Here is a 57,671-nt window from a genome sequence, read left to right as displayed (position 1 = left end):
TCTTCTGTATTCAAAGGAGTACATTATGAAATGACGGTACTTTGCAATGGATATGAATTTCTGGTGCAGGATTATCATCATTTTGAAGTCGGTGCTGAGGTAGGATTACTGGTGAAACCGTTCGATATTCATATTATGAGAAAAGAGCGTGTCTGCAATACTTTTGAAGGAAAACTGGTTGATGATACGCATGTAGAATTTCTCGGATGCAACTTTGAGTGTGTTCCTGTTTCTGATATTGCTGCCGGTACAGATGTCCGTGTAGAAGTAGACTTCGACAAAATCATTTTGCAGGATAATGAAGAAGATGGTATGCTGACGGGAGATGTGAAATTTATCCTTTACAAGGGAGACCACTATCATCTGACAGTGTGGTCGGATTGGGACGAGAATGTTTTTGTAGATACGAATGACGTATGGGATGATGGCGATCGTGTAGGTATTACTATCCCTCCAGACGGAATCCGGATAATTAATAATTAGAAATTAAAAGTAAAGAGGTGAATAAGTTATCAATCTTTTTTTCATCACGTAAGAGTTGGACCCTCCCTTACATTATCTTTTCGGCGATATTCGTTGTTATTCCGTTGCTTCTTATTGTGGTCTATGCATTTACCGATGACAGCGGGCATCTTACATTAGAGAACTTTGAGAAGTTCTTTACTCACCATGAGGCGATCAACACTTTTGTATATTCCATCGGGATAGCTATCATAACAACACTTATTTGTATCCTTTTGGGGTATCCGGCAGCCTGGATTCTGAGTAATGCCAAGTTGAACCGTTCCAAAACTTTGGTAGTGCTGTTTATCCTTCCTATGTGGGTTAATATTCTGGTGCGTACACTTGCTACTGTTGCCTTATTCGATTTTTTCAGTATGCCATTGGGAGAGGGAGCATTGATTTTCGGTATGGTGTACAACTTTATTCCTTTCATGATTTATCCTATTTACAATACGTTGCAGAAGATGGATCATAGTTATATTGAAGCGGCACAGGATTTGGGAGCCAATCCGGTTCAGGTGTTTCTTAAAGCTGTTCTGCCCCTGTCTATGCCGGGAGTGATGAGTGGTATTATGATGGTGTTTATGCCTACTATTTCTACTTTTGCCATTGCCGAGCTACTGACGATGAACAATATAAAACTTTTCGGTACTACCATTCAGGAGAATATCAACAACAGTATGTGGAACTATGGTGCGGCCCTGTCTCTTATTATGTTGTTGCTGATTGCTGCTACCTCGTTGTTCAGTACGGATGATAAAGACAATTCTAACGAAGGAGGTGGGTTATGGTAAAGAAGATTCTTGCTCAAACCTATCTGTGGATATTGCTGTTACTGCTTTATTCGCCGATTGTGATTATAGTGATCTATTCATTTACCGAAGCCAAAGTTTTGGGAAACTGGACCGGATTTTCAACAAAACTCTACTCTTCTCTGTTTACAACCGGAACCCATCATTCGTTGATGAATGCGTTGATGAATACGGTCACTATCGCTTTGATAGCAGCCACAGCTTCTACTTTGTTAGGGAGTGTTACAGCTATCGGCATCTTTAATTTAAAGAATCGTGCCCGTAAGACTATCGGTTTTGTGAATAGTATTCCTATTCTGAACGGAGATATTATCACTGGTATATCTCTGTTCCTGCTGTTTGTTTCATTAGGTATCTCACAGGGCTATACAACTGTGGTACTGGCGCATATTACATTTTGTACTCCTTACGTGGTGCTTAGTGTGTTACCACGCCTCAAACAGATGAATCCGAACCTTTACGAAGCCGCTCTTGATTTGGGAGCTACCCCGATGCAGGCATTACGTAAAGTGATTATTCCGGAGATTCGTCCGGGAATGATTAGTGGTTTCATGCTTGCACTGACGCTCTCAATTGATGATTTTGCAGTAACGGTGTTCACCATTGGTAACGAGGGGTTGGAGACGCTTTCTACTTATATTTATGCTGATGCCCGTAAGGGAGGGTTAACGCCGGAACTTCGTCCGCTTTCTACGATTATCTTCGTGGTAGTTCTTGCGTTATTGATTGTCATTAATCGCAGAGCAGGTACTTCCCGCACGGGGAGTAACGGAAAACGGTGATGGAAGGATGAAATGGGGGTATACTATAAAAGAACTGTTTATGAAGAAGATTCTATCTATATTTATTTTATCGGGACTTCTACTTACCGGTTGTTACAACACAGGTGAGCCACGCGGAAAGGTACTGAAGATATACAATTGGGCTGATTATATCGGAGAGGGTGTATTAGAAGATTTTCAGGCTTACTATAAGGAGCAGACCGGAGAAGATATCCGCATTGTTTATCAGACGTTTGATATCAATGAGATAATGCTTACCAAGATTGAAAAAGGACACGAGGATTTTGATGTCGTTTGTCCTTCGGAGTATATCATTGAGCGTATGCTAAGGAAAGATTTGCTGTTGCCCATTGATACTGTTTTTGCTCATTCGCCCGATTATATGAACAATGTTTCTCCATATATCCGTGAACAGATAGCTAAACTTAGCCAGCCGGGACGTCCTGCCAACCAATATGCAGTTTGTTACATGTGGGGTACAGCAGGGATTCTTTATAACAAGGCTTTTGTTACCGAGCAGGAGGTAGACACTTGGGAGTGTCTTTGGGATAAGAAATATGCCGGTAAAATTCTGATGAAAGATGCTTATCGTGATGCATACGGAACAGCTATCATCTACTCTCATGCTAAAGAGTTGGAAGAAGGAAAAGTAACGGTTGAACAACTGATGAACGATTATTCTCCTGAAGCGATGGCAATAGTAGAGAAATACCTCAAAGCGATGAAGCCTAATATTGCCGGCTGGGAGGCTGATTTCGGAAAAGAGATGATGACAAAAAATAAGGCCTGGATTAATATGACGTGGAGTGGTGACGCCATGTGGGCTATTGAAGAGGCTGAGGCAGTGGGAGTGGGCCTTGATTATGTAGTCCCAAAGGAAGGTAGCAACATTTGGTATGATGGTTGGGTGATTCCGAAATATGCACGCAACCCGAAAGCTGCCAGTTATTTTATTAATTTCATGTGTCGTCCCGATATTGCTATTCGGAATATGGATGCCTGTGGATACGTAAGTTCTATTGCTTCTCCCGAGATTATGGAAGAAAAAATAGATACGACGTTGACTTATTATTCCGACTTGAGCTATTTTTTTGGTTCCGGTGCAGATAGTATTCAGATCAATCGTATTCAATATCCGGACCGTAGTGTGGTAGAACGTTGTGCAATGATTCGTGACTTTGGTGATAAGACCAAAGAGGTGCTTGAAATATGGTCTCGTATCAAAGGAGACAATCTGGGAGTGGGTATTACCATTCTTATCTTTGTGGTGGTAGGTGTAATGAGTGGATGGATGATCTACAAACGCATACAGCGATATCAGCGTAAGAAGTTACAGAGACGTCGCAGCCGTAGAAAGAAGAATCAGAAGTCGTTGTAATCTTAATACATTATTCACCACAGAGTAACACGGAGTTCCACAGAGTTTAAATTTTTATTGAAACGCAGATGATCGCAGATTTTCGCAAAGGGAAACAAATCTAAGATAAAGAAATACAGTCTTTTAATCTGCGTTCATTTGTGTTAATCTGCGTTTCATCAGACAAATACTACTCTGTGGAACTCCGTGTTACTCTGTGGTGAAATGCATTCATTACTACACAGTCTTAATCGATTATCAATTTTTAATTAATTTGTTTGCAGCATTTCCCTCATGTGAGCGTCTAATGGATAAAACCAGATGCCGTATGAGGGAAATTTGCATCTATACTATTCTATGTCTATTCTGTTCTGTTACTCTCTTGGCGCAGGAAGTCCCGTTCGAAGGGCTTCATCTGGATGATTTGATTTCAGTCCCCGGCGAGCGTAAACCGGGGACTTTCAAATCTCCTCTGCCTGCTGTCAAGTTGCCGGACTTTGAGATTCTACGTCCCGATAAACCTTTTGTTCCTCATTGGCCGCGTCCTTCTCTTCCCGGCATGACTCCGGTGCGTTTCTCACAGACGAATCAGCTTAGAAGCCTGTCTCTTTGGAAACCTTCCCGGCGATTAACCGTTCGTGGAGATTATTTCTCTTCAGCTTCTTTGCCGGTAGAAACTTACTCTGCATACAGTGTCCGGTCGGAAGCTGAAGCCGATTATAAACTGACGAAAAAGCTTTCGCTTTATCTTTCTACCAACTATATATCCGATAGGTATCACACACCGCGCAGTCTTTACACAATGGGAACAGGAGGAGGCGTTACTTATCAGTTTAATAATAAATTTCAGCTGAAAACAGGTGTTTATTATCAGTACAATACTGTTCTAAGGAAGTGGGAATGGATGTATCTGACTGGTTTAATTTTTTGTTTTTGAGCTGTATTTGTAATACCGTCCCACCTTTTTTGCATTTATTTTTAAAGAAATTGCCTTTTTTTTTTCTAAATCCCCACTTAATGTCTATATTTACCACGTTTTAAAGATTTCTGATAAGTAAGATCGGTTCCTTCTCAATATTATTGCAGAGTTATTTATCTCCTTAACAAGACTTCTCTAACAAAATCATTTTATTATTTAAGAATTAATTATTTTTTTTCGATGAACATTTTTATTGCAGGATTGAGCTATAACATTAGCGATTCCGATTTAACAGAGTTGTTTGCAGAGTATGGAGAAGTAGCCTCAGCGAGAGTTATTTCTGACAGAGAGACTGGCCGTTCTAAAGGTTATGGTTTCGTGGAGATGGCAGATGAAGAAGCCGGTAATAAGGCTATTTCAGCATTGAACGAAGCAGAAATAGATGGCAGAAAGCTTGCTGTATCTGTAGCTCGTCCTAAGGAAGAATCTGCTCCGCGTCGCAGCTATAACGGCGGTGGCAATCGTGGCGGTGGTTACGGTGGCGGTAATCGTGGCGGTGGCTACGGTGGCGGTCGTGACAGATATTAATCTGACGAAAAGCGGAAACGCTATGTACGCATAGTAAAAAGGCATTCAAAGATATTCTTTGGATGCCTTTCTTTTTATATATTTGTAGGATGAGAGAAACACTATCAGACATTGCACTTTATCATGAGTATAAAGCCACGACGGACACAAATAGTTTACTGTCCGAACGGACCTGGGAAGACTTGAATCTGGATGATTTTTTCCTGTTTGCCGACCATACTTCTTCTTGTGTAGGCAGACAGTATTTATATGATGTATTACACTATAACCGTACGTCAGAGGTGGCGGGTCAGGAGAAGATGCTCGATTCTCTTTCTGCTGATACTGTTTTGCGCCGTGATATCCAAAATGAGTTGAAAAAACTGAATCATGTGGATGCCTGTTCGATTGCCTCGTTGTTCTCGGCCACTCATCCGGTCTGTTCACGTTCTTTCTACTTATTACTGAGGGTATTGCAATTCATTCCGGCACTTTCGTTGGGATTATTATACGTCACCTCTTCTGTCGGGTTTCTCTGGTTAATGTTGGCAGGGCTGCTTGTAAACCTTGTGTTGCACTATCGTAAAAAGACAGAGATGCAGGCATATTTGTTTTCTGTGCCACAATTATTGAATTTGTTGAAGCAGTCAGAGAAGTTAACGAAACGGCCGCTCTGCCTCTCAATTAATAAAGAGATCACGGAAGTGTTGTCCGACTTAATGCCATTGAGGAAACGTTTAGCTTCTTTCCGTCTGAGTATCCGCCTTGAAAGCGATTTGGCTTTTATGGTTTATTTATTCACTGAGTTGTTTAACATGTTTTTTCTGACCGAGGCAATCTCAGCATCCCGTGCTTTTTTTCTTTTACAGGGAAAACAGCAGAAGTTGGAACTGGTATTCCGCTTTTTCGGGCTGATAGATGTTTTATGCTCTGTTTCTGAGCTTCGGAGTAAATTACCTTACTACTCATTGCCTGAGTTTTGTCCTGAAGAGATTTCATTTCAAGTAGAGGATATCTACCACCCGCTGATAGAAAATTGTGTTTCCAATGCTATTACCCTCCATGGTAAATCTGCATTGATTACCGGCTCTAATATGTCAGGAAAGACGAGTTTTATCCGTTCAATAGGAGTGAATCTGCTTTCTGCAGGAGCGCTGCATACTTGTTTTGCACATCATTTTTGTTCTTCTCCGGATTTGAAGTTGGCTTCTGCTATTCATATGGAAGATAGCTTAATGGAAGGAAAAAGTTTCTTTCTGCAAGAAGTACAGACCGTTAAGGAGATGATTGATCTGAGCCGGGAAGGAAACCATCTGTTTCTGCTGGATGAATTGTTTAAGGGGACTAATACAATTGAGCGGATTGCCATAGCCAAAGCAGTGCTTTCGGCATTGGTGGTGCAAAGAAACCTTGTGTTTATCTCTACCCATGACATTGAACTTGCCTCCCTGTTGAAAGCTGAATATGACTTGTATCACTTCTGCGAAAGTGTAGAAGACGGGGTACTGTCTTTTGATTACAAACTGAAGTCCGGCCCGGTGACAGAACGCAATGCCATACGCATTCTTGATATTTGCGGTTATCCGCAAGAGGTAATACAGGAAGCATATGGGGTAGTAGGCCGGATTTGCGGATTTTAATTCTGTTTTCGGATGTGTGGAAAAGTCATCGTTACTTTGGTGTAGCAGTTTACTTCTGAATCGATTGTTATCTTACCACCATACACTGATAATATCTTCATAGATAAGCTCAGTCCGATTCCCTGTCCTGTATACTCGCGGGTGTTGCTTGCCCGGTAAAAGGAGTGGAAGATATGATGTATTTCTTTCTCCGGAATGCCGATCCCGTAGTCTTTTACCTCAATGACCGGGCAATCTTCACGAATGCTTAAACTGACGTCTACCTGCTCTTTTGAGTACTTCCGGGCATTATCTATTATGTTTTGCAGTGCGATACGCAGCAGATAGAAGTTGGCTGTGATATGGACGCTTCCATCTGTCTCATTCGTGTTGAATGTCACTTGTGGATATTGCAGGCATAAGTCGCGCAGGAGCACAACGAGGTCTATCTTCTCCTTAGCGTTTTGCAATATATCTTCATCCTGGCGGGAGAGGAAAAGCAGGTGTTTTATCAGTTGGGTGATGCGCTTGCTTTCTGTGGAGATGCGTTGCAGCGAGTCTATGTATTCCGTAGCAGAACGTTCTTTGAGCAGGCTGATTTCACATTCTCCTTGAATGGCGGTGAGCGGGTTATTCAGTTCATGCGAGGCATTGCTGATGAATGACTTTTCTGCCTGGAATGCAGTATCTATCCTGTCTAGCATTTCATTCAGGGTTCTGATAAGTTCGTCCAGTTCGTCTTTGTTATCGAAGGTTTTCATCCGTACATTCAGATTGTTTCCGCGAATGCGTTTCAGCTCTTTGAGGATGTGCTGCAAAGGACGCAGAATACGGTTGGCATAAATTCTTCCGAGGAGATAGATGAGGCCGCAGCTTATCAGCAGGAGGAATACGGCGAGCAGAAGGATATGCTTTTGAATCTCGTATCCATAGGTATTGTTTGCCATTACCAAAACAATAAAGTCGCCTTCATTGTCGGGGTAGTGGAGTGCAGCGCCTCTCAGCTTGCCATAAACGAAGGAGACCGGGAGATCTTTGAACAGGCGTGCCTGCTGGTTGCTGTCGAGGTATTTGTTCAGAGAATCGTTTACAGCCATCGGTACACTGTCCATATTCAGCAATATCTCTTGCGCCTGTGGCAGTAGCTCGTTGTACTTCTGCTGAATTTCGCGGTAACTGTATTCGTCTACCTCATCTTTTTCCCAATGTTTCTGAGCAGTCAGATAAGCCTTCTCTATCAGGTAAGAGTCATAGAGGTGATTGATATACCGAGAGGTGAAAAAGTAGAATACCATAACCACCGCAGTGATGGCTCCTACGGTGATGATGGTATAAAACAGTGCTATCCTGGATCCTATTTTCATCTTTTGTACTCCCTACATCTTTTTTGTTATTGTATTCCCATGATGTACCCCATTCCCACAACCGTATGAATGAGTTTCGTCTCGAAATCTTTATCTATCTTATTTCGCAGATAGTTTACGTAGACATCTACCACATTGGTGTTGGTATCGAAGTTCTTGTCCCACACATCTTTCAACAGCGTAAGGCGCGAGAGAACGGTGCCCTGGTGTGTCATAAAGTACTCTAAAAGGCGGTACTCCTTTACGGTGAGGTCAATGGTGAACTCTCCCCGCTGGGCACGACGGGTATTACAGTCCAATACAAGATCGTTGCAGGTGAGTTGCAGTGCCGGGCTTTCTTTGCCCCGGCGGAGCAATGCTTTGATACGGGCTTCCAACTCCTGAAAACTGAAAGGTTTTACCAGATAATCATCTGCTCCGGCATCGAGTCCCTTTACGATATCTTCGGTAGTACCTAATGCCGTGAGCATGACGACGGGGGTCTGATACCCTTCTCTCTGGCGATATTGCCTGCATAGATCCAATCCGTTTGTTCCGGGCATGATAATGTCCAGTATCAGCAAGTCGAATGCTTCATTCTGCAACAGTTCCCAGCCGGAAGTGCCGTCATGGGCTACGGTGACTGTGTGCCCGAATTCCCGTAATCCGCGTTCGATGAACGAGGCAATGTTTATCTCATCTTCTACCAATAATATCTTTGCCATGAACGAGTTGTTTTAGTATTTTGCAAATATACGAGATTCACAACAGAGGACACAGGGGGTACGGCGTTTTTTCTTTTGAACCTTGTGATGTGAGGTCCCGTATGGAACGTAGGGTTTGTCACTGAGGTACCTTCCGTTTGTCGGTGGGGTGGATTATTTTACATGTACATCTAATACAGTACGACATGTGCATGTCGTACTGCTCCACATGTACATGTCATGCTGCTTTACATGTACATGTAAAACATCCCTCCTCTATGACCTCCGGTAGGTTTGTCTACGAGGTACGTTCCTTTCCATACCTTCTGTGGTGAATCTGCTCATAACTTTCTCTGATTCAGGTTTCCCTCTTTATCATACAGCATCTTTTCGTATACCACTTCCACAATCAGCGGGAAAATGAAAAGGGCGAAGAAAGTAGCTCCTATCAGTCCGCCGATGATGACAATAGCCAAGGGGCGTTGTGATTCCGACCCGATACCATGACTCATAGCTGCCGGCATCAGGCCAATGGCTGCCATAGCTGCCGTCATCACTACCGGACGGATGCGGGAACGCATACTTGTCTGGATCGCTTCGGGCAGGGGGAGTCGTGCCTGTATGTTATGTTTGATATCCGAAATCATGATGACACCATTCTGAATGCAAATGCCGAATAAGGCGATAAACCCGATACCCGCCGAAATGGAGAAGTTAAAGTGCGTGATGAGCAATGCGATAATGCCACCAACAGCGGCGAAAGGTACATTCAGCAGCACCAGTCCGGCATCCCGGGCGTTGGAGAACAACACAAACAGGATGATAAAGATGATGGCAATGCTTACCGGAACTACCTGTGAGAGGCGTTTTGTGGCCCTTTGCTGGTTTTCAAAGTCTCCTGTCCATTTCAGTGTATAGCCTTCGGGCAGGTGTATAGAGGCATTCACTTTCTTCTGTGCTTCGGCTACGGCAGTTCCCATATCCCGTCCGCGTACGGAGAATTTCACGGCACAGAAGCGTGTGTGGTTATCACGGAATATCAGCAGAGGACCGGTAATGGTCTTTATCTCTGCCAGTTCTTTGATGGGTATCATGGTGCCGTTCATGGTGGGTACCAGTATCTTGCCTATCTCTTCTTCATTTTGGCGGTATTCCGGTTTGTACCGCACCATTATGTTAAATTTGCGTTCATCTTCGTAAAGCAATGAAGCCGACTTGCCGCCAATGGCCATTTCGATGATGGATTGTACATCTTCTTTAGCTACACCGTAGCGTGCCAGGCTCTGCTCATTCAATTCAATGCGCAGTTCCGGCTGCCCGATGTTACGGATGACACCCAAGTCTTCGATACCTTGTACGGTAGCGAGTATTTTGTCTATTTCTACTGCTATCTTCTCAGACTTGTACAAGTCTTTGCCGAATACTTTTACGGCGATAGACCCTTTGACACCCGAAGCGGCTTCTTCCACATTGTCCGTGATAGGCTGGGAAAAGTTGAAGTCGATACCGGGATAGAGTGAGAGGTCATCCTGCATTTTATCTATCAGTTGCAGCTTGCTCAGTTTGCTTTCCCACTCTTTTTCCGGATAGATATCTACATGAAATTCAATATTGTAGAACCCCGTTGCATCCGTACCGTCGTTGGGGCGTCCGGTCTGTGAAAGCACTTGTCTTACCTCAGGATAAGCAGCGAGTTTGCGCCTCATCTGATTGGCGAGTTTCACCGATTCGTCCAGCGAGATACTTTGTGGCAGGGTAGCACGGATGTAGATAGAACCTTCGTTCAACTGTGGCAGGAACTCAGTACCTAACAGAGTAAACATCCACAATCCGACAACAGCCACGATACTTGCCAACCCGATGGATAGTTTGCGGTGCGCATAGCATTTATTGAACAGGGCGCTCGCCTTCTCGTTGATGAAGCGGACAAAGAAGTTGTTCTTTTCACGTACATTCTTCTTTAATAACATAGACGACATCACCGGAACCAGTGTAAGCGTGAATAATAATGCACCCAACAAGGCAAAACCGAGAGTATAGGCGAGAGGTGAGAACATCTTGCCTTCTACTTTCTGGAAAGAGAAGATAGGAATAAGGGCTGTGATAATAATCAGTTTGGAGAAAAAGACAGCCTTTGCCTTGTCTTTGGCTGTATGGCGGATCAGTCCCATTTTCGACATACGGTTGAAAGCCGGCATTCCTACTTCCCGTGCTTTCTTATCGAGCGCCACAAATACCCCTTCCACCATTACCACGGCACCGTCTATAATAATACCGAAGTCGATAGCTCCCATCGATAAGAGATTGGCCGACATCCCCATGGCACGCAGGCAGATAAAGGCAAAGAGCAGTGCCAGCGGGATAACTACCGCCACTACCACTGTAGTCCGCCAGTCTGCCATGAATATCAGTACAATGAAGGTCACGAGCAGGATTCCTTCGATCAGGTTATGTGTCACCGTTCGTACGGCGAGGTTTACAAGGTCCTCACGGTCATAGAAGGGTACAATCTGTACATCCTTAGGCAATACATTCTTGTTGATATCTTCTATTTTGGTCTTTAGAGCATCAATCACTTCTCCCGGGTTTTCTCCCTTACGCATTACGACGATGCCTTGTACTACATCGTCTTCATCCATTCTTCCTACTTGTCCCAGGCGAGGCAGGGAGGATTCGTGTACATCTGCCAGATGGCGTACTAACACAGGAGTGCCGTTGATATTCTTCACTACGATGTTCCGTAACTCTTCCAGGTCGTTGATGAGGCCGATACCGCGTACTACGTATGCCTGTGAACTTTTGGTGATCACGTCGCCACCCACATTGATGTTACTGTTGGCGATGGCATTGTAAAGCTCCAGCGCGGTGATACCGTAATTAATAAGCTGGTGAGGGTTGACGCTTACTTCAAACGTTTTTACCTCTCCGCCGAAACTAACGATATCTGCCACGCCCGATACCGAACGGAGGTTACGTTCAATCACCCAGTCCTGGATGGTTTTCAGTTCCCGTACGTTTCGCTTATCACTGCGCAAAGTATAGCGGAATATCTCTCCCGTAGGGCCGTAGAGGGGTTGTACTTCCGGTGTTATCCCATCCGGCAGATCAGCATCATTCAATAAATTGTACACTTGCTGGCGCGCGGTGAAGTCGTCCACCTGATCTTCAAACATCACGTTGATAACCGACAGTCCAAAAAGGGTAGTGGAGCGTATATCTGTTTTCTTCTGCACCGGATTCATCGCTATCTCAATGGGGATAGTGATGAACTTCTCCACTTCTTCGGCACTGCGTCCCGGCCATTGGGTGATGATGGTCACTTTGGTATTCGTTACATCCGGAAAGGCATCAATCGGAGTATGTTTAAAGGATACAACTCCGGCAATGACGGCTATCGTGGTACAGAAAAAGATAAAAAACTTGTTCTTCAGTGAGAAGGCTACAATGTTGTCAATAAACTTATGCATCGTTTGTTCCTCCTTTTAATCAGCATTCAATGCGTTGTAAACCAGCAATACATTTTTATTCAGAATGTGGTCTCCCTCTTGTACACCCGATGAAAGATAGCACTCTTTGCTCAGTTGGCGGTAGACTTCAACTTCCTTTATAGTGAGTTTGCCGTTGGCGTCTGCTGCTACTACATAGTTTTTTCCATTTTCAAAAACAAGGGCGTGTGAGTCTATGCGTGGCAGTTTCTTATCGGATACCTTACTTATCACGCATACATTGGTAAACATGCCCGGTTTTAGCAGGTAATCTTTATTGGTGAGTTTTATCCGTACACTCATCGTTTTGCTTTCGTCATTCAGCATGTTGTACACTTTGTCTATCTTTCCGCTGAACTCTTTGTCCGGGTAGGCGAGGGTAGTGATACGTACCGGAGCACCTTCGTGTACCTTACTGATGTCGCTCTCATATACGTCTGCCATTACCCATACATTCTCCAACCCGGAGATGGTAAACATCTCATCGTTTTGGTCCGAACGTATCTGCATCTCTTTATTGATATTCTTTTCTACGATAAAACCGGATACCGGGGCTTTCACCAGATAAAGCGATTTTCCGGCAAGATGATAGATGGAGAAGATCTCCGTGATTCTCTTTTCTTCTGCTTCGGCATTGTTTAGTTCCTGGTGAGCTTGCAATACATCACGTTCTGATGCCATGCCGGAGGTAAACATATCCTGTACAGATTGCAAGTTGCGACGGGCGATGATAAGTTGTTGTTCTGCTTCTTTCTTTTGTTTCTCATAATCGGCTACTTCGCCACTCCGGATGATGGCAAGTATATCTCCTTTGCGTACATGATCGCCGATTTCGGCAGAGACCTCAGTCACTGTACCTCCGAAAATAGGAAACACACGTGCTACCTGTTCCTGATTGAAAGTAACCCTGCCGTTGAGAGTCAGTTCGTCAGTCACTTCATGTGTGTATACAGTATCTACCGATACTACGTTTTGTAAACTGTCTGTAAGGAAGAGTTCCTGAGATATCTCTTTGGGAGTTTCTGTTTGTCCGCCACAAGCACTCAGTATCATGACGCAGAGGCAAACGGGTAGTAAGATACGGTTCATATTGATTCTAATAGTTAAATACAGTTTGTCCGACAATTGTGTTTAAGTTCTCCATAGCGAGGAATACATCTTTTTTGAGCTCATACAGTTGCAGGCAGGTTTCTTTGTAGCTTTGATAATAGTCGATGAATTCAAGCATACTGATGTTCCGTTTCCGGAAGTTTGCATTTACTCCTTCGATAAGGCGTCCGAAATTGTGCTCCAGTTCATCATTGGACGACCGGTACAATTCTACTGCTTTTTGTAGCTGACTATAAGCTGCATATAACTCCATACGTGCCTTTTCTATGGCATATTCTTCTTCCTTTCCGTTTTGCATAATATCGATTTTAGCCGATTTAATGTTTCCCTGGTTACGGTTGAAGATAGGGACGGAGACACTGACCCCTACGGCGAAGTAGTTGTTGATGAAGTTTCCGGCGCGGTCATACATACCTTTGATTGAAAACTCCGGCGCTGCCATAGAACGCTGTAACTTCAGGTTCGCTTTGGCAGCCGTAACATTGCTATGGGCCATTTTCAGATCAGGACGGACAGAAAGCATATTATCCATATCCGCAAAAGGAACGGCAGCTGTATCCACTTGTTTCAGAATATCATCATCCAGCAGCAGGTCTATATCCTGTCCGGCAGGGAGGCTTAGTAACAAGTTTAGCTCACCACGTAAGTTCACGAGGTTGTTTTCCTGTTCATTCTTCTCTTTACGGAGCGATAGGAGTAAAGATTCCAATCGTGAACTCTCTAACAGAGAGATGTTTCCTTTATTTTGCTGCTCCCTGAAGGCTTTCATCAACAGGCTGAGAGATTCGATCTCTTTGTCGTATATCCCGATAGAGCGGGTGGAGAAACATATTTCAACAAAAGTCTTGTTCAGTTCGCTTCGCAGGGTACGCAATACTTCTTCAAATTGATGTTCGGCTATCTCCTTGTTTACCTTTTCCAGCCGTACCCGTTTATTACGTTGTCCGGCAAGATTGATAACCTGTTCTATTTCGGCAGTGGCTTCTCCTTCTTTTCCTACATCAAAGTACTTACCGTTCAGTCGGTTGTATACATTCTGTTCAAGTGAGATTACGGGATTGTCAAATAACCGTGCCTGTGTCACTTGTGCCTGTGCCTTGTCAATATTATATCGTTCGGCAATTAATGACAGGTTGCGTTCTAAAAACATCTTTTCTGCATCTTTCAGTGATAGCTGCAAAGGAGATTCCTGTGCATGCAGGAGCCCGTAGATAGAAGAGAAAAATAAAATAATAATCAGCCTTTTCATTCTTACTTTTAATTTGCGGACAAAAGTAAGGCTCTCTCTTTGAAAGGCATTCTAAAGGTGATTATAATACACTTAGGTGAGATTAGAAAGTGGTTAGAAATAGGTTTGTTGCTCTGTATACAGAGTTTTTATTGATATATTGAAGAGATTATTATAAAGTGGATTATTTGCTTGGCAGTTAATTTTTTTTATGATAAAAAGGTTGTGTAGTTTAGGAGATATTATTTATATTTCGGCGCAAAATAAATACTATGAGAATAGACTTCTGAACAATAAATGTAATAACTCATCATGGATATAAATATGTTAAGTGTACTGGTGCCTGTCTATAATGAAGAAGAGTGTTTCCTATTACTCTATGAGAGACTGAGTTGCGTACTTTCAAAGCTACCTTGTAAATCTGAAATACTGTTTGTGAATGATGGCAGTAAAGATAACTCTCTGCTTTTGATGAAGAAGGTTCAAAAGAAAGATAAACGGGTATCTTTGGTTGATTTATCACGTAATTTCGGAAAGGAGATTGCAATGGCTGCCGGCATTGACTATATAAAAGGTGATGCATTGGTCATTATTGATGCCGATTTACAGGATCCTCCCGAATTGATTCTTGAAATGTTTAAGGAAATAGAGCAGGGATATGATGATGTGTATGCAAAGCGTTCTAATAGGAAAGGAGAATCCTTTTTGAAGAAAGCCACTTCCAAGCTATACTATAGATTATTAAAAACGATGTCGGATATTCCTATCCAAGAAGATACGGGTGATTATAGGATGTTTAGTAAACGGGCTATTGATGCTTTGCGGCAACTGAAAGAAAATGAGCGGAATATGAAAGGACTGTTTTCTTACATTGGCCTTAAAAAAAAGCCTATATATTATGAGCGGGATGCAAGAGCGGCAGGTTGTACTAAATGGAATTATTGGAAATTGACTAATCTGGCAATTAAAGGTTTTACTTCGTTTTCCAAAACTCCTTTGCGTATTGTGTCGTTAATTGGCGTCGTAGTATCTTTCACGGCATTCGTCTATTTAATAACTGTTGTTGTACGGGCTGCTATTTGGGGAGATCCTGTATCAGGGTATCCGTCATTGATGAGTGTTATTCTTTTTTTAGGAGGAATTCAGTTACTCGCATTAGGGATTATAGGCGAATATTTAGGTATTGTCTTTTCTGAAACGAAGAAAAGACCTGTCTATTATATAAATGAATACAGTACAAACATTGAAGAAACAAACTAATCTGATTTTCGACTTTTAAACACACAAATAATCATGTACATATTTAAGAAGCAAATAGTTGGTAGCAATCTTTTTGCAAAGACTAATCTATGGTTTACAATCGGCTTTATTCTGACGGCTGCCCTTACGTTTTCGGAAGTAGCACGTGGCAGACAGTATAACTTTATGATATTTAGTGATGCCACCAGAGACTTCTGGAATGGTATTATTCCATACGGAGCAGCATGGGCAGAGGAAAAAGGACACGATGTGTTTCTTTATGGGCCTTTGTTTAATATACTCTTTAGCCCGTTTGCTTATTTGCCTTCATGGCTTGCGCCTTTTGTGTGGAACTTAATGAATTTTACGCTCTATTTTATTTCTATATTTACATTACCGGATAAATATACCAAGGAGACAAAATGCAAGATATTCCTGTATACATTGCCTATTTTAGCAACAACATTACTGTCATTTCAGTACAATGTCAGTGTTGCTTATTTCTTTCTCTTTTCATTTTCTTTGCTGGAACGTGGTAAGTATCTGCCGGCTATCCTGATTATATTGTTATCAGGATTTACTAAAATTTATGGCATTTTTCAGTTGGGAATGTTGTTGTTTTATCCTAAAGTGTGGAAAAACTTAGGGTGTGTTGCATTAATTGCAGCCCTATATATTTTCATACCATTGATAAGAATACCTGTTATAGAGTTGTCAGGATATTATGAACATTGGTTTAACGGGTTGGTACATCAGCAAACACTTCGTGTTTTTCATACCTTCTTCTATCTGAAGCCATTCTTTTCGCAGCCGCCTGCATGGACTACAATAGCCCAGATCTTTGCTATAGTTCTATTGGCTTTTTTGGTTTTAGTAAACCGGTCTAAATACAAGGATTTTGCATTTAGAGTACAGGCACTTGGTATATTAATGGGATGGGTTATTCTTTTCGGTACCTCATCGGAGTATCACACTTATGTAATAGCACTCCTGGGATATATGTTGTGGTATTATAGTCGTCAGCCTTCCCGGATAGATAAAATACTGTATTACAGTAATCTGATTGTATTAGGATTAATGCCGATAGATTTATTCTGCCCTGGTGTAGTGTGGCGTTTCTTTTTCCTGACTATGACTCTTAATATCTGGATATTCACAATCACCTGGCTTCGAATGGTTTGGATAACGTTTTGCTCTTCATTTGTTTTTGCCACTCTTTTGCCTTATCTTCGTCCGTCAAAAAGATGATGAAACAGAATAATAATTTATCCGCTAAATACCGGTATCTCTTCTTCGATCTGGATGGTACCGTTACTGATCCTATGCAGGGCATTACCCGCTCTGTAGACTATGCACTCAATCACTTCGGCATCGTTGTGAACGACCTTCGGGAATTGTGTCCTTTTATCGGCCCTCCGCTGAAAGACTCTTTTATGGAGTTTTATCAGTTTACGGAAGTACAGGCAGAGGAGGCAGTGAAAAAATACCGGGAACGGTATTCGGAGACAGGGCTTTATGAGAATGAGGTGTATCCCGGCATTGCCGAACTTCTGGAAAAGGCCCGTCAACAAGGATATCAGTTGATGATGGCAACTTCCAAACCGGATGTTTTTGCCCGGCTTATTTTGGAACATTTTCATTTGGACGGTTGTTTTTCTTTTGTAGGTGGCAGTGGTCTGGATGGCTCAAGGCATACGAAGGCAGAAGTGATAGAATATGTACTGCATGAAAACGGAATTACGGATCTGAACCGCGTGGTGATGATTGGTGACCGGAAGCATGATATCATAGGTGCAAAGGCGGTAGGCATTGATTCGATCGGTGTACTTTATGGATATGGTGACAGAGAGGAGCTGACGAAAGCCGGAGCTGATTATATTGTGGAGGACATTGCAGACTTAGGAGAGCTTTTATTGAAGTAACAGAAAATAAACAGGAGGGAGTAATGGATACAAAGAGAACTGTTTTTGTGCGGGGCTTGCTGATGATGTGTCTGCTTTTAATATTGCCTTACGCAAGAGCACAACATCCTTTGGTAAAAGAGCTTGACATCTTGTTGCAAGGAAAACAGGCAAAGGTAGGAGTGGCTGTTGTGTTTGAAGGGCGGGAGACATTCACTTACAACAATCCCCATCATTACCCTTTGATGAGTGTTTTTAAGTTTCATCAGGCATTGGCGGTGATGGATTATCTCGATACACGGCAGTTGCCTTTGGAAACAGAAATATATGTTCGCAAAGCAGATCTGCTGCCCGATACTTATAGTCCTTTGAGAGATGCCCGCCCCGAAGGAGAGTTTAATATCTCTGTGGGGGAATTATTGCGGTACAGCATATCGGAGAGTGATAATAACGCCTGTGATATTTTGCTTCGTTATATAGGTGGCACGGGAGTGGTCGATAAATATGTTCGCACGTTGGGTATAGAAGATTTTAAGATTGAAGCAAATGAAGAGAAGCTGAATGAAGCTTTTGAATATCAGTATCTCAACTGGACTACACCGCTTGCAGCCGTTCAGGTGATGGAGAAGTTTCGTACAGAAACATTGTTTCGGCATTCCGGATATAAAGAGTATTTAGAGAAGTTAATGATAGGAACTGTCACAGGAAACGATAAGTTAAAAGCCGGATTACCTCAGGAGGCTGTATTGGGGCATAAGACGGGTTCTTCCGGCAGAAACGAATCGGGGTTGAAAGCGGGAGATAATGACATGGGATTTGTCCGTTTGCCCGATGGGAGGCAATATAGTATAGCAGTGTTTGTGACAGAGTCCAGAGAAGATGACAAAACGAATGCAGCTCTTATTTCCGAGATATCCCGAAAGGTATATGAATATTACAATGCACCCAAAGAACGAAAAATTCCTTATACCAGCGAACAGAATTTTGCCGATACCATCCCTTTTGAATTTTCTCAGAATCGTATTTTAATTTCCGCTTCAGTGAATGGTACTGAGCGGAAATTTCTTTTTGATACCGGTGCTTCCTCTTTGCTTCTGAATAAAGAGTTGTTAAGTGGTGAAGATACTTATAGAGGAGATAGTGCACGTGATGCCAACGGCGTACGTATCGCTGTAAACATGGCAAATGTAAGGGAGTTGCGTTTAGGAAACCTGCATTTCAATCATTATCCGGCTACCCTTTGGGATATGAATGAGAATAGTCTTTTCAACTGTGAAGGAGTAGACGGGCTGATAGGAAGTGAGATTTTGCAGAATTTATCGGTTAAGATAGATACCAGAAACCAACGGCTGATCCTGACAGACAGGAAAAATCATTTTAAGGCAGAGAAAGGAAAACGGAGACGGATGAAGGTGATAGCAAACTGCCCCCTTTTGGATATAAAGCTATTCCGTAGATTGCAGGAGACCGGAGTACTTTTTGATACGGGAGCTCCGGAACTTTATGACCTCTGCGATGAGGTATTTATTCTATTGAAGAATCGTATGCCTAAAAAGATAGAACGGTGTGTGACGGACTGTGCTTATGGAGCTTCTTCTATTGGCATAACAGGTGCTGGCCGGGATACTTTGCGTTATCGTTTGAGGTTTGACTGGATGAAGATCGGTCCGGTCACTTTCAGGAATGTGATGACAGAAACACATACAGGGGTTACTTCGCGTGTCGGAGCCGGTTTGCTTAACTATGGGCAGATGATTCTTGATTTTCCCCGAAAGCAATATCTTTTCATACCGTATGACGGTATTTCGTCAGTAATACTGCCTGATACCGGTGTTTCCGGCATTTCATTTATCCCCGAAGAAGGCCGGATCAAAATCGGGTTGGTGTGGGAAAACTCAAAGGCCTACCGGATAGGAGTACGAAGAGGATTCGTTGTGAAAGAGGTCAACGGATATAATGTAGAAGATGACTTTTGTGCTTTGTTGAAACTACGTAGTTCGCGGGCAAAGTCACTCAAGGCAGTCGATTTGCAAGGAAAAGAGCAACTTTTCCTGTTTTCTGAAGAATAATTCTTATCTTTCGGAGGTAAAATAAGGGATTTTCGTTGATGTGGAAATGAGTTAATAAACTTGATTATGGAAACTACAGTGTTGATTACAGCTTTCATCCTCATTGGGCTCGGGGTACTCGTAAAGCGCTTCCCGATTCTTATTGCAGGATATAATACAATGTCTAAAGAAGAGAAAGAAAATGTAGATGTCAAGGGGCTGTCTACTTTTATGTGTTATAGTCTGGTGGGAATGGGAACCGTACCTTTACTTACTTATTATGCCTGCCTTGGGGTAGGGCATGCAGACTGGGCCAGTTATTGCATTCTTCTGCCTATACTCTATATTCCGTATCTGATAATCAAGGCAAATAAATTTGATCATAATCCTCCCAAGAAAAGTACGAAGTATGTGGTTGCTATTAGTGTGCTTACTATTGCGGTGATTGCTGCATTTATAGCATATGGTATGAATCCGGCAACTATAAAGATAAAGGAGGATAAGCTGATTTTTACGGGAATGTATGGTACATCCAGAACCCTGGAAGAGATAACCGGGATTTGTTTGATAGACTCTCTTCCCGATATCGGGCTTCGTCTTAATGGACTTTCTATAGGTGGTATAAGTAAAGGGTGGTTCAAGCTGAAAGACGGAGGCAACTGTCTGTTATTACTCTCTTCGCACAGCAAACCCTATATCATGTTTAAGGAGAATACAGGTAAGGAGATATTCTTTAATTCGAAGAACAGTGAAATCACAGAAGCTTTGTATAAGGAGTTGAAGAAATGGATCCATTAAAAGTAGATGATAAGGTTTGTAAACAGGGGCATGAATTAACAATGTTAATGCCTTTTCGGAATCCTATTTCTCATACCGATAGAAGTACGTACTTTTAAGATGTAAGAATACGTATTTTACCACGGAAAAAGTACGTATTTAATTGCCCATTAAGTACGTACTTTGGGTGTTTTAAAGTACGTACTTTTGCTTCCAATAAATAGTATTCTAAAACGCTGAAAATGAATGATGTGTTTCCTTCTCTTTAATCTTTTTCCTGTTGCCCTCTTTTTTATCTTCGTTTTAGCAAACCCACTTACTTATTATTTTGGCAACTATCTTTTATAAACATCTCTCCCTGTTATCGCCTGCTGAACCTTCCCGTGCGGGAAGCACAAAAAATCCTCCCCGGCAAGCCGGAGAGGACCTTATAGTTTTAATCCCATTTTGGTGAATTTGCTTACTATTATTCAGCAGCTTCAGTAGCAGGAGCCTCTTCTGCCGGAGCAGCAGCTTCTTCTGCAGGTGCTTCAGCAGCAGCCTTTTCTGCAGCTTCAGCCGCTTTCTTTTCTGCCAATGCTTTCGCTTTTGCTTCGTTTACTTTCTTTTCAGCTTCTAAACGTGCTTTTGCTTCTGCTTTTTTAGCTTCATCTTCTTTAGCTTTCAGAGTAGCAAGTCCTGTCTGCTTGTTATTTTTCCAAGCTTCGAATTTTGCTTCAGCTTCAGCTTCGCCAAATGCACCTTTAGCTACACCGCCAAGGAGATGTTTCTTCATGTAAACACCTTCGCGAGAAAGGATGTTGCGTACAGTATCGGTAGGTTGTGCACCTTTCAATACCCATGCCAATGCAGCGTCGAAATTCAAATCTACTGTAGCAGGATTGGTGTTCGGGTTGTAAGTACCAATCTTCTCTGTAAATTTACCATCACGTGGTGCTCTGCTGTCTGCAATTACAATTGAATAAAACGCGTAACTTTTACGTCCGTGTCTTTGCAATCTGATTTTGGTTGCCATTTTAAATAAATGTTTTTAATTAATGATTTGAATTAATGCTACTAACTCGTAATAGCGGGCGCAAAGATACGGTTTTAGTTTGAACTGGCAAAGTATCTTACTGATTATTTGCAATATGCGGATTCTGATGTAGGGCTGTATTTATCTTTTTTGATATTCCTGTGGTGTCATTCCCGTTCTTCTCTTGAAGAATTTACAAAAGAAAGAGGGATTGGGGAAATTCAATTCATCGGCAATTTGATAAACCATTAAGTTACTATGTTTTAGTAAGACTTGAGCTTCGAGCGTGACGGCCTGATTAATCCATTCCATTACCGTCTGTTGGCTTACTTGTCGTATGACGGTATTCAGATAACGAGGGGTAAGGCAGAGTTTATCTGCATAGAAACTTACGGTACGTTCTTTTTTATTGTACTCGTTGACCAGAGCAATAAACCGGCGGAATAATTCTTCTTGGTGTGAGGGCGATTGGTTAATGCTGCTTTGGTTCTTTTTTTGTATATACCTTATATTATATAGAAGCGCTGTAAGCAGATGTTGTACTACTTCTTTCCGGAAAGTGGATTCTTGTACTGTTTCCCAGATCAGTGAGAAGTACATTCCCGTTTCGTTCCATTCTTTATCTGTCAGTTTTATCACGATACCTTGTTTCATATATGAATCGGTCAGATCTTCTCTGTGTGGAACAGACAAAAAGTTGTTGCTTGCTACAATCACTTGAAAATCATAGTCGGGAGAAAAGCTTATCACCTGAATGATAGAGTCCGGTGGGGTGACAATTATCATTTCCGGAAAAGCATCGTATTCTATCAGATTGACGGATATACGGGCCCTTCCTCGTAAGGCACGGATAATCCGTCCCTCTTTGGTGCGGTAGGGTTGTCCTATTTTAAAGAGATAACTATCTAATCCGGCAAAACTAATGACGATACCAAAATCGGGGTTTATATACCTATACTCATTGTTACGTGCAATTTGGGTATGTTTTAGTAAGTCGAGTGCCAGTTCGAGAGGCTTATTCTTTTCTTCCATAACAGACAGGAGTTGTTGTATTTTTCACAAAGATACAATATGAAGATAAGACTACATTGTAATCTACAGGTGAATTTTATTCAAATCTGTTCATTATCGAACTAATGGGACATCATTGCAAACTATTGGAACCTGGTTGCATGTTCTATTTACCTATCTTTGCAGAAAAGAAATTAATAGAGAAGAAGAATATGAAACGAATGATTCTTTCATTATCATTTCTGCTGGCTGTATCGTGTATGTACGGACAGATAACTTTGGAAGAGTGTCGGCAGAAAACGCAGGACAACTATCCGTTAGTGAGGCAGTATGGTCTTATAGAAAAAACTAAAGAGTATAATCTGAATAATGCTTCGAAAGGATATCTGCCGCAGTTTGCCCTTTCGGCAAAGGCCAGTTATCAGAGTGATGTGACCGAACTTCCTGTAAAAATTCCCGGAATAGATATTAAAGGTCAGCCCAAGGATCAGTATCAGGTGATGTTAGAGCTGAAACAGAACATTTGGGATGGTGGAGAGATACATACTAAAAAAGAGATGACCCTTGCGTCTTCTGATGTGGAACGGGAGAAGTTGAATGTAGATATGTATGCTCTGAATGAGAGAGTAGATCAATTGTATTTCAGTATTCTCTTGTTGGATGAACAGCTTATACAAAATCAGCTTTTGCAAGACGAACTGGAGCGTAGTTTCCGGCAGATCAGTGCTTATATGGAGAATGGAATAGCCAGTCAGTCTGATCTTGATGCTGTGAAAGTGGAACAGTTGAATACCCGGCAGAAGCGGGTGGAGCTTTCCGCTTCGAGACAGGCCTATGTACAGATGTTAGCCTTACTGACAGGGGAGGATCTGACGGAAAATACCACGTTGAAGAAACCTGTGGAAAGTGAGGTATCTCCTCTGGGAGATATACGTCGTCCGGAATTGATATGGTTTGATGCACAAAATCAACGCTTGCAAATACAGGAAGAAGCATTGAAAACAGGCTATATGCCTCGTTTCGGGCTTTTTGTGCAGGGAGCTTATGGTAACCCCGGATTGAATATGCTGAAAGATGAGTTTTCTCCTTTTTATGTAGCGGGAGTACGGTTGTCGTGGAACTTCGGGAGTTTATATACACTGCGAAATGATAAAAAGCTGATATCGACCAATAAGCAGCAATTGCAAAACAACCGGGATGTCTTTCTTTTTAATACCCGCCTGCAAGCTACCCAACAAAACAGTGGTATTGTTTCTATGCGGAAACAGATGCAGGATGATGAAGAGATTATTCGTCTGCGCACTAATATCCGCCTGGCAGCTGAAGCAAAAGTGGCAAACGGTACACTGACTGTTACGGATCTGTTACGTGAGATTACTTCAGAGAGTATGGCACGGCAGACCAAAGCTCTACACGAAATTCAATTGCTGATGAATATCTGGAAACTAAAATATACCATTAATTTATAAAATAGCCCTGTTATGAAACGAATGAAATTTATAGGATTTTCTTCCCTACTGTTCATAGCTGCTGCTTGTGGAAGCGGTAGCCCCGATTATGATGCTACCGGAACATTTGAAACAACCGAAGTACTTGTTTCTTCCGAAGCGGCCGGTAAATTATTGAGCCTGGAAGTAGAAGAAGGCACACCAGTGAAAGCCGGTCAGCAGGTGGGACTTGTAGATACTGTTCAGCTTTATCTGAAGAAGATACAATTGGAAGCTAATGTGAAGTCGGTAGAAGATCAGCGACCTGATATCCTGAAACAGGTGGCTGCTTTGAAAGAACAGATTGTCACTGCCGAACGTGAGAAACGCCGTGTTGAAAATCTGTTGAAGGCGGGAGCTGCCAATCAAAAACAACTGGATGATGCGGATGCACATCTTTCTGTACTTCAACGGCAATTGATTGCCCAGGGGTCAACCTTGCTCAATAGCCGGCAAAGCCTTACGTGGCAAAGTTCTTCAGTAGGTATTCAGGTGGCACAGATAGAAGACCAATTAATGAAATGCCATATTACATCTCCTCTTAATGGGATGGTTCTTGCCAAATATGCCGAAGCCGGTGAGCTGGCTACTATGGGGAAACCCTTGTTTAAAGTGGCGGATATGGAACAGATGTATATTCGTGCCTATATAACCTCTGAACAGCTTTCACAGGTGAAACTTGGACAGAAGGCGACTGTATTTTCAGACTACGGCAATGATACCCGGAAAGAGTATCCGGGAGTTGTTACCTGGATATCTGACCGTTCGGAATTTACCCCTAAGACCATCCTTACTAAAGATGAGCGTGCTAATTTAGTATATGCAGTGAAGATATCCGTGAAGAATGACGGGTACTTGAAAATAGGGATGTATGGAGGAGTATGTTTTAATTGAAAATGGAAAGTTGAAAGTTGAAAATGAGAGTTGAAAGTTGTGGGAAATAGAAAAAGTTAGGAGATGGAAGTAGTGGTAGATAATATAAGCAAACGTTATGGGAAGGTGGAGGCGCTTCGTGGAGTTTCTTTTGCTGTGAAACCCGGTGAACTTTTTGGACTTATTGGTCCGGACGGGGCAGGGAAGAGTACACTTTTTCGTATACTTACTACTTTATTGCTTGCCGATGAAGGTACGGCTACTGTAGGTGGAGCGGATGTGGTGAAAGATTATAAAGAGATTCGCCGGAAAGTAGGTTATATGCCCGGCAGGTTTTCACTTTACCAGGATCTGACGGTGGAAGAGAACCTGAACTTTTTTGCTACCGTTTTTCACACTACAATAGAAGAAAATTATGATTTGGTGAAGGATATCTATCAGCAGATAGAACCTTTTAAGAAACGTCGTGCAGGAGCATTGTCGGGGGGAATGAAACAGAAACTTGCATTAAGCTGTGCTTTGATTCATAAACCGGATATTCTTTTTCTGGATGAACCTACTACCGGAGTCGATCCTGTTTCCCGCAAAGAGTTTTGGGAAATGCTGCGTCGTCTCAAAGAGCAGGGTATTACTATTATAGCCTCTACGCCTATCATGGATGAAGCCCGTCAGTGTGACCGGATCGCATTTATCAACGAAGGACAAATACATGGCATTGATACTCCGGAATGTATCCTTCGGGAATTTGCCCATATCCTGTGTCCACCGGGATTGGAACGGGAGGAGTTGCGTCATAAAGGCGAAACTGTTATCGAAGTTGATAACCTCTGTAAGCGTTTTGGTACGTTTACCGCTGTAGATCATATCTCGTTTCAGGTAAACCGTGGTGAGATTTTTGGTTTCCTGGGCGCCAATGGTGCCGGAAAGACAACTGCTATGCGTATGCTTTGCGGACTAAGTAAACCGACTTCCGGTAGTGGCAGGGTAGCCGGATTTGATCTTTTCACTCAGTCTGAAGAAATTAAGAAAAATATAGGCTATATGAGTCAGAAGTTTTCTTTGTACGAGGATCTTAAAGTCTGGGAAAACATCCGTCTTTTTGCCGGTATATATGGTATGAAAGAGAGGGAGATAGCTAATAAAACCGATGAGTTATTGGAACGTCTTGGTTTTACTGCCGAACGTGAGACGCTTGTGAAAAGCCTTCCCCTGGGATGGAAACAGAAGCTGGCCTTTTCAGTCTCTATTTTTCATGAACCGAAGATTGTTTTTTTAGATGAACCGACCGGAGGAGTAGATCCTGCTACCCGCCGTCAATTCTGGGAACTCATTTATCAGGCTGCCGACCGTGGTATAACCGTCTTTGTTACCACTCATTATATGGATGAGGCTGAGTATTGTGACCGTGTTTCTATTATGGTGGATGGACGTATTGAAGCTCTTGATACTCCTCGTGAACTCAAAGAGAAGTTCCATGCGCAAACAATGGATGACGTATTTCAACAATTGGCTCGTAAGGCCGTTCGTAAAGCAGATTAAATTATGAAACAGTTTTTTGCCTTTGTAAAAAAAGAATTTTATCATATTTTCCGTGACCGGAGAACGATGCTAATCCTTTTGGGTATGCCTGTCGTTCAGATTATCCTCTTTGGTTTTGCTATCTCTACAGAGGTGAAAAATGTGCGGGTGGTGGTGCTTGATCCCAGTAATGATGTGATGACTCGTCGTATTGTAGACCGTATCGGTGCCAGCGAATACTTTAGGATGGAGCGCATGATACACTCTCCGGAAGAGTTGGAAGCGATTTTTCGTGAAGGAGATGCCGATCTGGCCATTGTATTCAGTACCCGTTTTGCTGATGGCATTTATAGCGGTGACTCACAAATACAGCTTGTGGCCGATGCTACTGATCCCAATATGGCAACTACCCGAACGAACTATGCTGCCGGTATCATTGCTTCCGTACAGCAGGAAATGCTGCCTCCGGGCGTGTCGGTTGCCACTATTGTGCCGGATGTGAAATTGCTCTATAATCCGCAGATGAAGAGTACTTATAATTTTGTGCCTGGTGTGATGGGGCTTATACTTATGCTGATTTGTGCGATGATGACTTCCATTTCGATTGTTCGTGAGAAGGAAACCGGTACGATGGAAATTTTGCTGGTCTCTCCGGTGAAACCGCTTTTCGTTATTTTGTCAAAGGCAGTACCTTATTTTGTATTGTCGTTCATCAACCTGGTCACTATTCTGTTGCTGTCAGTTTATGTACTGCATGTGCCGGTAGCAGGCAGCCTGTTTTGGTTGATAACGGTGTCTTTGTTATTTATATTCGTGTCGTTGGCATTAGGGCTACTCATCTCTTCTGTGACACGGACACAGGTGGCTGCCATGCTTGCTTCGGGGTTGATACTGATGATGCCGACAATGATTCTTTCCGGTATGATTTTTCCTATAGAGAGTATGCCGTTGGTGTTGCAGATTATTTCTGATATATTGCCTGCCCGTTGGTATATTCAGGCTGTTCGTAAACTGATGATTGAAGGGGTGGATATTACGCTGGTTTTGAAAGAAGTAGGCATTCTGGCATTAATGGCAGCAGTACTGATAACGATTAGTTTTAAAAAGTTTAAAAATAGATTGGAATGATAGATCAACCAGGGAGAATTAACCAATATAATTAACCAACTAAAACGTGCCAGCCAATTGGTACATTATCACATTGGCATATTGACACATTATTGAATATGATAAAGTTTCTCATAGAAAAAGAATTCAAGCAGTTGTTTCGCAACTCCTTTCTTCCGCGTCTCATACTTGTTTTTCCTTGTATGATTATGATTCTGATGCCTTGGGCTATGAATCTGGAGATACGGAATGTTTCTCTCAATATTGTAGACAATGATCATTCTGTTACTTCTCGCCGGTTGGTTGATAAGATTTCCGCTTCTACTTATTTTCGTCTGACAGCGCTTCCTGATTCCTATGATGAGGCGCTAAAGAACGTGGAAGCTGGTGATGCCGATATTATTCTTGAAATCCCGCGTGATTTTGAAAAGGATTGTACTGTAGGGCGTAGTCCTCACGTTCTCATTGCTGCTAATGCAGTGAATGGTACCAAGGGGGGGCTTGGCGGCTCTTATCTATCTATTATCATTCAAAGTTATGCTTCTGAAGTAGTGGCGCTTCCCGTACGGGGAGATACGCCGGGCGATGTAAGTGGCATGGCGAATTCCCAACTTTCAACTCCCGGCTCTCAACCTTCAACTAACTACACAACTCTCAACTTATTCAATCCTAACCTTAATTATAAATTGTTCATGATCCCGGCCCTTATGGTAATGTTGCTTACCCTTATTTGTGGCTTTTTGCCTGCTCTCAACATTGTCAGTGAGAAGGAAGTTGGTACTATTGAGCAAATAAATGTTACGCCAGTAGGTAAATTTACTTTTATTCTGGCAAAGCTCTTTCCGTATTGGCTCATTGGTTTTGTGGTACTTACCATTTGTTTCATTCTGGCCTGGTTACTTTACGGTATCTTGCCTGTCGGACATTTTCTTGTAATTTACTTTTTCGCTATTCTTTTCGTCCTTTCCATGTCCGGATTGGGACTGGTTATCTCCAATCATTCTGCTACCATGCAACAAGCTATGTTCGTTATGTGGTTTTGTATGCTAATTCTTATTCTTATGAGTGGGTTGTTTACTCCTATTAGCAGTATGCCGGAGTGGGCGCAGGCGATTACTATCTTCAATCCGTTGAAGTATTTAATGCAGGTAATGCGTATGGTTTATCTGAAGGGGAGTGGTTTTACAGATATGTTACCACAACTGGGAGCATTATTGGCATTTGTTTTATTTTTTAATGTATGGGCTGTACGAAGCTATCGAAAGAGGGTATAGGGCCGCACTTGTTTTATATGAGAGGCGCGATTATAAAAAAACAGTTTCCCTTTTGGGTGGGAAACTGTTTTTTATTTAATTCTGTTGTAAAGTTTGTCTTATGATTATTTTATTTCGATGGTTCTTTCAGGTTTCTTAATCTCTTCTTCGCTAAGCTTTGGAAGTTCGATGGCAAGAACACCATTTTCAACCTGAGCTGAAATCTTTTCTTTGTCTACGTTATCAGGCAAAATCATTGTTTGCTGGAACTTGGAGTATGAGAACTCACGGCGCAGATAGCGACCGTCTTTCTTTTCTTCCTTGTTTTCTGTTTTCTTCTCCATAGAAATAACGAGATTATTATCTTCATCGATACGGATGTTGAAATCTTCCTTCGTCATACCCGGAGCAGCCACTTCTACTTTGTATTCTTTTTCTGATTCGATTACATTAATAGCAGGTGCAGTAGCATTTGCTTTTACCATCCATTCATTATCAAAGAAATCGTTAAAGATACTTGGTAACCAGTTCTGAGTTCTTCTAACAGGCATCATAATTTTAGTCTCCTATCTTTTAGTTAAACATTCGGTTAATTAATGAACTTCCGTTCCGTTTCCGGAACCGTTGTTCATTAATAATTAGACAAAACATGTGCCAGGGCATTTTTACTCTTATATTTGACTATTTGTCAGAATTGGAGTGCCAAAGTTTCGCTGTTTATGCCATAATGTTACTTGTTTTTGTTTATTTTATATAAGATAGATAGATTTTTGGTTTTTCTCCTATTGTTTTATTAGCTTAAACCGTATCCTTAGTACTTTTTTTTCTTCATCATAGTCGTGACTGATGATTTTGAATGTATCTATTTCAGAGGTATTTTCTACATGTAGTCCGATGCAGGCACAAGCATCATAATCTCCTATACGGACAATGCGTAGAGTTTCACTTGCATCTTCCGGCAGCTTACTAAGGTCTACGATGTCTTTAGCTTCTTCTTTGGGCATGAATTCAATTGTTACAGGGAGATGTTGATTGATAACTTCATTTACTTTATCTTCTATAGCCTGTATTTGTTCATCAGTAGGGCAGGAAGAAAGTTCGTAGTCACATTTACTTTTTTTCTTTTCTATGTGAGCCGTTCGCGAGCGTGGACAGCCAAAAGTTTTCACCATGGTTGCGTTCAGAATGTGTTCTACTGAATGCATAGGAGGATACTCCTGCTTATTGTGATCGTTGAGCTGAGGTTGTTGTTCCATAATTATTTTAATAGTTTTTTATTCTTGGTATCTTCAACTTACAAATTCTATATATTGATTTATAGTTTTATTTGAATGAAACAATCTGTGTATTTTATCAATAGAAGTATGTTAGAATACATTTTGTCTTATTATAATCTTGATAAAGCTTTGAATTTTATTTATATGATAATACTTGGCTGTTTGGAGGAAATATCTGTATTGCAAATGTATTACTATTTTTAGAGAAAGCAAACGTATAGACATAAAAAAAGGAGCAACGCCTTGCTCCAACCTTTGTTAACCTTAAATCTAATACTATGAAAAACACATTGCAAATGTACGGGTTTTCCGGATATTAGCAAATTTAGGGGAAGAAAAAATATGTTTTATAACATTGATTAATACTTTTCTTATTGAATTCAATTTTTATTAAGAGTTTCTGCTTATTCCTCCCACTTCTCTTTCATAAGATCTTCCAGTTTCAGCAATTCGTCACGATATTGCGCTGCTTCTATGAATTCCAACTTCTTGGCAGCTTCCTGCATTAACTTGCGTGTACGGTCTATACTCTTTTGCATTTGAGCTTTAGTCATATATTGGATGATCGGATCAGCAGCCACATTGGGGCTCGATGGTTCTATATAGACTTGTTTCTCTTTCAGTATTTCCTCGGTATTGTTTCCACCGAATACTGCGAGATTACGTGCTTTCTTTATTTGTTGTGGGGTGATGCCATTTGCTTCATTATAAGCAAGCTGCTTTTCCCGGCGTCGGTTGGTTTCATCAATTGTCAACTGCATACTTTCCGTCATCTTGTCTGCATACATGATTACTTTTCCGTTTACGTTTCGGGCAGCACGTCCGGCAGTTTGTGTCAGAGAACGATGGGAGCGCAGGAAGCCCTCTTTGTCTGCATCAAGGATGGCAACCAGAGATACTTCTGGTAAATCAAGTCCTTCACGCAAGAGATTTACGCCGATCAATACATCGTACACACCTTGGCGAAGGTCATCCATAATTTTCACACGCTCAAGTGTATCTACATCGCTGTGGATATAATTGCATCGCACATTGTTATTAAGCAAATATTCTGTTAATTCCTCAGCCATGCGCTTGGTTAAAGTTGTCACGAGAGTACGCTCTTCTTTTTCGATACGTATCTGAATTTCTTCCATAAGATCATCTATCTGATTGAGGCTGGGACGTACCTCAATCACAGGGTCAAGCAGACCGGTAGGTCGGATTACTTGTTCTACAATGATACCTTCGGACTGTACCAGTTCGTAATCGGCCGGAGTCGCACTGACATAAATAACCTGTTTGGCCATTTCCTGGAACTCTTCAAATTTAAGAGGACGGTTGTCCATCGCCGCAGGTAGGCGAAAGCCATATTCTACCAGATTGATTTTCCGGGCACGGTCACCACCATACATGGCACGTATCTGTGGGACGCTAACATGGCTTTCATCTATAACGATGAGAAAGTCATCCGGGAAAAAGTCGAGCAGACAATAAGGACGGGTACCGGCACTGCGACCATCAAAATAGCGTGAATAGTTCTCAATACCGGAACAGTGTCCCAGTTCACGAATCATTTCCATATCATACGTCACCCGTTCGTAAAGACGCTTGGCTTCATATTCTTTTCCGATAGATTCGAAAAAGGCTACTTGCTTGGTGAGGTCATCTTCTATCTCGTGAATAGCACGTAGAGTTGCCTCTTTGGTTGTCATGAATAAGTTAGCCGGGTATATTTTGTATGATTCAAAAGGAGCAATTGTTATGCCTGAGATCGGATCTACTTCTTCAATTCCATCAATTTCATCTCCCCAAAAAGTCACTCGCAGGATGTTGTCGGAATAAGCCAGATAAATGTCTACTGTATCACCTTTTACACGGAAGTTACCACGATTCAGATCCAGGTCATTGCGTACATAAAGGCTGTCTACAAGCCGGCGTAGGAATACGTTACGATCCAGCATACGCCCCCGTTCCACTTCTATTACGTTGTCATAGAAGTCGGATGGATTTCCCATACCATAGATGCATGAAACAGAAGAAACTACCACTACATCTTTACGTCCTGAGAGTAGGGAAGAAGTGGCGGCCAGCCGTAGCTTATCTATTTCATCATTGATGGCAAGATCTTTTTCGATATACGTATCAGAACTGGGAAGATAGGCTTCCGGCTGATAATAATCGTAGTATGAGACATAATATTCCACAGCGTTGTTGGGGAAAAATCCTTTGAATTCACTGTATAGCTGGGCAGCCAGCGTTTTGTTGTGGCTCAATATCAATGTAGGCTTGTTGATATTAGCTATGACGTTGGCTATAGTAAATGTCTTTCCTGAGCCCGTTACACCCAATAGGGTCTGGGCAGGTAATCCTTGTTTTATACCTTCGGTTAATTGGGCAATAGCCTCAGGCTGGTCGCCTGTAGGCTTATAGGCGGATGTTAATTCAAAATTCATGTTTTTGTTTTAAAAGGGGGAGCAATATTCGGGAAAATAGTTGAGATAAACAAATTGTTTTTCCAAATAAATCCTTTACTTTGCAACAGTTTATTATAAAACATCGCTGGAGTTGATGTGAAGTGGTTTAAAAGAAGGTTGGCGGAGAGGTAAATCAGCAAAGAAATGAAGCTCTGAATTATCTCATGAATCGTTTTTTCTCCTTCTAAATGGATGACTGTAAAGCACTGGTAATCAACGCTTATAAAAGTGTACACTTTGGTGGGTCAATATTGTACACTTTTGTATGGCAAGAGTGTACATTGTTGTGAGGTAAAAGTGTACACTTTATTATTTCCTGTTTGATTTAGCCGAAATTTACTCATTATTTATTTAATTCCATCAGCGAGTTGTATAAAGGAAAAACAGATTAATACAAATATAAATACAACGAGAAACATGATTTGGAACGAAAGTATCGAATGCATGGACCGTGAGAGTCTTCGCAAAATCCAAAGTATACGGCTCAAAAAAATTGTGGAGCACGTTTATCACAACACACCCTTTTATCGGAAAAAGATGCAGGAGTTAGGAATTACTCCGGATGATATTAACAGCATTGATGACATTGTAAAATTACCGTTTACCACCAAGTATGATTTGAGAGATAATTATCCGTTCGGATTATGTGCGGTTCCAATGAGTCAGATTGTGCGTATTCATGCCTCTTCAGGGACAACGGGTAAACCGACTGTCGTGGGATATACCCGCAAGGACTTGTCGTCGTGGACGGAATGTTTATCACGTGCCTTTACTGCTTATGGAGCTACCAGCTCGGATATTTTTCAGGTATCTTATGGCTATGGTTTGTTTACCGGTGGACTGGGGGCTCATGCCGGAGCTGAGAATATCGGAGCATCGGTTATTCCCATGTCAAGTGGTAATACAGAAAAACAAATTACTCTGATGCATGACTTTGGCTCTACTTTGTTGTGTTGTACGCCTTCTTATGCGCTTTATCTGGCGGATGCGATTAAAGATTCCGGATTGCCCCGTGAAGAGTTTAAGCTGAAAGCCGGTGCTTTCGGAGCTGAGCCGTGGACGGAGAATATGCGTCGTGAAATAGAAGAAAAACTGGGCATTAAAGCTTATGATATATATGGATTGAGTGAAATTGCCGGCCCCGGGGTAGGTTATGAGTGTGAATGCCAGCATGGTACACATTTGAATGAAGACCATTATTTTCCTGAAATAATCGATCCTCATACACTGCAACCTGCTGAACCAGGACAAACCGGTGAACTTGTTTTCACTCATCTTACCAAAGAAGGAATGCCTTTATTGCGTTATCGTACAAAAGATCTTACTGCTTTACATTATGATAAATGTACTTGTGGACGTACGTTAGTGCGTATGGATCGTATCCTGGGACGTAGTGATGACATGCTTATTATTCGTGGAGTCAATGTATTCCCAACTCAGATTGAGTCTGTCATCCTTGAGATGCCGGAATTCGAACCACATTATCTGTTGATTATTGATCGTAAGAATAATACGGATACGATGGAGCTGAAGGTGGAAGTTCGTGAAGACGCTTATTCTGACGAGATCAATAAAATGCTGGCATTGAAGAAGAAACTTACTTCTCGTCTGCAGAGTGTATTGGGATTGGGAGTAGATGTGAAGCTGGTTGAACCGCGTAGTATTGAACGTAGCGTAGGCAAAGCGAAGAGAGTGATTGATAATAGAAAATTGTAAGTTGTAACTTTTTAAATTTCAAATATTATGGTAGCAAAACAACTTTCTATCTTTTTGGAAAATAAGTCTGGCCGTTTGACGGAAGTGACTGAAGTGCTGGCGAAGGAAAATATAAATCTTTCTGCCTTGTGTATAGCTGAAAATGCAGATTTTGGTATTTTGCGTGGTATAGTATCTGATCCTGACAGAGCTTACAAGGCTTTGAAAGAGAATCATTTTGCTGTGAATGTAACAGAGGTGGTAGGCATTAGTTGTCCTAATGTACCGGGTGCACTTGCCAAAGTACTGCGATTTTTATCTGATGAAGGAGTATTTATTGAGTACATGTATTCGTTTGCCAATAACAATACGGCAAATGTTGTGATTCGTCCTAATGATATGGAGAATTGTATTCGCGTACTCACAGAGAAAAAAGTAGATTTGCTGGCAGCAAGTGATCTGTATAGGCTTTAGGAGGTAGAAATAGGAGTTAGAATTTAGTAGCTAGTAGATAGAATCCTTGCGGCATACAGCTAATCTGCATAGATTCTAACTACTAACTACTAAATTCTAACTCCTATTTTATATTAAAAAACATTGATTAATTGGTTTATTCCGCATGATTCTGTAACTTTGCGCATTATTTAAAATAGGATGAAGAAGAATATTATTATAACTCTGCTTGCAGCCGCTACGCTTTCCTCGTGTGGAGAGTACAATAAGTTGCTAAAAAGTACCGATTACGAATATAAGTATGAGGCGGCAAAAAACTACTTCGCTAAAGGTCAATATGGGCGTTCTGCTACATTATTGAATGAGCTGATAACCATCTTGAAAGGTACTGATAAAGCAGAAGAATCTCTTTATATGTTAGGTATGAGTTATTATAATCAGAAAGATTATTCTACTGCTGCCCAGACATTTATAACCTATACCAATACTTATCCGCGTGGCACATTTGCTGAATTGGCAAGTTATCATGCAGGTAAAGCGCTTTATTTGGATACCCCGGAGGCACGTCTGGATCAGTCTGGTACTTATACAGCTATTCAGCAGTTACAGACATTCCTGGAATATTATCCTGCAAGTTCTAAAAAACAAGAAGCTCAGGATATGATTTTTGCTCTTCAGGATAAGCTTGTTCTGAAAGAATTCATGTCTGCTAAATTGTATTATAATTTGGGTAATTATATGGGTAATAATTATGAGTCGTGTGTAATCACTGCTCAGAATGCACTAAAAGATTATCCTTATACTGATTATCGTGAGGACCTCTCTATTCTCATTCTTCGTGCTAAATATGAAATGGCTATTAATAGTATAGAAGAGAAAAAGATAGATCGTTATCGCGAAACTGTCGATGAATATTATGCTTTTAAGAATGAGTTTCCGGAAAGTAAATATCTGAAGGAAGCTGAAAAGATATTTAACGCATCAACCAAAGTAATTAAAGATTAAATTATAAATAGATTTATGGATTACAAAAAAACGAATGCTCCTACTAACACCGTTACGCGTGACATGATGGAATTGTGCGCTGATACAGGTAATGTTTACGAAACAGTGGCTATCATTGGTAAACGTGCCAATCAGATTAGTGTGGAGATCAAAAGTGATCTTTCCAAGAAGCTGGCAGAGTTTGCTTCTTATAATGACAACTTGGAAGAAGTATTTGAGAATCGTGAACAGATCGAGATTTCTCGCTATTATGAAAAATTGCCGAAACCTACATTGATTGCTACACAAGAGTATATCGAAGGTAAGATTTACTATAGAAATCCGGCTAAGGAAAAAGAAAAACTACAGTAAAAGAAGCTGTAAAAAGAAAGCAAGAAGTTAAGAATAGAATAACGTAGTAAGAATTAAGTAGTCAAGTAGTAAGTAGGAAGAGTGTTCTTATTATTACTTGACTATTTTTTTACTGTCGGCTATTTTTTTTATTATCGTTATAAACTTTAAAACTACTAAGACAATATGATTCAACGTATTCAGAGTATTTATTTGTTACTTGTTACAGGCTTGTTGATAGCAAGCATGTGCTTGCCTGTGGGCTCTTTGATTGATTTTAATGGGGCAGTAAGTGTTTTTAAACCGCTCGGACTTACAATGGGGGATACATTTCAGTCTACATGGGGGCTTTTTTGTATTTTAATGCTGGCTGCTATTGTTGCATTTGCTACTATCTTTCTTTTTAAGAATCGCATATTGCAGATCCGTATGACTATATTCAATAGTTTATTATTGGTAGGATATTATATGGCTTTCTTTGCTTTCTTCTTTGTGCTTCGCAGCGATGAAACTTCTTTTCAATTTCATTGGGCGTTGTGCTTTCCGTTGATTGCCATTATTCTTAATTATTTAGCCATACGTGCAATTGGTCGTGATGAAGCAATGGTGCATGCTGCTGATCGGTTGAGATAAATCAAATCATACAAATAGTTGCATACTTCATAAAAAGATGCCACACTGTTCTACAAAACGGTGTGGCATCTTCTTTTATAAGTAGTCTGATATTATTAAAATCTCTGATAATCTTAAAGAGTATATATCTTTATTTCTTCAAATCAAACAGATAAGTCAGCTTTATTGATATGGTACTGTGAGCTGCACGGTCGAAATCATCTTTTTTGCTGGTGTGATAGAAATCGGATAATGCAAAGTAATATCTTCCTTCTAACAGAAAACTACCGGCTTTTTTACTTCTTACTTCAAGTCCACCTCCTCCGGTTATTCCATAGTCGAATTTGTTTTCTATCTTTTTTCCATATTCTTTTGCACTGGCAATTTGTTCGGCCGTCCATCCGCTTGCCTTTTCTGATTCACCTATTAAAAAGCCTACCTGTGGCCCTAAGTTGATAAAAAACTGTACGCCGTAATCTTTACCAAATGCCAGATGGGCTAAAAAAGGGATATCGATGTAATTCATACTCCTACTATAACTTCGACTAAGGTCTTTAGTACCGTCGGATAATTCGAAAGCCTCTTCCCAGCCTCTTTGTGAAAAGTTTAGCTCAACCTGTGCACCGCAAATCATAGCAAAATATTTCTCAGAGATATAACGGGCAGTCAGTCCGCCTGTGATTCCCATGGGCATACTTTGCTTTATCTTTCGTTGAAAAGAGACTTTGTTGAGATTGACACCACCATTTATTCCGATAGCAAAATTATGACGCATTTCGCCAATCTGTGCCATTGCCGGAAAGGCAATGCCTATTAGTAACACAGCTGTTATGATTGTTGTTTTTATATGTGTCATCTTATTCAAAGTCAAGCTTTACTAATTCAAAGTTCTTTGTAAAATGAACAAAGAATACTTTCTTGTTGATGAAACCTCCCCAGTTGTTCACCCGTTGAAATTTAAATCCGGTTTGTATAGGAGTCAGATCCATTTTAGGTAGATTCTTTTCCAGTTCGGAACCATATCTGGATAATCCTTTCAGGAAGAAGAATCCCGTATCAAATCCTAACATTCCGTATTGAGGGTAATTGATGGCCATATCTTTGCTATACCATTTGTGATAAGAGTTAATGAAGTTGATAGCTGCCGGAAGCATATTGTTTGTATAAAACGAAGAGTAAAAATATGTATCCAGCTCAAAGAAACTGTCCAGGTGATCTTTTGTATAAGTCTGCCATTCCGGGTAACCAAAAAGGTGTACGTTAGCGTCCGGGTTCTCTCTCACCAGTACAGTTAGCTGTGGAATGATTTTAATGAGTGTCACATCACTGCCAGATGTAGGGATAAAAATATTTTCTTTATCACTGCGTAGAGCTTCCTTCATCGCTTGTGCTGTGGCTGACTCGGGGAGTGTCTTTACCGGAATTCTTTTGTTTGCCAATTCCTGTTTTAGTCCTTTGATAAATTCTGTTTTATCTTTATCTACTGCCGTAGCTTCCAATATGATTATATTGGCATTGGAGAACTGGCGTATAAAGTGTTCATATACCTCTGAATACAGATAAGACTGTGGAGTATTAATCTGATAAATAAAGGGATTGCTAAACACCTCCTCTTCTTTCGAAGAGAAAGGAATAACCATACGAATATCATGTTTCTTAGCAAAGGCTGCCAGTGTTTTTGTGTGCTTTGATTGTGACGGGCCAAAGATTATATTCATTTTTTTCATTTCATCTTTGGCAAGAATGTTATTTAGAGAAGCATTGTCGTCTCCACAATTATAAGCATAAAGATCAATGGAAGTGCCTGTACGTTTCAGGCTGTCTACAGCAAGAAGGAATCCTTCGTAATATTCAACCATGCGCTTATCTTGAAGGAAAGGCAATAATATGGCTGCTTTTATAGTACTTATTTTTTCCGGTGCTTCTTTACTGGCCAGGAATAGTTCCTTATCAGTAGGAGGAGTTATGTCTTTATTCTCCTGAGGTGTTACAGGCTTTGCCGAAGGGTAGGGGATGCAAAGGAACTGGCCTTTTTTCATCCCTTGTTTTAGCTCCGGGTTGGCATCAATCAGTGCCTGTTCGCTGATACCGTATTCTCGACTGACGCTAAAAATGGTTTCACGTCGTTTTACCTTATGCATATCTTTGCATCTGGATTGAACAGGGCCTTGAATGGTGGCAGTCGATGGAGAAGTTGCCATAACATTTTGAGTCAAAGGAGTGGCAGTCGTTTGTGCAACTTCTTCGGCGGAAGGAATACGGATCACTTGTCCGATACGGAAATTTTCAGCACTTAGTCCGGGGTTGGCTTCACAGATTGCTTTAGCCGATACATTATATATTGTAGTTAGTTTATATAAAGTTTCCCCAGCTTCAATGGTGTGGAATTTCTCATCTTGTTTTGATGCTTTTTGTTTCTGAGGAATCCGGATTGTTTGTCCCGCATAGATTTTCTCTTCACATCCCGGATTTAGCTGTATGATATCTGATTGACTGACTCCATACATGCTGGATATGGAATATAAACTTTGTCCCTTTTCAATGGTGTGAAGGAAGTAAGATTGATTCTCCTGAGCATGAAGGCTCATACAAGAAATGCTTATAAAAAACAGAAGAAAGAGTATTCGGTTTATTAAGGGTCTCATCAATTTTTAAACTATTAGTTCTTAAAATCAGGCAACAAAGGTACAAATTCTGATATATATCTGCCTAATAATTGAGTTAAGAAAATAATATTGTGTTTCTTTAAGACCATAATTCAAGTGGAAACATTAATTTTGCAGATGTTATGTCACTACACAGATTATCTTATATAATATTGTTCTGTCTTGCCTTTCCTTTTTCAGAGAGTTGGGCACAGATTAAGTTAAATCCTGTGGCTATATTGCTACTGGAGAATGGTACTGATCCTACAGAGCCTAAGACACTTGAGGCCGGTGGGGAACCGTATGTGGGGTCGGCTCCACTTAAATTTCGTTTTGTGGCCAATATTGAGTCTCCTTCTCCAACATTACGTTATGAATGGAATTTTGCATCTGATGAGGAATTTAATGATCCTATAAGCGGGTCACCACGTTATGAAGAAGAAACCATTTTTGATTTTGTTACTTCGGGGACATTCTATGTCAGGTTACAGGTGAGTGATACGGAAACAGAAGACGGACCAACTTCGATATCAGATGTGTTTATCATTCAGGTACCTGAGTCGGAATTGAAAATACCTAATGCTTTTTCACCTAACGGAGACGGTATTAATGATATTTTTAAAGTGAAGTATAAATCACTTGTTAGTTTCGATGCTGTTGTGTTCAATCGCTGGGGACAGAAGTTGTATCAGTGGGGATTGACGGACATTGATAAGGGATGGGATGGAACATCCCGTGGGCATCAGGTGCCTGTAGGCGTGTATTTTATCGTAGTAGAAGCACGTGGTGCGGACGGAGTAGTGTATAAGCATAAAGGAGATATAAATATACTGAGGTAAAAAGGATATGCAGGAAACAGAATATATAAATGTATACGGTGCGCGTGTACATAATTTGAAAGATATTGATGCTGAAATTCCCCGTAACAGTCTGACAGTTATTACCGGATTGAGCGGAAGTGGTAAATCTTCTTTGGCATTCGATACGATATTTGCTGAGGGACAACGACGTTATATTGAAACCTTTTCAGCTTATGCCCGTAATTTTTTGGGTAATCTGGAGCGTCCCGATGTAGATAAAATAACCGGATTGAGTCCGGTGATTTCCATAGAACAGAAAACAACAAACAAGAATCCCCGCTCTACAGTGGGTACCACAACGGAGATTTATGATTATCTCCGTTTGCTCTATGCCCGTGCCGGAATAGCTTACTCTTATCTCTCAGGAGAGAAAATGGTGAAATATACCGAAGAGCAGATACTTGACCTTATTTTAGGAGATTATAAAGGAAAGAAAATCTATATGTTGGCACCGTTGGTGCGTGCCCGTAAAGGACACTATAAAGAACTGTTCGAACAAGTACGTAAGAAGGGGTATCTTTATGTACGTGTAGATGGTGAGGTACGTGAAGTGACGCATGGTATGAAGTTGGATCGCTACAAGAATCATGATATTGAAGTAGTGATTGATAAGATGATAGTGGGCGATAAGGACGATAAACGTCTGAAACAAAGTGTTGCCACAGCAATGCGTCAGGGTGACGGATTACTAATGATATTGGACGTCACTACCGGAGAACTCCGTCACTATAGTAAGCGTTTGATGTGTCCCGTAACCGGACTGTCCTACCGGGAACCGGCTCCGCATAATTTCTCTTTTAACTCTCCGCAAGGAGCCTGCCCAAAGTGTAAGGGACTTGGAGTAGTGAATCAGATTGATGTCGATAAGGTGATACCTGACCGGAACATGTCTATCTACGAAGGTGCTATTGCTCCATTGGGCAAATATAAAAATGCAATGATATTCTGGCAAATCGGTGCATTGCTTGAAAAGTATGAAGCCACATTGAAAACTCCGGTTAAAGATTTACCGGAGGATGCTATGGATGAAGTGCTGTATGGATCGGATGAACGAATTAAGATAAAGAGTTCGCTCATTGGCACCTCTTCTGATTATTTCGTGACGTATGAGGGTGTAGTGAAGTATATCCAGATGTTGCAGGAGAAAGATGCTTCGGCTACAGCTCAGAAGTGGGCAGAACAGTTTGCCCGTACTACCGTCTGTCCTGAATGCAAGGGAGCGAAACTTAATAAAGAGGCATTGCACTTCCGCATTCATGATAAGAATATCAATGAACTCTCCAATATGGATATCAGCGAGCTTTATGACTGGTTGCAGAAGGTGGATGAGTTTCTGTCTGATAAACAAAAGAAGATTGCAGCCGAGATATTGAAAGAAATTCGTACACGCCTGAAATTCCTGTTGGATGTAGGGTTGGATTATCTATCTCTCAATCGTAGTTCGGTGAGTTTATCGGGTGGTGAGAGTCAGCGTATTCGATTGGCAACACAGATTGGTTCGCAGTTAGTGAATGTGCTTTATATTCTGGACGAGCCGAGTATCGGACTTCATCAGCGGGATAATCTGCGTCTGATTAACTCATTGAAGGAATTGCGCGATATGGGTAATTCTGTGATTGTGGTAGAGCATGACAAAGATATGATGTTGGCTTCTGATTATGTGATTGATATGGGACCTAAAGCGGGTCGTCTGGGTGGTGAAGTGGTATTTGCCGGCAAGCCACAGGAGATGTTACAGACGTCTACATTAACTTCGCAATACCTGAATGGTCAGCAAAAGATAGAAGTTCCTGCCAAACGTCGTCCCGGTAATGGTAAGTCATTATGGCTTCGCGGTGCAAAAGGAAATAATCTGAAGAATGTGGATGTGGAATTCCCATTGGGTAAATTGATTTGTGTGACCGGTGTATCGGGTAGTGGTAAATCTACGTTGATAAACGAAACATTGCAGCCTATTCTTTCGCAGAAGTTTTATCGTTCTCTTCAGGATCCGTTGGAATATGGTTCTATTGAAGGATTGGAGAATATTGATAAAGTGGTCAATGTAGATCAATCGCCGTTGGGACGTACACCACGTTCCAACCCGGCTACCTATACAGGTGTTTTTTCTGATATTCGCAATTTGTTTGTAGGATTACCGGAAGCAAAGATACGTGGTTATAAGCCGGGACGTTTCTCGTTCAATGTGTCTGGCGGACGTTGTGAAGCGTGTTCCGGGAATGGTTATAAGACAATTGAAATGAACTTTCTGCCGGATGTATATGTACCCTGCGAAGTGTGTCATGGCAAACGTTACAACCGCGAAACTTTGGAAGTACGTTTTAAAGGAAAATCCATAGCCGATGTGTTGGATATGACTATCAATCGTGCAGTTGAATTCTTTGAAAATGTGCCACAAATTCTGAATAAGATAAAAGTGATACAAGACGTTGGTTTGGGATATATTAAGTTAGGGCAGTCGTCAACTACACTTTCCGGTGGTGAAAGTCAGCGTGTGAAGTTGGCTACCGAACTCTCAAAGCGTGATACCGGTAAGACACTTTATATCCTTGATGAACCTACCACCGGACTGCATTTTGAAGATATCCGTGTGCTGATGAATGTACTGAATAAGCTTGTAGATAAGGGAAATACGGTTATTGTGATAGAGCATAATCTGGATGTAATAAAGATGGCAGACTATATCATTGATATGGGCCCGGATGGTGGAAAGGGAGGAGGAAAACTTCTCAGTTTCGGTACGCCTGAAGAGGTTGCGAAGAGCAAGAAAGGATATACGCCGAAGTTTCTTCGCGAGGAACTTTCCCTTTAGCAAGGAATACCGTTTCCGGTAGCGGATTTTACCGGATTTGCACGTCTGTTGGTGGTGAAGAAAGCTAAAAATACATACCCTAAGATGAAGAATCAATTATTTGTTTTATCGTTGTTATTTGTTTGTTCCCCGGTATCTGCCAATAGTGATGCCATACTGGATAGTCTGTGAAAATGGTCAGACAAGATGGTGTGAAAACCTTTAAGTTTATGAAAAAATAAAAAGATACTTCGTTACTATACGCAGAAGATATGCGTTTGAAGTATTATAAAGGTGTATTTCCCCCGGTAAAAACGAATCAACGTTTTTGCCGGGGGATAATTTTTTCCTATTTTTGTTCTTCGAAATCTATAAACAGAAAGAAATAAGTCATGAAAATAAATAAAACCAATGCTGCCCGCTTGTTAGATAAGGCTAAAATATCTTATGAACTAATTCCTTACGAGGTAGATGAAGATGATTTGAGTGCTGTACATGTGGCAGCAAACTTAGGCGAGAATATCGATCAGGTATTTAAGACTCTTGTTTTGCATGGAGATAAGACCAGGCATTTTGTTTGTATTGTTCCCGGCGACAAAGAGGTGAATCTGAAACTTGCTGCTAAAGTATCCGGCAACAAGAGTTGTGATATGATTCCGATGAAGGAACTTCTTCCTACTACCGGATACATTCGTGGTGCCTGTTCTCCTATCGGGATGAAAAAGCATTTTCCTACCTACATTCATGAGACCTGCCTGGAGTTTCCGTATATTTATGTAAGTGCCGGCCAGCGGGGGTTACAGATAAAAGTGGCTCCTAACGATTTAATTAAGGAAGCACGCGCTGAAGTTTGTGTCTTGTTCACTGAATAATTCAAAAAAAAGTATATATTTGCAGAAATTATACTTGAAATGACAATTCAAATTATTAATTAAATATTTATATCTTATGTTTAGTAAACACCCTAAAGGGTTAATCCCAGCCGCTTTGGCCAATCTTGGCGAACGTTTCGGCTTTTATACTATGATGGCAATCCTTGTTCTTTTCCTGCAAGCTAAGTTTGGGCTGGATGGAAAGACCGCAGGAATTATTTATTCAACGTTTTATTTCTCTATTTACATCCTTGCCTTGGTAGGGGGTATTATTGCCGATAAAACACGAAACTACAAAGGAACGATTATGGTAGGTATTGTTTTGATGGCCTTAGGTTATCTGATGCTTGCTATTCCTTCCAAAACTCCGGTTGACAATCAAACTTTATTTTTAACTATCACCTGTATCGGATTGTTTGTTATTGCTTTTGGTAATGGACTTTTTAAAGGTAACCTGCAAGCATTGGTCGGACAAATGTACGACAATCCTCAGTACTCTTCTATGCGTGACTCCGGTTTCTCATTGTTCTATATGTTCATCAATATAGGTGCTATTTTTGCTCCGATGGCAGCAATCGGTGTACGTAACTGGTGGTTGTCTACTTTCGGTTATGCCTATAATGCCGATCTGCCTGCTCTGTGCCATGGACAATTGGCTCAGACTTTAACTCCGGAAGCTATCGAAACTTATACCAGATTGGCCTCAGAGTCTTCTTCTACTTCCGTAACCGATCTTACAACTTTTGCTGCTGATTATTTGAATGTGTTTACTACCGGTTTCCATTATGCTTTTGCTGTTGCTATTGTAGCAATGGCTGTTTCACTTCTTATCTATATGTTGAATAAGAAGAACTTCCCGGATCCAAGTAAGAAAGCTGTTGCCGATAAGAGCAATACCGCTGCATCTGTAGTGGAGATGAGTGCACAAGAGGTAAAACAGCGTATTTATGCTTTGTTTGCTGTATTTGGTATTGTTATTTTCTTCTGGTTCTCTTTCCATCAGAATGGTTTGACACTGACATTCTTTGCAAAAGAATACACCGATCTTAATCTCTTTGGAATGCCTATCTCGGCTGAATTGTTCCAATCGTTGAATCCTTTCTTTGTGGTGTTCCTTACTCCGGTGATAATGGCTGTATTTGCTCGTCAGCGTGCTCGTGGATGTGAACCATCTACTCCGAAAAAGATTGCAATCGGTATGGGAATAGCAGCTTTGGGATTTGTTGTAATGGCCATTGGCTCTTATGTTGCCGATTTGCCTCTGCATAAAGAAATCTTAGCTGTAGGAACTTCACCGGTGAAAGTCACTCCGTTGTTGTTGATGTTGACTTACCTTATCCTTACAGTTGCTGAATTGTATATTTCTCCGTTGGGAATTTCGTTTGTCTCCAAAGTGGCTCCTCCTAAATATCAGGGTATCATGCAAGGTGGATGGCTTGGTGCTACTGCTATAGGTAATCAGTTGCTTTTCATCGGTGCTGTGCTGTATGAGACAATTCCTATCTGGATGACATGGACAGTATTTGTGGTGGCTTGTAGTATTTCGATGATTACAATGCTCTTTATGCTGAAATGGTTGGAAAGAGTGGCTAAATAAGAAATAGCTTTGTTATTATAGAATATGGCGAGGGTATCCTAGTAGAACGGATACTCTCGCTTTTTTTTCTCACATTGTAGATAAAATTAGGCGATTTGTTTCTTTATTTTGTTTTTTATCTGTGTTTTCTTACATATTAAATTAAATTTCGTATAACTTTGTGGCACAAGATAAAATTGTAAGGTAAACAACTGAATGAATCCTTATCATATAGAAACCGAATTACTTATTCAATTAAGGAATGGAGAACACAATGCTTTTCGCCGTTTGTTCGATCTCTATTATGCATTGATGTGTGCTATTGCTTATGAATATATAGAGGATGAATATATATGCCAGGGTATAGCCGAGGATGTATTGCTATCGGTATGGGAAAAACGAAAACAATTGGATATTAATATTTCGTTGAAAGGGTATTTAATCCGTTCGGTTCGTAACAGGAGTATTGATTATTTGCGTAGTAATGTGCAGGAAACCAAGGTTGTGCGCATGAGTACTATTGATGAATATGAGACTTGTTTTATTGCTGACGAAGAGTTGTTTGATAAAATAGCTTTATTGGAACTGGAGGATAAAATAGAAGAGATAGTGTCAACCTTACCTGTTGAATGCCGGACTGTATTCCAAATGAGCCGGTTTGAAGGACTTTCTAATCAGGAAATAGCAGAACGTCTGAATATCTCTATCAATACAGTTAAATATCATATTAAAAAGGCCTTATCTGTACTGAAAGAAGGGCTTGGTGACTATCTTTTTGCTATTGTTGTGGCATTTGTCTTTTTGTTTAGACACTAATATCAGAAAATACAGCTCTTTGTGTGATTAAATTCTCCATAATTGTTTTTTCTTGAAAGATTTTTTAGAATTTCACTACCCCTACATCTTAAAAATCTCGTCTCCCTATTAAAAGGACTTAATATGGGTGAAAATAATAATATAATTGAAGAACTTATTGATAAGCAACTTTCAGGGCTTTTGTCTTCTGAAGAGTATACTTATTTACGGCAATGGTATAATGCCAGTCCGGAAAATAAGAAACAGTATGAGGAGTATTGTATTTTAAAAAAATATCTGCATGTTCTGAATAGCAAAAAGCGTTTTAGGCCTTCGGTGGAGTCTGCCTATAAGCGCTTTGTGGTCAGAATAGGAACTATAAGCAGAAAGCATCGTACACTCTCTCTGTATAGAACATTGCGTTATGCAGCTATTTTATTACTTGTTTTTGGCTTGGGAGCTACTGCCTTTTATTTCTTTCAAAGTCACTATATTCAGACTCAGCTAACACAAACGATAGAAATTCCGTTTGGTTCTAAATCAAAAATTGTTTTACCGGATGGTACAACCGTCTGGTTAAACTCAGGGAGTATTCTTTCGTATGAAAATAATTTTGGAAAAAATAATCGTGATGTAAAACTAAGCGGTGAAGGTTATTTTGAAGTAACCAAAAATCGGAATTTGCCATTCAAAGTCTTTTCGGGCAAGGTGCAGGTGGAAGTATTGGGTACCAAATTCAATTTTAAGTCCTATTCAGATGATGAAAGTGCTAAAGTGACTCTTGTTGAGGGAAGTTTGAATGTAGGAATTGAGGATAAGAAACAGGAAGTTCATCTGGTTCCTAATCAGCAGGCTATTTTCGATAAGGCAAAAAAGGATATGAAAGTGAAAAATGTAAAAGCCGATCTGTTTGCTATGTGGACTTTACCTAAAGAAGAACCTATTGATGAAAAGCAAATGAATGTAGATAAGGCTTTGGCGAAGACGGAAAATCCGAATATTACTCTACGGAATACTTTATTTTTTGATGAGGAATCTCTTATTCAGATTGTTCGCGATCTGGAAAGAGTCTTTAATGTACAGATTGAGATAAAAGATGAAAAGCTGAAGTCCGAAAAATTCTACGGAGATTTTAGAAATGAAGAAACATTGTATGATATTTTAAAAATGATGGCGGAAAGCAACAATTTACGCTATGTTGTCGATAATAATAAAATTGTAATATCAAGAAAATAGGAGGGAATCTATGAGGAATAAGATATAAAAACAAAGAGTCGGGTTCTGTTGGCGCACTCCCGACTCCAGTCTCAGCATATAAAAACATATTGTTTAATATATAAAGATGTTACAAATGTATGAAAATAAGTTGAATAACATCCTGAAAATTAGTACTATTTTAATAGTTTTATTATGTAGTAAGAATTTATTGGCTCAGGATGTTACACTATCTCTGAATCTTAAAAATGTTACAGTCAAAGAAGCACTGGAACAGTTGAAAAATGATACAAAGTTTTCATTGTGGTTCAATGTCAATGATGTAGAATTATCTAAAATTGTCACTGTACAGTTGGAGAATAAAAGTATTGAAGATGCTTTGAAGATTATTTTAGACGGTCAGAATCTGAATTTTGAAGTTAAAAATAAGCGTATACAAATTTTTAAGCATAAAACCAATGTAGAAAAGCCGAAGCAGAAAGTCAAAAATATAACCGGATTGGTTACTGATGAGAGCGGAGAGGTATTGCCAGGCGTGACAATACAGATAGAAGGAAGTACCTCTACGGGTACAATTACAGATTTTGATGGGAAATTTCAGTTAGATGTTCCTGATAATGCCAAAAGGTTTATTGTTTCGTATGTCGGAATGAAAACCCAGGAACTCAATATAGCTCCCGGTTTTACTAAAATAGTATTGCTTTCGGATTCTCAGGAACTGGATGAAGTTGTTGTTACCGGATACCAGAAGATAGACCGCAGGCTTTTTACAGGAGCTGCTGATCGTATTTCGGGTGATAAAGCAAAGGTGGACGGAGTAACTGACATTAGTAAGATGCTACAGGGAAAGACGGCAGGAGTGCAGGTACAATCTGTATCCGGTACCTTTGGTGCTGCTCCGAAGATACGTGTTCGTGGTGCATCTTCCATATATGGCAATCAAAGTCCTTTGTGGGTGGTTGACGGGGTAGTCCTTGAAGATGTGGTAGAAGTTTCTCCGGATGATTTGTCTTCCGGAAATGCAGCTACTCTTATCAGTTCGGCCGTTGCCGGATTGAATGCTGACGATATTGAAAGTTTCCAGATATTGAAAGACGCTTCGGCTACAGCTCTTTATGGAGCGCGTGCTATGAACGGGGTGATTGTTGTAACTACAAAGAAAGGTAAGAAAGGTACTGCATCCATTAGCTATACAGGAGAGTTTACCATGCGCACCCGTCCTTCGTACTCGCAATATAATATTATGAATTCAAAAGATCAGATGTCTGTCTATTTGGATATGGAGCAGAAAGGTTGGCTGGATCATGCTACAATTTCACGGGCTGAGAATGGAGGGGTATTTTTTCAGATGTATGATCTTATTAACCAGTTTGATAAGACTAACGGACAGTTCGGGTTGATGAATACACCTCAATCCCGTTCGCGCTTTTTGCAGTCTGCAGAGATGCGTAATACAGATTGGTTTAGTGTTTTGTTTAAGCCGACTCTTCAAAGTAATCATTCACTAAGTATTTCATCGGGAAATGAACGTTCCCGTTTCTATACTTCTCTTAGTTTCTATAATGATCCGGGGTGGACAGATGCAGATAAGGTAAATCGCTATACTGCCAATATGAATGCTTCATTCGATTTGAATAAATACCTGACTTTCGGAGTAAATACCAGCGGATCAATTCGTAATCAGAGGGTACCGGGAACCATGGACCGCGATATGGATGCTGTGAATGGAGAGTATACACGTGATTTTGATATCAATCCTTTCAGTTATGCATTGAATACGAGTAGGACAATGTCGGCTTATACGGCTAACGGAGATCCTGAATACTATCGGATGAACTATGCCCCTTTTAGTATTCTGAATGAAATGAATTCCAATTTCATTGATATGGATATGATGGATCTGAAACTGCAAATGGAACTGAATTATAAGCCTTTTAAGACTTTAGAGTTGAATGCTTTGGGCGCAATAAGGTATGTTAAGTCTACACAGGAACATAAAATATACGGTAATTCTAATATGGCAATGGCCTATCGTGCAGCAGATGATGCTACCATTCGTGATAAAAATAAGTTTCTTTATAAAGATCCGGATAACCCGGATGCTCTTCCTGAGGTGGTAATGCCCGAAGGCGGTTTTTATAATACGACTAATAATACAATGCTGAGTTACTACTTCCGGGCAACGGCCAATTATAATAAAATGTTGTTTGGGAAGCACCCTTTTAATTTGATGGTTGGCCAGGAGATAAAGTCTGCTGACCGTAAAAGCGGTTTTAATAATGGTTACGGATATCAATGGGATAAGGGAGGCGTCCCTTCTGTTGATTATCGCATTTTGCAACAGATATTGGTAGGAGGTTTTGATTATTATGGAATGGAAGAAAATTATGACCGTTTTGTAGCTTTCTTTGGAACTGCCAGTTTTTCGTATAATGGGAAATATACTTTGAATTTGACCGGACGTTATGATGGTTCGAACCGTTTGGGGCGTGCACGTGACTCCCGTTGGTTGCCTACCTGGAATGTTAGTGGTTCATGGAATGCTTTGGAAGAAAGTTTCATGAAAACCCAGACTCTTTTTTCGGCACTGACCTTGAGAGCCACTTACGGATTGACTGCCAGTATGGGACCGGCCAGCAATGCTTTGGCTATTTTTAGAAATCAGGTGACTTTTCGTGATACGCAAGGAAACAGAGAAAATCAGGTATTAATTAGTTCATTGCAAAACTCTGAACTTACTTGGGAAAAACAATATGAAACGAATGTCGGTATTGATATGGGGTTTCTGCATAACCGGATAAGTTTAAGTGCAGATGCTTATTTCCGGAATGGGTTCGATCTGATTGGTTATATGCGTACATCCGGAATCGGGGGAGAAGCTATGAAGGCTGCGAACTATGCAGATATGAAATCCCGTGGTGTGGAATTTACTTTAAACACGAAGAATATCGTTACGAAGAATTTTAACTGGACTTCTAATCTGACTTTCTCATTCAACCATAATGAGATTACGAATTTAAAATCAATGCCCAGAGTTATCGACCTGGTGAAAGAAGAAGGTGGTCCTTTGCAAGGCTATCCTGTGAGGGGACTGTTTTCGTATCAGTTTAAAGGATTGGATAGCAACGGATTTCCCACCTTCATCAATGAGGACGGAGAATTGACTTCCACTGATATTAATTTTCAGGAAAATAATAATATCGGCCATCTGAAATATGAAGGTTCTATTGATCCGAAAGTAACCGGTGGATTTGACAATGGTTTTATGTACAAGAATTGGAAGATGAACGTGTATTTCACTTATCAGTTTGGCAATGTAATTCGTCTGTATCCGGAGTTCTCTGCTGTATATTCGGATATGAGTGCTATGCCGAAAGAGATGAAAAACAGATGGATGCAGGCTGGAAATGAGAAATATACCGACGTACCGGGTATTCCTTCAAAAAGGCAAGTCTCTAATATAGAGAATCTCAATGTGGCTTATAACGCTTATAATTACTCGGATGCGCGGGTTGCCAACGGTGCCTTTATTCGTTTGAAAGAAATTTCTCTTTCTTATGATTTCAAAGGAAACTGGATGAAAGCGGTCGGGATGAATAATTTGCAGTTACGTTGCGTTGCTTCCAACCTGTGGCTGATTTATTCTGATAAAAAGTTAAACGGACAGGATCCTGAATTTTTCCGTTCGGGTGGTGTGGCAATGCCTACTCCGAGACAATTTACTTTGTCTGTGCGAACAAGTTTCTAACCATGATAAAATCAAGATATGAAAGTACGATATTATATATTTATCTCAGCTGCGGTTCTTTTGTCCGGATGCAATGATTTCCTGGATAAAGTGCCTGATAATAGAACAGAACTGGATAATGCCAAAACTATATCCGAACTATTGGTCTCGGCATATCCTAACCGAGCTTATGTTGAATTCTGTGAGGCCATGAGTGACAACGCCGAAGATAAAGGAGTGGCCATTCAGTCGGACAGGGCTGTTGAGGAGTCTTTTAAGTGGAAAGATGTTTCGTATACCTTACAGGATTCCCCTACAGGCTATTGGAGTTCATGTTATGAAGCAATTGCTGCTGCCAATCATGCTTTGGAAGCTTTGGATAAACTGGGTGGAATGGATACGCAGGCCCAGCGTGGTGAAGCTTTGGTGGCAAGGGCTTATTGCCATTTTATGCTGGTGAATATTTTTGCTCAACATTATGATCCGGCAACAGCCGATAAAGATTTGGGTGTTCCATACGTTACTGAACCCGAGACTGTAGTGTTGAAAGACTACAAGAGGGAGAGTGTAGCAAAAGTGTACGAATTGATAGAACAGGATTTGAAAGAAGGGCTTTCTCTGATCCAGGATCACACTTATACCGTTCCTAAATACCACTTTACGAAGGCTGCCGCACATGCTTTTGCCAGTCGTTTCTATCTGTATAAAGGTGATTGGGACAAGGTGATCGAACATGCTAATGCTGTTTTTGGTACAGGAGATGTTGCTTCTCAGTTGCGTGACTGGATCACTCATGGACAACTGTCTACTTCCGTTCGTGAGAAAGAGTATACATCTGCCGAGCAGCCCTCTATTTTACTGTTAGCTTCATCTTTGACAAAGATTGCCCGTTACCAGGAGTTTTATAGATATGGCTTTAACAGTTCTTTGGAGTCGAAGCTGTTTCGTAGTGCCAAGGTAAATGCGATTGGCTTGCCCTGGGCGTATGTACTTGAGAAGTGGCAGGCAGATAAAGGTGATCCGATTACCATGCTCAAATGGAAGGAGTATTTCCAACAGATAGGCATCAATGCAACGACTGGTTATTTGTATGCCATGATTCCCATTCTTACTAAAGATGAAGTGCTGCTTAACCGTATAGAGGCTTATGCCATGAAGAAAAGGTATACGGAAGCTTTGGCAGACATCAATGCTTTTTATAGCAAACGGACTTTGTCTTATGATGTTTCTAAAAACGTAAAAGCCGAAGATATAACAAAGTTCTATGCGGATTATACCCCACTGACTCCTTTCTATGAGATGGATACGGAGCAGGCAGCATTTGTGCAATGTGCCGTAGAACTTCGCCGGGTGGAGTTTGTGATGGAAGGCATGCGGTGGTTTGATGTGAAGCGGTTTGGTATAGAAATCGTTCATTATCCATATGGCATGCCCAGTCAAAAGGATGTGTTGGTCAAACGCGATCTTCGTAGAGCCGTTCAGGTACCGAGTGATGCTATTGCCTATGGTTTAACACCTAATCCCAGATAAATACGTATGATTATGAAAAGAGTATTGTTACTATTGGTTTGTGCATTGAGTGTGGGACTGTTTCACTCATGCTCGGAAGATTTGGGAGAATCAGGTATTGAAATTCCTGAGTTCAATCTCAAAGATTTGACTCCTACGGATTTGTATATCTATAAAAATTATACGAAACCCTACAATGTCGAAGTGATTTATCGCTGGAAAGATAGTGAAACGGATGTTGCCAAGAATCTGGTTCCACCGGAGGAAGAGAAGGTAGAACCTTTCCTTGAAATTTTAAAAACGGTCTGGGTTGATCCTTATGTGGAAGAAGCAGGCAGCAATTTTCTTAAAGGGTTGATACCGAAACAAATATTATTGATAGGAAGTGCAAGTTACAATCCCGACGAAACGGTAACACAAGGTACTGCAGAGGGAGGGCGTAAAATGGTATTGTACGAAATAAATAGCTTTAGTCCGCAGAATGTCACGAAGTTGAAGAGGTTTATTCATGTGATGCACCATGAATTTGCCCATATAATGCATCAGCAAGTGGCTTATAGCCGGGATTATCGTACTATAACGACCGGATATTCTTCCAGTTGGTACCTGCGTTCCAATGAATATGCTCAGGAAAGAGGGTTTATAACAAATTATGCCATGTCTGCACCCGATGAAGACTTTGTGGAAATGATAGCTACTATGCTGACAAATAATAAAAGAGACTGGGATATAATGATCAATACGATCAAAAGTGAAGATGCCCGCTCTGCTTTACGCAAAAAGGAGGCAATTGTGGTGGGGTATCTAAAGGATGTATGGGACATTGATTTGTATCATTTTCAGGCGAAAATGGATGAAGTAATAAAGAATGTGGTATTAGGAGACTATTAGGAATTATGAGAAAATTGACTAAATATCTGAATAGAGGAATATGGATGCTATCTTTCATGGCTCTATTCTTCACTTCATGCAAAAATGAGGTGGATGATGTGTTTGCACAATCGGCAAGTGAAAGAATGAAGACTTTCTTAAAGCAATGCGATGATATACTGCAAACAGCTCCTAATGGCTGGCGACTGGATTACCAACCGGCTAATGCTGTTTCTTACGTTAGCTTCATCATGAAGTTTACGGGTAAAGACAGGGTTTATATGTGGTCCAACTATGAAGATGAATCTACTACCACCTATAACCTCAATTCGGGTGAAGGACCGATGCTGTCATTTGATACCTATTCGGTGATTCATACTTATGCCGATCCTTCTACTACTCCTTTGGGTGAGGGGTATAAAGGTGACTTTGAGTTTATTATTATGGAATTGACGCAGGACTCTCTGGTTTGCAAAGGACGTAAAAATCAGGACCGGGTGGTATTTAAGAAAGTAGGTGCGGGAGAACAACATAAGATTCGCCTTATCCGTGAAATGGATATTGCCTCGATCTCTAATAATTCATTTTTTCATTGTCTGAAGTCTCCTACGGCAGCTACGGCAGATGTGACGCTATCAGATGATAAGAAAGAACTGGTATTTAAGGAAATGCAGGGAGAAACGGTAAAGACATCATCTGCTGCTTTCACCTTTACAGATACAGGATTTGATTTAACTGCTCCGGTGACGGTCAATAGTAAGAGTATTCAGCATTTTGTATGGAACAATGCCAAGGCCAGGTTTGTAGCCGAGAATACGGATACATTGATGACGTCCAAAACTCCATTAATTGTATATCCTACTTTACAACAGGCTGCCGGAAACACTTACAGGCTGATTGGAGGAAGTTATGATGTTCAGGGTTGGGTTGAATTATACAAATATAAATATCCGAACTATGCCGGTGCCCAGCTGACTATGGATGTAGACGGTAAAACCGGTTTCTCCGTATTGCTTAGTATTGATGGTAAAGATGCACCTCAAACTGTATTGGCCAAAGAGATAAAAAAGCAGAGAGATGACATTGCTGTCTTTGTGAGATATGGGAAGGATGAACCGGAAGGGTGGATCGGAGATGAGGTAATCAATATCTACGATAATATCATTGGTATTCAGATGTACTCTTACTTTTTTGATTCAACCGGACACTCTGTGGTATTGAAGGACAATAAACTCTATCTGGTAAACACTAAGAAGAACTGGGTTTGGATGGAGTTTGAGAAAGTGAACAAATAAATTACAGATATAAACTAAATGAGAATTTTATGAAAAAGGAATTTAAATGGGTAGGCGTAATGCTGTTACTGCTTGTCTCATTCGTTAGTTGTTCGAAGGAGGACGAACCTTCACTGTCTGTTTCGAAAGAAACAGTGAACTTTACAGCTCCGGCTGATGAAGAAATAATAACTGTAAGTACTAATCAGGCTACCTGGAAAGCGGTACGTCCGGAAAAAGATGACTGGTGCAGTTTGAGGTTTGAAGGTGCTTTGCTGATTATTGAGGTGGATGATAATTTGAAAGTGCAGCCACGTACGACAACGGTCACCGTATATGCAGGTAATATCACAAAAAATATTGTGGTGGAGCAAGCAGCTGCCAATGAAGCATTATCATTTGTGCCGGATAAAGTGGAACTGGATGCCAGTGGAGAAGCTGTGAATGTAACCATAACGACGAATACAGATTCATGGACTTACAATGTTGATAAAACGTGGTGTAATGTATCTCGCAATGGAGATGTATTATCCGTTTCGGCAGATGAATATACGGATGGTGAACCCAGATCTGCTGTTATTACTGTCAAAGCCGGCTCTTTGAGCAAGGATATCACTGTAACCCAGAGTAATACGGGTATGGCATATGCTATTGATGTACCTGCTGATTTTTCGGCCAGCTACGTACAGAAAATAATGTATGGTGATGTACAGATTGCTGAGGTATGCAAAGAGTTTATTAAAACAAGTACTGTCTCCGAACAAATGGTTGTGGTATATCCGGTTGTTTCCGGAAAGACTGACTTGACTAAGGGGCTTGCTGTGAAAGACGGTGGCAATGTAGTGTGGGATATTGCTAAAAACAGTTGTACTTATACAGCTGGAACAGCTGGAAGTCCTTTACAAAAAGTATATCTTGAAAAAGATAAGCTGGTAGCGACTTCTGCTTCTAAACTACAGAGAAACACGAGTGCTAAGGCAGATATATTGGTTGATTTAGATTATAACAAATATCGTGTTGTTAAAATTGGTACCCAGTATTGGATTGCAGATAATTTTAAATGCGAAAGATATAGCAATGGATCTCCGATTAATAAAATAACGAGTGGCGCGGATTGGAAAAATGATACGGAGGGAGCTTTCTGTTATGTAAACAATGATCCGACGAATTACAAAGAGGTATTTGGAGCTTTGTATAATTGGAATGCAGTTGTAAACAGCAATAAACTTGCCCCAGAAGGATGGGATATACCTACTCAGCAGGATTTCTTATCTCTGAAAACTTATATTGTTCCGGGTGCCGATCCTACTAAAGCCATTAAATGTACTGCTTATTTAAAAGCAACTGATGGGTACTGGCAGGCTTCTACAAGTGTTACACCCAATAATCTGACCGGCTTTTCTATGCAACCGGCAGGCTGGAGAACGTTGGATACTTCAGACTTTACCTATTCATTTGACAGATTTGGCTATGAAGCCTACTTCTGGAGTACTACTGAATATTCGGGAGAAGATCCGTTTAGTAGAAATAGCGTCTATGTAATGAGAGCAGCTTATAATACGGATAATAGTACCCAAGGACCTTTGGGTAAAGTGTTCGGCATGTCTGTTCGTTGCATTAAAAGATAAATATACAGGGGCTCCCTTCACATTGTATGAAGGGAGCATATTAATAACTAAACTAAAATATAATGATTATGAAACAAAAGATTACTTTTATTCTTTGCCTGTTATTAATAGGTGGTTTGAGATTGAATGCTGTTGAAGTTTCTACATTTGCCGATTTTAAAACTGCAGTAGAGGCAGGGGGTGATGTTGTGGTTGCTGCTGACCTGGAAAATGCTACATTGAGTAGTATTACGTTGACTAAAGATGTGAATATATCAGCAAAAAGCGGAAGAGTCAAAATGGATAATGTACTGTTTTCCATAGAAAGTGATATTAATTTCTCTATAAAGGGGATTATTGCATTTTGTTCATCGGAAGAAAAGACTCCTTCTAAGATATTAGTGAATATTCCGGCTAATGTTGCTAAAGTATCTTCTTTGACAGTTGAAGATTGCGAAGTTTATGATTATACAATCTGTTTCCTTAAAGCATTGGGAGAAACAGAAATTCCAACGATCTCTGTTAAGAATACTGTAGTACATGACTTGAATACCGGTAATCCTGCCAATGCAGCTATAATGCTTCAAAAAGCAAAAGTTAGTAAAGCTACTTTTTATAATGTTACTTTTTACAGATGTCAGGGTGGTGGTTATTATTCTAATGATGCAACCACTCCGATTGATTTTTCTATGGAGAAAGTTAGCTTTATAGATTGTGGTGATGCTGATGCCGGATTTGCTGGTAGTAAAGATATCATTAATTTTGCAGCAAATGCTTCTTCCAAATATACATTGAAAGATTGTCTGATTAGCGGATCATATACAAATAAAGCTTTCTCATTTAAGTCAGTCCGGTTGAGAGCTACAACCGGTAAGTTTACCATAACTAATAGTCTGAGCTATAAAGTAAATGTGTATGCTCTTGCAAATCCGGCTACCGAGCTTTATACCATGCCGTTGACTGCAACAGCGTTAACCGTTGATTATGATAAGAAAGCAATCACTACCACTCCTGCTACTATAAAAGGTATTGGCTCTTCTTATTTTAGTTTGAATGGTGCTATTACCGGAATTACCCGGGAAAATCTGACTTCTGATTTTTATATTACCGATTCTGAAGTTGTTTCTAAAGAAATATCCGACATAACAGTTTATGCCATTTCGGGCACTCCTGTGATGGAACAAAGAGACGTGAATAATCTGTCAATAGCTTCTCTTAATAAGGGAATTTATCTGGTTAAGGTTGCTACAAAAGATGGCAAGACAAGCATAAAGAAATTCATTAAAAAATAATCCTCTCTCAAGTTTTACTTTACGTTAGAGCAAATGCCCCTTTACATATATTGTTATCATGCATAATAAATAATGTAAAGGGGCATTTCATATCTTGTTATTGGGCGGTTAGTCTTGTTATATTTCCAATCCCATGATGTAATCATTCATA

Annotated in this window: 47 protein-coding genes (2 of these 47 only partly in view); 34 read left to right on the top strand and 13 right to left on the bottom strand. The window is 40.6% G+C overall.

Annotated features, from left to right (window positions below; translation table 11 throughout):
* From ACESQI_RS05455 to ACESQI_RS05425, 7 genes are all read left to right on the top strand, one after another.
* On the top strand, positions 1–483 hold the 3' end of the coding sequence (locus ACESQI_RS05455; protein WP_085929628.1) for an ABC transporter ATP-binding protein. It extends 903 nt beyond the left edge of the window; only the last 483 of its 1,386 coding nucleotides appear in the window; its start codon lies off the left edge, out of view; the stop codon is at positions 481–483.
* A gap of 17 nt (positions 484–500) precedes the next feature.
* On the top strand, positions 501–1,298 hold the full coding sequence (locus ACESQI_RS05450) for an ABC transporter permease (RefSeq protein WP_002562673.1): 798 nt from the start codon (positions 501–503) through the stop codon (positions 1,296–1,298).
* The gene (locus tag ACESQI_RS05445; protein WP_002562672.1) at positions 1,292–2,098 is read left to right on the top strand and encodes an ABC transporter permease; all 807 of its coding nucleotides are present in this window, start codon (positions 1,292–1,294) and stop codon (positions 2,096–2,098) included. Before ACESQI_RS05450 ends, ACESQI_RS05445 begins: the two co-directional genes overlap by 7 nt.
* Positions 2,099–2,138: 40 nt before the next feature.
* Entirely contained in the window at positions 2,139–3,476 is a 1,338-nt protein-coding gene (locus ACESQI_RS05440; RefSeq protein WP_007486018.1) for an ABC transporter substrate-binding protein, read from the top strand.
* Between the two features lie 307 nt (positions 3,477–3,783).
* Complete coding sequence (locus ACESQI_RS05435; RefSeq protein ID WP_320908484.1) at positions 3,784–4,392, top strand: DUF481 domain-containing protein; 609 nt, start codon at positions 3,784–3,786, stop codon at positions 4,390–4,392.
* A 222-nt stretch (positions 4,393–4,614) separates the two neighbouring features.
* Entirely contained in the window at positions 4,615–4,962 is a 348-nt protein-coding gene (locus ACESQI_RS05430) for an RNA-binding protein (RefSeq protein ID WP_002562669.1), read from the top strand.
* An 89-nt stretch (positions 4,963–5,051) separates the two neighbouring features.
* Positions 5,052–6,581 carry a hypothetical protein gene (locus tag ACESQI_RS05425; RefSeq protein ID WP_373125538.1) on the top strand — a complete coding sequence of 510 codons (1,530 nt, stop codon included), beginning with the start codon at positions 5,052–5,054 and terminating at the stop codon, positions 6,579–6,581.
* Here ACESQI_RS05425 and ACESQI_RS05420 read toward each other — a convergent pair.
* From ACESQI_RS05420 to ACESQI_RS05400, 5 genes are all read right to left on the bottom strand, one after another.
* The gene (locus ACESQI_RS05420) at positions 6,578–7,924 is read right to left on the bottom strand and encodes a HAMP domain-containing sensor histidine kinase (RefSeq protein WP_025867739.1); all 1,347 of its coding nucleotides are present in this window, start codon (positions 7,922–7,924) and stop codon (positions 6,578–6,580) included. The genes ACESQI_RS05425 and ACESQI_RS05420 overlap by 4 nt on opposite strands.
* A gap of 26 nt (positions 7,925–7,950) precedes the next feature.
* Complete coding sequence (locus ACESQI_RS05415) at positions 7,951–8,628, bottom strand: response regulator transcription factor (RefSeq protein ID WP_002562666.1); 678 nt, start codon at positions 8,626–8,628, stop codon at positions 7,951–7,953.
* 320 nt (positions 8,629–8,948) lie between these two features.
* Positions 8,949–12,074: an efflux RND transporter permease subunit gene (locus ACESQI_RS05410; RefSeq protein ID WP_223382111.1), complete on the bottom strand. Its 3,126-nt coding sequence runs from the start codon at positions 12,072–12,074 to the stop codon at positions 8,949–8,951.
* A 15-nt stretch (positions 12,075–12,089) separates the two neighbouring features.
* Positions 12,090–13,145: an efflux RND transporter periplasmic adaptor subunit gene (locus tag ACESQI_RS05405; RefSeq protein ID WP_229127718.1), complete on the bottom strand. Its 1,056-nt coding sequence runs from the start codon at positions 13,143–13,145 to the stop codon at positions 12,090–12,092.
* A 43-nt stretch (positions 13,146–13,188) separates the two neighbouring features.
* The gene (locus tag ACESQI_RS05400) at positions 13,189–14,451 is read right to left on the bottom strand and encodes a TolC family protein (RefSeq protein ID WP_122201529.1); all 1,263 of its coding nucleotides are present in this window, start codon (positions 14,449–14,451) and stop codon (positions 13,189–13,191) included.
* Between the two features lie 291 nt (positions 14,452–14,742).
* On the opposite strand from ACESQI_RS05400, the gene ACESQI_RS05395 reads away from it, so the two are divergent.
* The 5 genes from ACESQI_RS05395 to ACESQI_RS05375 all read left to right on the top strand — a co-directional run bounded on the left by ACESQI_RS05395 (position 14,743) and on the right by ACESQI_RS05375 (position 20,416).
* Entirely contained in the window at positions 14,743–15,690 is a 948-nt protein-coding gene (locus ACESQI_RS05395; RefSeq protein ID WP_373125537.1) for a glycosyltransferase family 2 protein, read from the top strand.
* Between the two features lie 33 nt (positions 15,691–15,723).
* A complete protein-coding gene (locus ACESQI_RS05390; protein WP_373125536.1) occupies positions 15,724–16,917 on the top strand; it encodes a glycosyltransferase family 87 protein in 1,194 nt (397 codons plus the stop codon).
* Positions 16,917–17,591: an HAD family hydrolase gene (locus ACESQI_RS05385; RefSeq protein WP_373125540.1), complete on the top strand. Its 675-nt coding sequence runs from the start codon at positions 16,917–16,919 to the stop codon at positions 17,589–17,591. The genes ACESQI_RS05390 and ACESQI_RS05385 overlap by 1 nt, the downstream gene beginning before the upstream one ends.
* Positions 17,592–17,614: 23 nt before the next feature.
* Positions 17,615–19,639: a class A beta-lactamase, subclass A2 gene (gene bla, locus ACESQI_RS05380; protein ID WP_373125535.1), complete on the top strand. Its 2,025-nt coding sequence runs from the start codon at positions 17,615–17,617 to the stop codon at positions 19,637–19,639.
* Positions 19,640–19,705: 66 nt separating this feature from the next.
* Complete coding sequence (locus ACESQI_RS05375) at positions 19,706–20,416, top strand: DUF3784 domain-containing protein (protein ID WP_002562660.1); 711 nt, start codon at positions 19,706–19,708, stop codon at positions 20,414–20,416.
* A gap of 445 nt (positions 20,417–20,861) precedes the next feature.
* Here the strand turns inward: ACESQI_RS05375 and ACESQI_RS05370 are convergent, their stop codons facing one another.
* Together ACESQI_RS05370 and ACESQI_RS05365 are read right to left on the bottom strand one after the other, a co-directional pair.
* Positions 20,862–21,410 carry a 30S ribosomal protein S16 gene (locus ACESQI_RS05370; RefSeq protein ID WP_002562659.1) on the bottom strand — a complete coding sequence of 183 codons (549 nt, stop codon included), beginning with the start codon at positions 21,408–21,410 and terminating at the stop codon, positions 20,862–20,864.
* A gap of 141 nt (positions 21,411–21,551) precedes the next feature.
* Positions 21,552–22,442, bottom strand: coding sequence for a helix-turn-helix domain-containing protein (locus ACESQI_RS05365; RefSeq protein ID WP_256143583.1), 891 nt, complete (start codon positions 22,440–22,442; stop codon positions 21,552–21,554).
* A gap of 191 nt (positions 22,443–22,633) precedes the next feature.
* Here ACESQI_RS05365 and ACESQI_RS05360 point away from each other — a divergent pair, with 191 nt between their 5' ends.
* From ACESQI_RS05360 to ACESQI_RS05340, 5 genes are all read left to right on the top strand, one after another.
* Entirely contained in the window at positions 22,634–23,890 is a 1,257-nt protein-coding gene (locus ACESQI_RS05360; RefSeq protein WP_256143582.1) for a TolC family protein, read from the top strand.
* Between the two features lie 12 nt (positions 23,891–23,902).
* Positions 23,903–24,802, top strand: a complete 900-nt coding sequence (locus ACESQI_RS05355; RefSeq protein ID WP_195661275.1) for an HlyD family secretion protein — start codon at positions 23,903–23,905, stop codon at positions 24,800–24,802.
* A gap of 63 nt (positions 24,803–24,865) precedes the next feature.
* Entirely contained in the window at positions 24,866–26,320 is a 1,455-nt protein-coding gene (locus ACESQI_RS05350) for an ATP-binding cassette domain-containing protein (RefSeq protein WP_373125534.1), read from the top strand.
* Positions 26,321–26,323: 3 nt separating this feature from the next.
* Positions 26,324–27,427, top strand: a complete 1,104-nt coding sequence (locus ACESQI_RS05345) for an ABC transporter permease (RefSeq protein WP_373125533.1) — start codon at positions 26,324–26,326, stop codon at positions 27,425–27,427.
* Between the two features lie 98 nt (positions 27,428–27,525).
* Positions 27,526–28,680 (top strand): ABC transporter permease, encoded by a 1,155-nt coding sequence (locus tag ACESQI_RS05340; RefSeq protein ID WP_256143578.1) that lies wholly within the window; start codon positions 27,526–27,528, stop codon positions 28,678–28,680.
* Positions 28,681–28,784: 104 nt separating this feature from the next.
* On the opposite strand, the gene ACESQI_RS05335 is transcribed toward ACESQI_RS05340, so the two are convergent.
* From ACESQI_RS05335 to uvrB, 3 genes are all read right to left on the bottom strand, one after another.
* Positions 28,785–29,213, bottom strand: a complete 429-nt coding sequence (locus ACESQI_RS05335) for an Hsp20/alpha crystallin family protein (RefSeq protein WP_025867749.1) — start codon at positions 29,211–29,213, stop codon at positions 28,785–28,787.
* A 228-nt stretch (positions 29,214–29,441) separates the two neighbouring features.
* Positions 29,442–29,915 (bottom strand): hypothetical protein, encoded by a 474-nt coding sequence (locus tag ACESQI_RS05330; RefSeq protein ID WP_256143577.1) that lies wholly within the window; start codon positions 29,913–29,915, stop codon positions 29,442–29,444.
* A gap of 425 nt (positions 29,916–30,340) precedes the next feature.
* Positions 30,341–32,371 (bottom strand): excinuclease ABC subunit UvrB, encoded by a 2,031-nt coding sequence (gene uvrB, locus ACESQI_RS05325; RefSeq protein ID WP_002562649.1) that lies wholly within the window; start codon positions 32,369–32,371, stop codon positions 30,341–30,343.
* 438 nt (positions 32,372–32,809) lie between these two features.
* On the opposite strand from uvrB, the gene ACESQI_RS05320 reads away from it, so the two are divergent.
* The 5 genes from ACESQI_RS05320 (at position 32,810) to ACESQI_RS05300 (ending at position 36,508) form a co-directional block, all read left to right on the top strand.
* Entirely contained in the window at positions 32,810–34,108 is a 1,299-nt protein-coding gene (locus ACESQI_RS05320) for a phenylacetate--CoA ligase family protein (RefSeq protein ID WP_256143575.1), read from the top strand.
* A gap of 27 nt (positions 34,109–34,135) precedes the next feature.
* Complete coding sequence (locus tag ACESQI_RS05315) at positions 34,136–34,561, top strand: amino acid-binding protein (RefSeq protein ID WP_373125532.1); 426 nt, start codon at positions 34,136–34,138, stop codon at positions 34,559–34,561.
* 180 nt (positions 34,562–34,741) lie between these two features.
* Positions 34,742–35,545, top strand: a complete 804-nt coding sequence (locus tag ACESQI_RS05310) for an outer membrane protein assembly factor BamD (RefSeq protein WP_007485988.1) — start codon at positions 34,742–34,744, stop codon at positions 35,543–35,545.
* Between the two features lie 15 nt (positions 35,546–35,560).
* On the top strand, positions 35,561–35,896 hold the full coding sequence (locus ACESQI_RS05305) for a DNA-directed RNA polymerase subunit omega (RefSeq protein ID WP_002562645.1): 336 nt from the start codon (positions 35,561–35,563) through the stop codon (positions 35,894–35,896).
* A gap of 165 nt (positions 35,897–36,061) precedes the next feature.
* Positions 36,062–36,508, top strand: coding sequence for a DUF4293 domain-containing protein (locus tag ACESQI_RS05300; protein ID WP_007485986.1), 447 nt, complete (start codon positions 36,062–36,064; stop codon positions 36,506–36,508).
* Positions 36,509–36,638: 130 nt separating this feature from the next.
* On the opposite strand, the gene ACESQI_RS05295 is transcribed toward ACESQI_RS05300, so the two are convergent.
* Positions 36,639–37,343 (bottom strand): porin family protein, encoded by a 705-nt coding sequence (locus tag ACESQI_RS05295; protein ID WP_195661278.1) that lies wholly within the window; start codon positions 37,341–37,343, stop codon positions 36,639–36,641.
* A gap of 1 nt (position 37,344) precedes the next feature.
* A complete protein-coding gene (locus ACESQI_RS05290; RefSeq protein WP_373125531.1) occupies positions 37,345–39,132 on the bottom strand; it encodes a LysM peptidoglycan-binding domain-containing protein in 1,788 nt (595 codons plus the stop codon).
* Between the two features lie 230 nt (positions 39,133–39,362).
* Between ACESQI_RS05290 and ACESQI_RS05285 the strand changes: the two genes are divergently transcribed.
* The 12 genes from ACESQI_RS05285 (at position 39,363) to ACESQI_RS05230 (ending at position 57,520) form a co-directional block, all read left to right on the top strand.
* A complete protein-coding gene (locus tag ACESQI_RS05285) occupies positions 39,363–39,971 on the top strand; it encodes a gliding motility-associated C-terminal domain-containing protein (protein WP_373125530.1) in 609 nt (202 codons plus the stop codon).
* A 7-nt stretch (positions 39,972–39,978) separates the two neighbouring features.
* Positions 39,979–42,804, top strand: a complete 2,826-nt coding sequence (gene uvrA, locus ACESQI_RS05280) for an excinuclease ABC subunit UvrA (protein WP_007485982.1) — start codon at positions 39,979–39,981, stop codon at positions 42,802–42,804.
* Positions 42,805–43,175: 371 nt separating this feature from the next.
* Positions 43,176–43,655, top strand: coding sequence for a Cys-tRNA(Pro) deacylase (gene ybaK, locus ACESQI_RS05275; RefSeq protein ID WP_373125529.1), 480 nt, complete (start codon positions 43,176–43,178; stop codon positions 43,653–43,655).
* A gap of 76 nt (positions 43,656–43,731) precedes the next feature.
* Positions 43,732–45,252, top strand: coding sequence for a peptide MFS transporter (locus ACESQI_RS05270; RefSeq protein WP_002562638.1), 1,521 nt, complete (start codon positions 43,732–43,734; stop codon positions 45,250–45,252).
* 195 nt (positions 45,253–45,447) lie between these two features.
* The gene (locus tag ACESQI_RS05265) at positions 45,448–46,047 is read left to right on the top strand and encodes an RNA polymerase sigma-70 factor (RefSeq protein WP_002562637.1); all 600 of its coding nucleotides are present in this window, start codon (positions 45,448–45,450) and stop codon (positions 46,045–46,047) included.
* A 123-nt stretch (positions 46,048–46,170) separates the two neighbouring features.
* Positions 46,171–47,262 (top strand): FecR family protein, encoded by a 1,092-nt coding sequence (locus ACESQI_RS05260; protein ID WP_002562636.1) that lies wholly within the window; start codon positions 46,171–46,173, stop codon positions 47,260–47,262.
* Positions 47,263–47,377: 115 nt separating this feature from the next.
* Entirely contained in the window at positions 47,378–50,989 is a 3,612-nt protein-coding gene (locus ACESQI_RS05255) for a SusC/RagA family TonB-linked outer membrane protein (protein WP_002562635.1), read from the top strand.
* Positions 50,990–51,007: 18 nt separating this feature from the next.
* Positions 51,008–52,498, top strand: coding sequence for a RagB/SusD family nutrient uptake outer membrane protein (locus tag ACESQI_RS05250; RefSeq protein ID WP_373125528.1), 1,491 nt, complete (start codon positions 51,008–51,010; stop codon positions 52,496–52,498).
* Positions 52,499–52,510: 12 nt separating this feature from the next.
* A complete protein-coding gene (locus ACESQI_RS05245) occupies positions 52,511–53,368 on the top strand; it encodes a putative zinc-binding metallopeptidase (protein ID WP_007485979.1) in 858 nt (285 codons plus the stop codon).
* Between the two features lie 5 nt (positions 53,369–53,373).
* Positions 53,374–54,642 (top strand): DUF4302 domain-containing protein, encoded by a 1,269-nt coding sequence (locus tag ACESQI_RS05240; protein WP_007485978.1) that lies wholly within the window; start codon positions 53,374–53,376, stop codon positions 54,640–54,642.
* A gap of 29 nt (positions 54,643–54,671) precedes the next feature.
* The gene (locus ACESQI_RS05235; RefSeq protein WP_007485977.1) at positions 54,672–56,249 is read left to right on the top strand and encodes an FISUMP domain-containing protein; all 1,578 of its coding nucleotides are present in this window, start codon (positions 54,672–54,674) and stop codon (positions 56,247–56,249) included.
* Between the two features lie 68 nt (positions 56,250–56,317).
* Positions 56,318–57,520, top strand: a complete 1,203-nt coding sequence (locus ACESQI_RS05230) for a T9SS type A sorting domain-containing protein (RefSeq protein WP_007485976.1) — start codon at positions 56,318–56,320, stop codon at positions 57,518–57,520.
* Between the two features lie 117 nt (positions 57,521–57,637).
* Here ACESQI_RS05230 and ACESQI_RS05225 read toward each other — a convergent pair whose 3' ends face one another.
* Positions 57,638–57,671 carry the final stretch of a GNAT family N-acetyltransferase gene (locus tag ACESQI_RS05225; RefSeq protein WP_007485975.1) on the bottom strand. Its footprint extends 464 nt past the window's final position, so only the last 34 of its 498 coding nucleotides appear in the window; its start codon lies off the right edge, out of view; it ends in the stop codon at positions 57,638–57,640.

Origin of the sequence: Bacteroides sp. HPS0048 (assembly GCF_964240755.1) — a bacterium.
GTDB lineage: Bacteria > Bacteroidota > Bacteroidia > Bacteroidales > Bacteroidaceae > Bacteroides > Bacteroides nordii.
The sequence above is the reverse complement of the archived record's forward strand: the minus strand, read 5'-3'. Positions and strand labels throughout refer to the sequence as shown.

Excerpts from the sequence above, each read along its gene's own strand:
- ACESQI_RS05445 (WP_002562672.1), top strand. The coding sequence starts at position 1,292 with ATGGTAAAGAAGATTCTTGCTCAAACCTATCTGTGGATATTGCTGTTA.
- ACESQI_RS05440 (WP_007486018.1), top strand. The coding sequence starts at position 2,139 with ATGAAGAAGATTCTATCTATATTTATTTTATCGGGACTTCTACTTACC.
- ACESQI_RS05435 (WP_320908484.1), top strand. The coding sequence starts at position 3,784 with ATGAGGGAAATTTGCATCTATACTATTCTATGTCTATTCTGTTCTGTT.
- ACESQI_RS05430 (WP_002562669.1), top strand. The coding sequence starts at position 4,615 with ATGAACATTTTTATTGCAGGATTGAGCTATAACATTAGCGATTCCGAT.
- ACESQI_RS05425 (WP_373125538.1), top strand. The coding sequence starts at position 5,052 with ATGAGAGAAACACTATCAGACATTGCACTTTATCATGAGTATAAAGCC.
- ACESQI_RS05420 (WP_025867739.1), bottom strand. The coding sequence starts at position 7,924 with ATGAAAATAGGATCCAGGATAGCACTGTTTTATACCATCATCACCGTA.
- ACESQI_RS05415 (WP_002562666.1), bottom strand. The coding sequence starts at position 8,628 with ATGGCAAAGATATTATTGGTAGAAGATGAGATAAACATTGCCTCGTTC.
- ACESQI_RS05410 (WP_223382111.1), bottom strand. The coding sequence starts at position 12,074 with ATGCATAAGTTTATTGACAACATTGTAGCCTTCTCACTGAAGAACAAG.
- ACESQI_RS05405 (WP_229127718.1), bottom strand. The coding sequence starts at position 13,145 with ATGATACTGAGTGCTTGTGGCGGACAAACAGAAACTCCCAAAGAGATA.
- ACESQI_RS05400 (WP_122201529.1), bottom strand. The coding sequence starts at position 14,451 with ATGAAAAGGCTGATTATTATTTTATTTTTCTCTTCTATCTACGGGCTC.
- ACESQI_RS05395 (WP_373125537.1), top strand. The coding sequence starts at position 14,743 with ATGGATATAAATATGTTAAGTGTACTGGTGCCTGTCTATAATGAAGAA.
- ACESQI_RS05390 (WP_373125536.1), top strand. The coding sequence starts at position 15,724 with ATGTACATATTTAAGAAGCAAATAGTTGGTAGCAATCTTTTTGCAAAG.
- ACESQI_RS05385 (WP_373125540.1), top strand. The coding sequence starts at position 16,917 with ATGAAACAGAATAATAATTTATCCGCTAAATACCGGTATCTCTTCTTC.
- bla (WP_373125535.1), top strand. The coding sequence starts at position 17,615 with ATGGATACAAAGAGAACTGTTTTTGTGCGGGGCTTGCTGATGATGTGT.
- ACESQI_RS05375 (WP_002562660.1), top strand. The coding sequence starts at position 19,706 with ATGGAAACTACAGTGTTGATTACAGCTTTCATCCTCATTGGGCTCGGG.
- ACESQI_RS05370 (WP_002562659.1), bottom strand. The coding sequence starts at position 21,410 with ATGGCAACCAAAATCAGATTGCAAAGACACGGACGTAAAAGTTACGCG.
- ACESQI_RS05365 (WP_256143583.1), bottom strand. The coding sequence starts at position 22,442 with ATGGAAGAAAAGAATAAGCCTCTCGAACTGGCACTCGACTTACTAAAA.
- ACESQI_RS05360 (WP_256143582.1), top strand. The coding sequence starts at position 22,634 with ATGAAACGAATGATTCTTTCATTATCATTTCTGCTGGCTGTATCGTGT.
- ACESQI_RS05355 (WP_195661275.1), top strand. The coding sequence starts at position 23,903 with ATGAAACGAATGAAATTTATAGGATTTTCTTCCCTACTGTTCATAGCT.
- ACESQI_RS05350 (WP_373125534.1), top strand. The coding sequence starts at position 24,866 with ATGGAAGTAGTGGTAGATAATATAAGCAAACGTTATGGGAAGGTGGAG.
- ACESQI_RS05345 (WP_373125533.1), top strand. The coding sequence starts at position 26,324 with ATGAAACAGTTTTTTGCCTTTGTAAAAAAAGAATTTTATCATATTTTC.
- ACESQI_RS05340 (WP_256143578.1), top strand. The coding sequence starts at position 27,526 with ATGATAAAGTTTCTCATAGAAAAAGAATTCAAGCAGTTGTTTCGCAAC.
- ACESQI_RS05335 (WP_025867749.1), bottom strand. The coding sequence starts at position 29,213 with ATGATGCCTGTTAGAAGAACTCAGAACTGGTTACCAAGTATCTTTAAC.
- ACESQI_RS05330 (WP_256143577.1), bottom strand. The coding sequence starts at position 29,915 with ATGGAACAACAACCTCAGCTCAACGATCACAATAAGCAGGAGTATCCT.
- uvrB (WP_002562649.1), bottom strand. The coding sequence starts at position 32,371 with ATGAATTTTGAATTAACATCCGCCTATAAGCCTACAGGCGACCAGCCT.
- ACESQI_RS05320 (WP_256143575.1), top strand. The coding sequence starts at position 32,810 with ATGATTTGGAACGAAAGTATCGAATGCATGGACCGTGAGAGTCTTCGC.
- ACESQI_RS05315 (WP_373125532.1), top strand. The coding sequence starts at position 34,136 with ATGGTAGCAAAACAACTTTCTATCTTTTTGGAAAATAAGTCTGGCCGT.
- ACESQI_RS05310 (WP_007485988.1), top strand. The coding sequence starts at position 34,742 with ATGAAGAAGAATATTATTATAACTCTGCTTGCAGCCGCTACGCTTTCC.
- ACESQI_RS05305 (WP_002562645.1), top strand. The coding sequence starts at position 35,561 with ATGGATTACAAAAAAACGAATGCTCCTACTAACACCGTTACGCGTGAC.
- ACESQI_RS05300 (WP_007485986.1), top strand. The coding sequence starts at position 36,062 with ATGATTCAACGTATTCAGAGTATTTATTTGTTACTTGTTACAGGCTTG.
- ACESQI_RS05295 (WP_195661278.1), bottom strand. The coding sequence starts at position 37,343 with ATGACACATATAAAAACAACAATCATAACAGCTGTGTTACTAATAGGC.
- ACESQI_RS05290 (WP_373125531.1), bottom strand. The coding sequence starts at position 39,132 with ATGAGACCCTTAATAAACCGAATACTCTTTCTTCTGTTTTTTATAAGC.
- uvrA (WP_007485982.1), top strand. The coding sequence starts at position 39,979 with ATGCAGGAAACAGAATATATAAATGTATACGGTGCGCGTGTACATAAT.
- ybaK (WP_373125529.1), top strand. The coding sequence starts at position 43,176 with ATGAAAATAAATAAAACCAATGCTGCCCGCTTGTTAGATAAGGCTAAA.
- ACESQI_RS05270 (WP_002562638.1), top strand. The coding sequence starts at position 43,732 with ATGTTTAGTAAACACCCTAAAGGGTTAATCCCAGCCGCTTTGGCCAAT.
- ACESQI_RS05265 (WP_002562637.1), top strand. The coding sequence starts at position 45,448 with ATGAATCCTTATCATATAGAAACCGAATTACTTATTCAATTAAGGAAT.
- ACESQI_RS05260 (WP_002562636.1), top strand. The coding sequence starts at position 46,171 with ATGGGTGAAAATAATAATATAATTGAAGAACTTATTGATAAGCAACTT.
- ACESQI_RS05255 (WP_002562635.1), top strand. The coding sequence starts at position 47,378 with ATGTATGAAAATAAGTTGAATAACATCCTGAAAATTAGTACTATTTTA.
- ACESQI_RS05250 (WP_373125528.1), top strand. The coding sequence starts at position 51,008 with ATGAAAGTACGATATTATATATTTATCTCAGCTGCGGTTCTTTTGTCC.
- ACESQI_RS05245 (WP_007485979.1), top strand. The coding sequence starts at position 52,511 with ATGAAAAGAGTATTGTTACTATTGGTTTGTGCATTGAGTGTGGGACTG.
- ACESQI_RS05240 (WP_007485978.1), top strand. The coding sequence starts at position 53,374 with ATGAGAAAATTGACTAAATATCTGAATAGAGGAATATGGATGCTATCT.
- ACESQI_RS05235 (WP_007485977.1), top strand. The coding sequence starts at position 54,672 with ATGAAAAAGGAATTTAAATGGGTAGGCGTAATGCTGTTACTGCTTGTC.
- ACESQI_RS05230 (WP_007485976.1), top strand. The coding sequence starts at position 56,318 with ATGAAACAAAAGATTACTTTTATTCTTTGCCTGTTATTAATAGGTGGT.